General features: G+C 74.3%; 49 protein-coding genes and 3 pseudogenes (1 of these 52 cut by a window edge). 19 read left to right on the top strand and 33 right to left on the bottom strand.

Features of this window, described 5'->3' with window-relative positions; all coding sequences use genetic code 11:
* Window positions 1–297 carry the 3' portion of a TetR/AcrR family transcriptional regulator gene (locus ABZ924_RS20425; protein WP_361911388.1) on the top strand. The gene continues 279 nt to the left of window position 1, outside the view, so the window shows 297 of its 576 coding nt (coding positions 280–576); its start codon lies beyond the left edge, outside the window; the stop codon is at window positions 295–297.
* Between the two features lie 96 nt (window positions 298–393).
* The gene (locus tag ABZ924_RS20420; RefSeq protein ID WP_361911385.1) at window positions 394–1,182 is read left to right on the top strand and encodes an SDR family oxidoreductase; all 789 of its coding nucleotides are present in this window, start codon (window positions 394–396) and stop codon (window positions 1,180–1,182) included.
* A 30-nt stretch (window positions 1,183–1,212) separates the two neighbouring features.
* Here ABZ924_RS20420 and ABZ924_RS20415 read toward each other — a convergent pair whose 3' ends face one another.
* Window positions 1,213–1,902, bottom strand: coding sequence for an SDR family NAD(P)-dependent oxidoreductase (locus tag ABZ924_RS20415; RefSeq protein WP_361911425.1), 690 nt, complete (start codon window positions 1,900–1,902; stop codon window positions 1,213–1,215).
* Between the two features lie 115 nt (window positions 1,903–2,017).
* Window positions 2,018–2,617, bottom strand: a complete 600-nt coding sequence (locus ABZ924_RS20410; protein ID WP_361911382.1) for an SgcJ/EcaC family oxidoreductase — start codon at window positions 2,615–2,617, stop codon at window positions 2,018–2,020.
* 101 nt (window positions 2,618–2,718) lie between these two features.
* Between ABZ924_RS20410 and ABZ924_RS20405 the strand changes: the two genes are divergently transcribed.
* Window positions 2,719–3,192 (top strand): MarR family transcriptional regulator, encoded by a 474-nt coding sequence (locus ABZ924_RS20405; protein WP_361911379.1) that lies wholly within the window; start codon window positions 2,719–2,721, stop codon window positions 3,190–3,192.
* Between the two features lie 66 nt (window positions 3,193–3,258).
* Here the strand turns inward: ABZ924_RS20405 and ABZ924_RS20400 are convergent, their stop codons facing one another.
* Window positions 3,259–4,059, bottom strand: a complete 801-nt coding sequence (locus tag ABZ924_RS20400) for a DUF2165 family protein (RefSeq protein WP_361911376.1) — start codon at window positions 4,057–4,059, stop codon at window positions 3,259–3,261.
* A gap of 542 nt (window positions 4,060–4,601) precedes the next feature.
* Between ABZ924_RS20400 and ABZ924_RS20395 the strand changes: the two genes are divergently transcribed.
* Entirely contained in the window at window positions 4,602–6,848 is a 2,247-nt protein-coding gene (locus ABZ924_RS20395; protein WP_361911373.1) for an elongation factor G, read from the top strand.
* Window positions 6,849–6,904: 56 nt separating this feature from the next.
* Here ABZ924_RS20395 and ABZ924_RS20390 read toward each other — a convergent pair whose 3' ends face one another.
* Both ABZ924_RS20390 and ABZ924_RS20385 read right to left on the bottom strand, forming a co-directional pair.
* A complete protein-coding gene (locus ABZ924_RS20390) occupies window positions 6,905–7,726 on the bottom strand; it encodes a MerR family transcriptional regulator (RefSeq protein ID WP_361911370.1) in 822 nt (273 codons plus the stop codon).
* 90 nt (window positions 7,727–7,816) lie between these two features.
* The gene (locus tag ABZ924_RS20385; RefSeq protein WP_361911367.1) at window positions 7,817–8,398 is read right to left on the bottom strand and encodes a hypothetical protein; all 582 of its coding nucleotides are present in this window, start codon (window positions 8,396–8,398) and stop codon (window positions 7,817–7,819) included.
* Between the two features lie 109 nt (window positions 8,399–8,507).
* Between ABZ924_RS20385 and ABZ924_RS20380 the strand changes: the two genes are divergently transcribed.
* On the top strand, window positions 8,508–10,760 hold the full coding sequence (locus ABZ924_RS20380) for an FUSC family protein (RefSeq protein WP_361911364.1): 2,253 nt from the start codon (window positions 8,508–8,510) through the stop codon (window positions 10,758–10,760).
* On the opposite strand, the gene ABZ924_RS20375 is transcribed toward ABZ924_RS20380, so the two are convergent.
* Window positions 10,688–10,987, bottom strand: a complete 300-nt coding sequence (locus ABZ924_RS20375; RefSeq protein ID WP_361911361.1) for a hypothetical protein — start codon at window positions 10,985–10,987, stop codon at window positions 10,688–10,690. The genes ABZ924_RS20380 and ABZ924_RS20375 overlap by 73 nt on opposite strands.
* Before the next feature lie 438 nt (window positions 10,988–11,425).
* Window positions 11,426–12,409 (bottom strand): WYL domain-containing protein, encoded by a 984-nt coding sequence (locus ABZ924_RS20370; protein ID WP_361911358.1) that lies wholly within the window; start codon window positions 12,407–12,409, stop codon window positions 11,426–11,428.
* 39 nt (window positions 12,410–12,448) lie between these two features.
* On the opposite strand from ABZ924_RS20370, the gene ABZ924_RS20365 reads away from it, so the two are divergent.
* The 3 genes from ABZ924_RS20365 (at window position 12,449) to ABZ924_RS20355 (ending at window position 17,268) form a co-directional block, all read left to right on the top strand.
* Entirely contained in the window at window positions 12,449–13,000 is a 552-nt protein-coding gene (locus ABZ924_RS20365) for a hypothetical protein (protein WP_361911355.1), read from the top strand.
* The gene (locus tag ABZ924_RS20360; protein ID WP_361911352.1) at window positions 12,997–13,503 is read left to right on the top strand and encodes a DinB family protein; all 507 of its coding nucleotides are present in this window, start codon (window positions 12,997–12,999) and stop codon (window positions 13,501–13,503) included. Before ABZ924_RS20365 ends, ABZ924_RS20360 begins: the two co-directional genes overlap by 4 nt.
* Window positions 13,504–13,611: 108 nt before the next feature.
* Complete coding sequence (locus tag ABZ924_RS20355) at window positions 13,612–17,268, top strand: hypothetical protein (protein ID WP_361911349.1); 3,657 nt, start codon at window positions 13,612–13,614, stop codon at window positions 17,266–17,268.
* Window positions 17,269–17,441: 173 nt separating this feature from the next.
* Here the strand turns inward: ABZ924_RS20355 and ABZ924_RS20350 are convergent, their stop codons facing one another.
* The 4 genes from ABZ924_RS20350 to ABZ924_RS20335 all read right to left on the bottom strand — a co-directional run bounded on the left by ABZ924_RS20350 (window position 17,442) and on the right by ABZ924_RS20335 (window position 24,189).
* Entirely contained in the window at window positions 17,442–21,641 is a 4,200-nt protein-coding gene (locus tag ABZ924_RS20350) for a CHAT domain-containing protein (protein WP_361911347.1), read from the bottom strand.
* A gap of 105 nt (window positions 21,642–21,746) precedes the next feature.
* Window positions 21,747–22,703, bottom strand: a complete 957-nt coding sequence (locus ABZ924_RS20345; RefSeq protein ID WP_361911344.1) for a hypothetical protein — start codon at window positions 22,701–22,703, stop codon at window positions 21,747–21,749.
* Between the two features lie 13 nt (window positions 22,704–22,716).
* On the bottom strand, window positions 22,717–23,112 hold the full coding sequence (locus tag ABZ924_RS20340; protein WP_361911341.1) for a hypothetical protein: 396 nt from the start codon (window positions 23,110–23,112) through the stop codon (window positions 22,717–22,719).
* A gap of 642 nt (window positions 23,113–23,754) precedes the next feature.
* On the bottom strand, window positions 23,755–24,189 hold the full coding sequence (locus ABZ924_RS20335; RefSeq protein ID WP_361911338.1) for an STAS domain-containing protein: 435 nt from the start codon (window positions 24,187–24,189) through the stop codon (window positions 23,755–23,757).
* A 123-nt stretch (window positions 24,190–24,312) separates the two neighbouring features.
* On the opposite strand from ABZ924_RS20335, the gene ABZ924_RS20330 reads away from it, so the two are divergent.
* On the top strand, window positions 24,313–24,645 hold the full coding sequence (locus tag ABZ924_RS20330; RefSeq protein WP_361911335.1) for a helix-turn-helix domain-containing protein: 333 nt from the start codon (window positions 24,313–24,315) through the stop codon (window positions 24,643–24,645).
* Window positions 24,646–24,667: 22 nt separating this feature from the next.
* Here the strand turns inward: ABZ924_RS20330 and ABZ924_RS20325 are convergent, their stop codons facing one another.
* Window positions 24,668–25,414, bottom strand: coding sequence for a hypothetical protein (locus tag ABZ924_RS20325; RefSeq protein ID WP_361911333.1), 747 nt, complete (start codon window positions 25,412–25,414; stop codon window positions 24,668–24,670).
* A gap of 47 nt (window positions 25,415–25,461) precedes the next feature.
* The gene (locus ABZ924_RS20320) at window positions 25,462–25,935 is read right to left on the bottom strand and encodes a MarR family transcriptional regulator (RefSeq protein ID WP_361911422.1); all 474 of its coding nucleotides are present in this window, start codon (window positions 25,933–25,935) and stop codon (window positions 25,462–25,464) included.
* A gap of 102 nt (window positions 25,936–26,037) precedes the next feature.
* Here ABZ924_RS20320 and ABZ924_RS20315 point away from each other — a divergent pair, with 102 nt between their 5' ends.
* Window positions 26,038–26,883 carry an alpha/beta hydrolase gene (locus ABZ924_RS20315; protein ID WP_361911330.1) on the top strand — a complete coding sequence of 282 codons (846 nt, stop codon included), beginning with the start codon at window positions 26,038–26,040 and terminating at the stop codon, window positions 26,881–26,883.
* Window positions 26,884–26,973: 90 nt separating this feature from the next.
* Here ABZ924_RS20315 and ABZ924_RS20310 read toward each other — a convergent pair whose 3' ends face one another.
* The 4 genes from ABZ924_RS20310 to ABZ924_RS20295 all read right to left on the bottom strand — a co-directional run bounded on the left by ABZ924_RS20310 (window position 26,974) and on the right by ABZ924_RS20295 (window position 30,160).
* A complete protein-coding gene (locus tag ABZ924_RS20310) occupies window positions 26,974–27,636 on the bottom strand; it encodes a DUF305 domain-containing protein (RefSeq protein WP_361911327.1) in 663 nt (220 codons plus the stop codon).
* Window positions 27,637–27,786: 150 nt separating this feature from the next.
* The gene (locus ABZ924_RS20305; protein ID WP_361911324.1) at window positions 27,787–28,215 is read right to left on the bottom strand and encodes a DUF6153 family protein; all 429 of its coding nucleotides are present in this window, start codon (window positions 28,213–28,215) and stop codon (window positions 27,787–27,789) included.
* Window positions 28,216–28,357: 142 nt separating this feature from the next.
* Window positions 28,358–29,458 (bottom strand): mechanosensitive ion channel family protein, encoded by a 1,101-nt coding sequence (locus ABZ924_RS20300; RefSeq protein WP_361911321.1) that lies wholly within the window; start codon window positions 29,456–29,458, stop codon window positions 28,358–28,360.
* A gap of 270 nt (window positions 29,459–29,728) precedes the next feature.
* Complete coding sequence (locus ABZ924_RS20295; protein WP_361911318.1) at window positions 29,729–30,160, bottom strand: nuclear transport factor 2 family protein; 432 nt, start codon at window positions 30,158–30,160, stop codon at window positions 29,729–29,731.
* A gap of 119 nt (window positions 30,161–30,279) precedes the next feature.
* On the opposite strand from ABZ924_RS20295, the gene ABZ924_RS20290 reads away from it, so the two are divergent.
* The 3 genes from ABZ924_RS20290 to ABZ924_RS20280 all read left to right on the top strand — a co-directional run bounded on the left by ABZ924_RS20290 (window position 30,280) and on the right by ABZ924_RS20280 (window position 32,513).
* On the top strand, window positions 30,280–30,849 hold the full coding sequence (locus tag ABZ924_RS20290; RefSeq protein WP_361911315.1) for a PadR family transcriptional regulator: 570 nt from the start codon (window positions 30,280–30,282) through the stop codon (window positions 30,847–30,849).
* Entirely contained in the window at window positions 30,836–31,720 is an 885-nt protein-coding gene (locus ABZ924_RS20285; RefSeq protein WP_361911312.1) for an SGNH/GDSL hydrolase family protein, read from the top strand. Before ABZ924_RS20290 ends, ABZ924_RS20285 begins: the two co-directional genes overlap by 14 nt.
* 61 nt (window positions 31,721–31,781) lie before the next feature.
* Window positions 31,782–32,513: a hypothetical protein gene (locus ABZ924_RS20280; RefSeq protein ID WP_361911309.1), complete on the top strand. Its 732-nt coding sequence runs from the start codon at window positions 31,782–31,784 to the stop codon at window positions 32,511–32,513.
* A gap of 318 nt (window positions 32,514–32,831) precedes the next feature.
* On the opposite strand, the gene ABZ924_RS20275 is transcribed toward ABZ924_RS20280, so the two are convergent.
* From ABZ924_RS20275 to ABZ924_RS20265, 3 genes and pseudogenes are all read right to left on the bottom strand, one after another.
* The gene (locus tag ABZ924_RS20275) at window positions 32,832–33,971 is read right to left on the bottom strand and encodes a tetratricopeptide repeat protein (protein ID WP_361911306.1); all 1,140 of its coding nucleotides are present in this window, start codon (window positions 33,969–33,971) and stop codon (window positions 32,832–32,834) included.
* 187 nt (window positions 33,972–34,158) lie between these two features.
* Window positions 34,159–34,839 (bottom strand): annotated as a pseudogene (locus ABZ924_RS20270) (ATP-binding protein); the annotation flags it as partial.
* A gap of 264 nt (window positions 34,840–35,103) precedes the next feature.
* Window positions 35,104–35,313, bottom strand: coding sequence for a hypothetical protein (locus tag ABZ924_RS20265; protein ID WP_361911303.1), 210 nt, complete (start codon window positions 35,311–35,313; stop codon window positions 35,104–35,106).
* A gap of 201 nt (window positions 35,314–35,514) precedes the next feature.
* On the opposite strand from ABZ924_RS20265, the gene ABZ924_RS20260 reads away from it, so the two are divergent.
* Window positions 35,515–36,513: a GNAT family N-acetyltransferase gene (locus tag ABZ924_RS20260; RefSeq protein WP_361911300.1), complete on the top strand. Its 999-nt coding sequence runs from the start codon at window positions 35,515–35,517 to the stop codon at window positions 36,511–36,513.
* Between the two features lie 70 nt (window positions 36,514–36,583).
* On the opposite strand, the gene ABZ924_RS20255 is transcribed toward ABZ924_RS20260, so the two are convergent.
* Both ABZ924_RS20255 and ABZ924_RS20250 read right to left on the bottom strand, forming a co-directional pair.
* Entirely contained in the window at window positions 36,584–37,147 is a 564-nt protein-coding gene (locus tag ABZ924_RS20255; RefSeq protein WP_361911297.1) for a hypothetical protein, read from the bottom strand.
* Window positions 37,148–37,269: 122 nt separating this feature from the next.
* Window positions 37,270–37,884: a nucleoside/nucleotide kinase family protein gene (locus ABZ924_RS20250; protein ID WP_361911294.1), complete on the bottom strand. Its 615-nt coding sequence runs from the start codon at window positions 37,882–37,884 to the stop codon at window positions 37,270–37,272.
* A 252-nt stretch (window positions 37,885–38,136) separates the two neighbouring features.
* Here ABZ924_RS20250 and ABZ924_RS20245 point away from each other — a divergent pair.
* Window positions 38,137–38,406 (top strand): annotated as a pseudogene (locus ABZ924_RS20245) (hypothetical protein); the annotation flags it as partial.
* Here the strand turns inward: ABZ924_RS20245 and ABZ924_RS20240 are convergent.
* Window positions 38,322–39,101, bottom strand: a complete 780-nt coding sequence (locus ABZ924_RS20240; RefSeq protein ID WP_361911291.1) for a nucleotidyltransferase domain-containing protein — start codon at window positions 39,099–39,101, stop codon at window positions 38,322–38,324. The pseudogene ABZ924_RS20245 and the gene ABZ924_RS20240 sit on opposite strands and share 85 nt — an antisense overlap.
* A 49-nt stretch (window positions 39,102–39,150) precedes the next feature.
* On the bottom strand, window positions 39,151–39,972 hold the full coding sequence (locus tag ABZ924_RS20235) for a helix-turn-helix transcriptional regulator (RefSeq protein ID WP_361911420.1): 822 nt from the start codon (window positions 39,970–39,972) through the stop codon (window positions 39,151–39,153).
* A 334-nt stretch (window positions 39,973–40,306) separates the two neighbouring features.
* Between ABZ924_RS20235 and ABZ924_RS20230 the strand changes: the two genes are divergently transcribed.
* Complete coding sequence (locus ABZ924_RS20230) at window positions 40,307–41,611, top strand: MFS transporter (RefSeq protein ID WP_361911418.1); 1,305 nt, start codon at window positions 40,307–40,309, stop codon at window positions 41,609–41,611.
* Window positions 41,612–41,756: 145 nt separating this feature from the next.
* Here ABZ924_RS20230 and ABZ924_RS20225 read toward each other — a convergent pair whose 3' ends face one another.
* Window positions 41,757–42,773 (bottom strand): helix-turn-helix domain-containing protein, encoded by a 1,017-nt coding sequence (locus tag ABZ924_RS20225; protein WP_361911289.1) that lies wholly within the window; start codon window positions 42,771–42,773, stop codon window positions 41,757–41,759.
* Between the two features lie 109 nt (window positions 42,774–42,882).
* Between ABZ924_RS20225 and ABZ924_RS20220 the strand changes: the two genes are divergently transcribed.
* Window positions 42,883–43,386 (top strand): PaaI family thioesterase, encoded by a 504-nt coding sequence (locus ABZ924_RS20220; RefSeq protein ID WP_361911286.1) that lies wholly within the window; start codon window positions 42,883–42,885, stop codon window positions 43,384–43,386.
* Between the two features lie 21 nt (window positions 43,387–43,407).
* Here ABZ924_RS20220 and ABZ924_RS20215 read toward each other — a convergent pair whose 3' ends face one another.
* The 3 genes and pseudogenes from ABZ924_RS20215 to ABZ924_RS20205 form a co-directional block, all read right to left on the bottom strand.
* Entirely contained in the window at window positions 43,408–44,283 is an 876-nt protein-coding gene (locus ABZ924_RS20215; protein ID WP_361911284.1) for a dienelactone hydrolase family protein, read from the bottom strand.
* A gap of 181 nt (window positions 44,284–44,464) precedes the next feature.
* Window positions 44,465–44,623 (bottom strand): annotated as a pseudogene (locus ABZ924_RS20210) (DUF1259 domain-containing protein); the annotation flags it as partial.
* A gap of 293 nt (window positions 44,624–44,916) precedes the next feature.
* Window positions 44,917–47,217: an immune inhibitor A domain-containing protein gene (locus ABZ924_RS20205; RefSeq protein WP_361911281.1), complete on the bottom strand. Its 2,301-nt coding sequence runs from the start codon at window positions 47,215–47,217 to the stop codon at window positions 44,917–44,919.
* Between the two features lie 209 nt (window positions 47,218–47,426).
* Here ABZ924_RS20205 and ABZ924_RS20200 point away from each other — a divergent pair, with 209 nt between their 5' ends.
* On the top strand, window positions 47,427–48,044 hold the full coding sequence (locus ABZ924_RS20200; RefSeq protein ID WP_361911278.1) for a hypothetical protein: 618 nt from the start codon (window positions 47,427–47,429) through the stop codon (window positions 48,042–48,044).
* Window positions 48,045–48,063: 19 nt separating this feature from the next.
* On the opposite strand, the gene ABZ924_RS20195 is transcribed toward ABZ924_RS20200, so the two are convergent.
* The 4 genes from ABZ924_RS20195 to ABZ924_RS20180 form a co-directional block, all read right to left on the bottom strand.
* Entirely contained in the window at window positions 48,064–48,360 is a 297-nt protein-coding gene (locus ABZ924_RS20195) for a hypothetical protein (RefSeq protein WP_361911275.1), read from the bottom strand.
* Window positions 48,361–48,871: 511 nt separating this feature from the next.
* Window positions 48,872–49,462: a trypsin-like peptidase domain-containing protein gene (locus ABZ924_RS20190; protein WP_361911272.1), complete on the bottom strand. Its 591-nt coding sequence runs from the start codon at window positions 49,460–49,462 to the stop codon at window positions 48,872–48,874.
* Window positions 49,463–49,553: 91 nt separating this feature from the next.
* Window positions 49,554–51,251 (bottom strand): DUF885 domain-containing protein, encoded by a 1,698-nt coding sequence (locus ABZ924_RS20185; protein WP_361911269.1) that lies wholly within the window; start codon window positions 51,249–51,251, stop codon window positions 49,554–49,556.
* A 174-nt stretch (window positions 51,252–51,425) separates the two neighbouring features.
* A complete protein-coding gene (locus tag ABZ924_RS20180) occupies window positions 51,426–52,841 on the bottom strand; it encodes a DUF3533 domain-containing protein (protein WP_361911266.1) in 1,416 nt (471 codons plus the stop codon).
* A 128-nt stretch (window positions 52,842–52,969) separates the two neighbouring features.
* Between ABZ924_RS20180 and ABZ924_RS20175 the strand changes: the two genes are divergently transcribed.
* Window positions 52,970–53,707, top strand: coding sequence for a MerR family transcriptional regulator (locus ABZ924_RS20175; RefSeq protein WP_361911263.1), 738 nt, complete (start codon window positions 52,970–52,972; stop codon window positions 53,705–53,707).
* Here ABZ924_RS20175 and ABZ924_RS20170 read toward each other — a convergent pair whose 3' ends face one another.
* Window positions 53,708–55,432, bottom strand: a complete 1,725-nt coding sequence (locus tag ABZ924_RS20170) for an FAD-dependent monooxygenase (RefSeq protein WP_361911260.1) — start codon at window positions 55,430–55,432, stop codon at window positions 53,708–53,710. It abuts the gene before it with no gap.
* Between the last annotated feature and the right edge of the window lie 273 nt (window positions 55,433–55,705).

Below are 55,705 nucleotides of genomic sequence, written 5' to 3'. Positions count from 1 at the left end.
ATGAGCCTGGACGGGCCGGCCCGGCGTGGATGCCTGGCCCAGAAGACGATCGAGGAGCTCGGCGGGCGGGACGAGGAGGCGGCCCGCGCGGTGCACCGCATGGAGGAGCGGATGATCGAGCTGTTCACCGCCCGCATCCGGCAAGGGCAGCGGGACGGTGACGTCGACCGGGACGTCGACGCCAGGGCGCAGGCGCTGCTTTTGCAGACGACCCTCGCGGGGCTGCGGGTCATGGTCAAGACGTTCGACCGGCCGGTTCTGCACCAGATCATCGACACGGCCCTGGCGGGCCTCTGACGTGTGACGTGACGCCTGCGTCGCGGCGCGCGGCCCTTTTTTCGCCCTGATTTTAGACCTCCAGTTCAAGAATCTGTCATTCGAGAGAGGAAGATCATGGATCTCGGTATCAGCGGGAAGACCGCCCTGGTCACCGGTGCAAGTCGCGGTATCGGCCTGGCGATTGCCCAGACCCTGGCTGCGGAGGGTGTCCGGGTGGTGGGTGCGGCCCGCACCGTCACCCCTGAGCTGGAGGAGGTCGCCGCCGCGGCCGTGTCCGTCGACCTGAGCACGCGCGACGGGGCGCGGTTGATCGTCGATCGGGCGCTCGCCGCGGTCGGCGGGATCGACTTCCTCGTCAACAACGTGGGCGCGGGCGACCCGGAAGGGCTGTCCCTCGCCGGGTTCCTGGACGTCGACGACCAGCAGTGGCAGGGGATATTCGATCTCAACCTCTTCAGTGCCGTGTGGACCACCAAGGCGGCGCTGCCGAGCATTCTGGAACGCAAGGGGGCGATCGTGAACATCTCCTCGATCAGTGCCCGCGTGCCCGGCGGTTCACCGGTCGGTTACGCGGAGGCCAAGGCCGCCCTGACCCAGTTCGGCAAGCGGCTCAGCGAGGAGTTGGCGCCGCGCGGTGTCCGTGTGAACACCGTCTCCCCGGGCGTCGTCACCAGTCCGCTGTGGACCGACCCGGACGGCTTCGGCGGCAGCGTGGCCGCCGCGCTCGGGGTCGGCCACGACGACCTGCTCGACGAGCTGCCCGGCCGGTTCGCGATCTCCTCGGGGCGCCCCACCGAACCCGAAGAGGTGGCGGACCTGGTCGCCTTCCTGCTGTCCGACCGCGCCGCCAGCATCCACGGCGCCGACCACGTGATCGACGGCGGCACCCTCAAGGCCTCCTGACCGGCCGACGGCAGCCGCTCGGCACGGCCTTCAGGTGCCTGCGAGGACCGCGAGGGACGTGCGGCGGGGGAGAGCGGCGAGGGTCCTGGTGAGGAAGGTGTTCGCCAGGCCCGGGAGGACGGTGTGGCGGCTGCGTCGGCGCAGGGCCCTCAGGGCGGCTGCCACCACCGCCTCCAGGGTGTGGACCAGCACCGACGGCGTGTCCGCGTGCAGGCCGGGCCGGGTGGCGGTCGGGCCGGGGCAGAGGGCCAGGACGTGGATGCCGCGCGGCCGTTGCTCGTACCAGAGCGCCTGGGAGAACGAGGTGACGAACGCCTTGGTGGCCCCGTACACCGCCTGGCCCGGCTGCGGGGTGAAGGCGAGGGCCGAGGCGACGTTGACCAGGGCGGCCCCGGGGCGTGCCGCGCCGAGGAAGGCGTGCGACAGGATGACCACGGCCTCGCAGTTGAGGCGGAGCATGGGCCGGGCCCCGTCGATGGACAGGGTCTCGTCGATGGACGAGGCACCCTCGATCGGCGCGGCCTCGTCGAGGGGCGCGGTCCCGCCGGTGGGGCCGGCGCCGAAGGGGCCCGGGGGCCGGGCGCAACCGGCGTTGTTGACCAGCAGGTCGTACGGGATGGCGGCCGCAGAGAGCGTCGCCGCCGTGCTGCGCAGCCCCTCGGCGGAGGCCAGGTCGACCGCGAGGTGGTCGTGCCCCTCGCCCGGGAGCTCCGCCGTCAGCTCCCTCAGGCGGCGCCCGCTGCGGGCGACCGCGTGACGGTGTGGCCCTGCGCGGCCGGGGCGAGGGCGAAGGCCCGGCCGATGCCCGACGTGGCGCCGGTGACCAGGGCGCGGCTCACTTCTCCGCCTTCGGGGCCGTGGCGGGCGAGTACAGGAACGAGAAGCGCTCCATCACGTTCTGCCGCTGGGTGTTGTGGAAGGCGGCGATCCGCCACACGCCGTCGGAGTCGCGGACCAGGGTGTACGTCTGCACCTTCGACAGCTCCTCGGCGGACGGCTTGCTGCCGGTGTAGTCGTCGCCGCGGCCGGTCAGCAGTGCGACGTCCTTGACCGGGAAGCGCATGTCCAGGTAACTGGCGGCGAGCTTGCTGCCCTTGACGAAGTCCCGGAAGAGCGCGCGGTGGCCGTCGGTGATGTCGGAGCGGCCTTCGTAGTGGCTGCCGACGTACGTGGTGTAGGTGGCGTTCTCGGTGAACTGGCGGCCGTAGGCGTCCGCGTCGCCGCGGCCCCAGGCGGCGGTGAGGGCGTCGAGGGTGGCGCACACGGCCTCGCCGTCGGCGCGCTCGGCGCCGGCCGGGATGACGTCGGTGCAGGCGGCCGCCCCCGTCCGCCGTACGTCGGAGGTGGCGTCGAGGTAGACGTACCCGGCTCCGGCGCCCACGGCGAGAACGGCGGCGGTGATGAGGGCGGCGCGCTTGACGGTCCTGCGGTTCATGGTGAGGCCCCTCCTCGGACTGTTGCCTAGACTGGTGCAGCAACTGCATACATGCATTATCTGCATACATGCAGATATTCGGCAAGAGGAAAGGAGTGGTGATGTCGGAACAGGACGACCGCCGCCCGGTCTTCCGGGACTACATCGACGCCGTGGGGCTGCACGGCATGGCGGGGGCGGAGGCGGCGGGCCTGCAGGCGTCCGAGTGGTACGCGCTCAGCCGGATCACCCTGGCCGGCGGACTGACCTCGGGAGAGCTCGCCGCCGGGACGGGACTGACGACGGGCGCGACCACCCGGCTCATCGACCGCCTCGAACGCGCGGGCTACGTACGGCGGACGGCCGACCCCGCCGACCGGCGCAAGGTCGTCGTCGAGGCCGTACCCGACGCGCTGGCCGGCGTCGAGGCCGTCGTCGGCCCCGCGCGGCGCCGCATCGCCGAGGTGCTCGCCGGCTACACGCCCGAGCAGCAGGAGCTGCTGTTCGACTACTTCCGGCGCTCGGCCCCCGCGTTCCGCGAGGCGACGGAGGAGATCCGCGCGGCCACGCACGAACGCAAGGCCCGCCAGGACTGACCGCCGCGGGCGCCCGGCCTGCTCGCCGCCCCGGCTCCGGGCCCCGCCGCCTTCTCGGTCGCCGTCTCAGCCGGCGGCGGAGCCCGGGTCCACGGGGCTGCCCGGTTCCACGCGGGTACCCGGTCGGTCGGAGGAGCCCGGCCGGTCAGGGACGCCCGGTCGGTCGGAGGCGCCCGGCCGGTCGGGGACGCCCGGTCGGTCGGAGGCGCCCGGCCGGTCGGGGACGCCCGGTCGGTCGGAGGCGCCCGGCCGGTCGGGGCCGGCGGCCGAGGGGAGGTGGACCAGGACGAGGGCCACCGCCGCGAGCAGGGTGTTGCGGCTCGCGGCGTCGAGCCCGTTCCACTGCTCCGATTGCCACATCGCGAACCACTCGCCGCCGACGGCGAGGAAGCCGAGTCCGAACAGCAGCAGCACCATCACCAGCCCGGCGCTGCTCGCGGCGCGCGCCCGCCACAGGCTGCCGCCGCGCAGCGCGGCGCCCCACAGCCACACGGCCCGGAGCAGGACGGCCGCCGCCAGCACCTCCCAGGCGATGATGCCGACGTACACCGCGTTCTGCAGCCTCGGCGAGGTGACGGCCCGCCACATCAGGTCCGGGTCCCGGAAGGTGGTGTCCATCGCGAGCACGTGCCGGACGAACTGCTGGTTCGTACCGAAGTCGGTCAGGTTCCCGAAGGCCGCCAGGGTCAGGACGAGCGCGACGACCGCCGTCAGCGCGGCCGCGCCGAGGGCCGGGCCTGCCGCCAGGCCGGGCCACCGCGCCCACCGGACCGGCCCGGCCGCACCGGCCGACTCCGTCAGCCCCGACAGGCGCGTGTCCGTCAGCCCGGACCGGCGCATGTCCGTCCGCCGCCCACCGTCCGCCATCGCCGCTCCCTCCGTACGCCCGCGGCCGCGCCGCCCTCCGCTGCGAACATGGCGCGCCGGCGGGCCGCCGAAACGTCCGCGCGGGGCGGCACATAAATGCGGTGACCCGCGGCCGCGTGCCTGCCTACACTCGCAGCGCGCGCCGCCACCGCAACGCGGCGCGCCCGCCACCCGGTTGGCGGGGCATCCGAGCGACACCGCAGCGAGAGGGGAACAGGTCATGTGCCGTCAGCGCACCGCCGCCTACGTTCCCCCGTCCCGGTACGACGTGATCCCGGTGTCCCGGGACGCGCGGTGCCCGCTGCGCGGCCGGCACCGTATGCCCGTGACGTACCTGCGAACCCGCTGAAGTCGCCGTACTCCTCCGGTTCGTCCGAGTCCCTCGCGTCCCCCTCCCGATCGCCCCCGCCGTCCGTCCGGTACTCCGTCGACGGCCGGCAGGGCCGGCTGACCGGCGTGGCCCCGGGACTGGGACCGCAGCTCACCCTTCACGTCCGGGAATCGCGCAGCCCTGAACAGCTCACCTTCGAAAGGCCCGGGCCATGCGCACCAGCCGGCGAACCCCCGCCACCACCACTGCCACCGACCGTCCCGCCCTCACCGCCGTCCGCAACCTCGGGATCCTCGCCCACGTGGACGCGGGCAAGACCACCGTCACCGAGCGGATCCTGTTCGCCACCGGCGCCGTCCACAAGCGCGGCGAGGTCCACGAGGGCACCACGGTCACCGACTACGACGACCAGGAGCGCGACCGCGGCATCACCATCTTCGCCGCCGCGGTCAGCTGCACCTGGGACGGCCACCGCATCAACCTGATCGACACGCCGGGCCACGTCGACTTCGCCGACGAAGTGGAACGCTCCCTGCGCGTGCTGGACGGCGCGGTCGCCGTGTTCGACGCCGTCGCCGGCGTCGAGCCGCAGAGCGAGTCGGTGTGGCGGCAGGCCGACCGGTACGGCGTCCCGCGGATCGCGTTCGTCAACAAGCTGGACCGGGCGGGCGCCGACCTCGACACCGCGGTTGTCTCGCTGCGCGAGCGGCTCGGCGTCGTACCCCTGGTGGCCCAGCTGCCGATCGGACGCGAGGACGGTTTCACCGGCCTCGTCGACCTGGTGCGCATGCGCGCCCTGATCTGGCCCGCCGGCTCCGACACGTACGAGACCCATGAGATGCGCGAGACGAGAGAGGGCAGCGAGGTGAGCACGGTGACGGGGCTGGACGCCGAGCTGCGCGCCGAAGCGGACCGGCGCCGGCGCCTGCTGGAGGAGACGGCCGCCGAACTGCACCCGGCCGCCCTGGAGGAGTTCTGCGCCACGGGCGCCCTGTCCGACGGGACGCTCGCCCTCGCCCTGCGCGAGGCGACCCTCGACGGCTCGGGCACGGTCGTCCTGTGCGGCTCGGCCTACCGCAACCGCGGTGTCGAACCGCTGCTGGACGCGGTCGCGGCGTACCTCCCCTCGCCCGCCGACACGCCCCCGGTACGGGGCACCGCGGTCGGCGGCGGCGAGCAGGAGCAGCGCCTGCCCGACCCGGGGGAACCGGTGGCCGCCCTGGCCTTCAAGGTGGCGGTGACGGCGACCGGCCGGCTCACGTACGTGCGCGTCTACTCCGGAACGCTGAGGAAGGGGGACACGGTGCTGGACGCCGGCACGGGCCGCACCGAGCGCGTCGCCCGCATCCTGCGCGTGCAGGCGGACCAGCACACCGAGCTGGAGCAGGCGCAGGCCGGCGACATCGTCGCGGTGGTCGGCCTGAAGGCGGCGCGCGCCGGGACCACGCTGTGCGCGCCGCACGCGCCGCTGCTGCTCGAACCGCCCACGGTCGCCGACCCGGTGGTGTCGGTCGCGGTCGAGGCGCGCCGCACCACCGACACGGGCCGGCTCGCGTCGGCGCTGGCCCGGCTGGTCGAGGAGGACCCCTCGCTGGTCGTGCGCAGCGACCCCGAGACCGGTCAGACGGTGCTGTCGGGCATGGGCGAACTCCACCTGGAGGTGGCAGTGGAGAAGATCCGCCGCGACCACGGGCTGGAACTCGCCGTGGGCCGGCCGCAGGTCTCGTACCGCGAGACCGTGGTGCGCGGCGTGGCGGGCCTGGTCCACCGGCACGTCAAACAGGATGGCGGCGCGGGCCAGTTCGCTCACGTCGTCATCGATGTCGAACCGCTGGAACCGCTGGAAACGCTGGAAACGCTGGAACCGCTGGAACCGCTGGAACCGCTGAAAGGAGAACGACAGGACACGGCCGGGCACGACGGCCGCGGCGACGGCCGGGCCGAGACGGTGTTCGCGTTCGGCTCGACGGTCGTCGGCGGCCGGGTGCCGCAGGAGTACATCCGTGCCGTCGAGGCCGGCTGCCGCGACGCGCTCGCCGACGGCCCCCTTGGCGGGTACCCGGTGACCGGGCTGAGGGTCACCCTCACCGACGGGGCGACGCACTCCAAGGACTCCTCGGAGATGGCGTTCCGTACGGCGGGCCGGGCCGCGCTGCGCGCTGCGCTGCGGGCCAGTGCGATGGCCCTGCTGGAGCCGGTGGCCGAAGTCGTGGTCACCGTCCCCGACGACGCGGTCGGTGCGGTGCTCGGCGACCTCGCGGCCCGGCGCGGCCGGGTCTCCGGCTCCACCGGCAGGGCCGGGACGACCGCGGTCACGGCCGTGGTCCCGCTGGCCGAGCTGTTCGGGTACGCGTCCCGGCTGCGCAGCCGCACACAGGGCCGGGGCACGTTCACCACCCGCCCGGCGGGCCTGGCACAGGTGCCCGAGGCGGTGGCGGTGGAGGTCCTGGCCCGCTGACCGGCAGGGCCGACGGGCCGGGGAGGCGGGGCTCGTCCCGCCTCCCCGGCCCCGGGTCAGGCGTCGTCCAGCGGCGCCTGCAGCTCGGTCACCCACCCGTCCCGGTCCTGCGGGCACTCCAGGTTGACCTCCCGCGGGTACCCGCCCGAGCGGTGGCCGTGGCCGTCGATCCAGCGGGCCAGCGTCTGGGCCGTGGGAAGGACGGCGTCCATCGGGCCGCGGTGCACGATGGTCGCCGCCCGCTCGACGGGCGGCAGGTCGTGGACCCGTACGGCGTCGTCCCGCAGCGGCGCCGCCACCTGGACGGCGGCGTGCACGAGGATCGCGCCGCCGCCCTCCGGGGCGTCCTCGTACCAGGCGACTCCCGGACCGGACGGGCCGGTGCCCGCCGCCTCCAGGCGGCGGAACAGCTCCTCGTAGAGCGGGCCGATGACCGGGCCGATGTCCTCGGGGGCGAAGCTCGCGGCGGTTGCCGTCAGCTCCGCCACCCGCACCGCGGGGATGCTCTTGACGACCACGTCGTCGGTGGGCATGTGGCCCTCCCTCTCGATCGACCGGAGCCTCGCCTCGACCTGCACCAGCCGCGCCGCCGCGGCCGCCATGCCGGCCGCCAGCTCTGCCCGGCGCAGCCGCAGCATGCCCCGCAGCTCCTCGATGCCGATGCGCTCGTCCACGATGTCCTGCACCTGCTGGAGCGTGAAGCCGAGGTCCTTGAGCGCGATGACCCGGTTGAGCCGGGACAGTTGGGCTGCGCCGTAGTGGCGGTAGCCGGTGGCGGGGTCGACATGGGCGGGGCGCAGCAGTCCGATGGCGTCGTAGTGGCGCAGCATCCGGACCGAGACCCGGCCGTGCCGGGCGAAGTCTCCGATGGTGAACATGATGTCTCCGAGCCCACCGCCTGACACGGTGTGAGGGTCAAGCCCGCCGTACGCGGACCGCCGCCGGGAGGGCGGCGGCCGGGCGAGGGGTCAGTCCGAGCAGGCGAACGTTCCGCCGTCCGCGGGGGCTGCCGCCTCGACGCGGTAGACCCGCGGCGGCCGTGCGCCCGCGGGCGGGGTGTAGCCGTACACCTCGCGGGCCTCGTCCGGGTCCATGAAGCGGAGTTCGAGCGTACGGGCGCCGCCGGGGCCGGAGCGGTCGAAGCACAGGTCCGCAGCCTTCGGGCCGGCGGGGCCGCCGGCGCCGGGGGCGGTCTTTGCCGCCCAGCCGTCCGCAGCGGCCGCTTCCCGGTAGAACCCGCTCACCGCCTCCGGCGCCTGCGCCGTGGTGTACAGCCGGCCGGCGTACAGCCATGCGCCGCTGCCGGTGCCGCTGCTGCTGTCGTCGTCGCAGCCCGTGTACGGCTCCGCGAAGCCCGGCGGCGAAGCGGCCCCCTCCGGATGCGCCCCGAGCACCGGCAGCGCCGCCAGGGCCCGGCGCCCGCCCTCCGAGCCCTTGCAGCCCGCCTGCGCCCCGGGCACCGCGGCGCAGCCGCTCAGCGCCGTCACCGCCGCAAGGGCGGCCGCCGCCACCGCCGCGGGCCGCCCGGAGCTCCCCCTCGACATGTCCATGGCCGGAGTATGCGGCATGCGCCGACCGGAAAACACCTCCTGCACGGCCGCTGAGCAGGCACGTTGCGGCAAGGGTGCCGGGTGTCCGCGCCTACGTGATCCTGGTGACATGGGCGGTCACCCCAAGCCGCACACCGAACCGCGGACCACGCGGGGCATCACATCGATGGCCGTGCGGCGCATCGTGCCGCCCAGCGCGGCCCGCTACGCGCCGGCCGCCCGCCGGGCCGCGCGGGTGACCCTGGCCGCCGGGGCCTCGTTCTACCTGTTCCTCTACGGCTTCGGGCAGACCACCGCCGCCACCTACGCCCTGTTCGCGGCCGTGGCCCTGGCCGGGCTCTCCCGCATCCCCGGCACCGGCCGGCAGCGCGCCGCCGTCGTGATCCGGCTGCTGCCGGCGAGCTGGCTGCTGGTCACCGTCGGCACCTACCTGGCCGTACGGACGTGGAGCGCCGTCCTCGGCATGCTCGTCATCGGCTTCTGCCTCGCCTTCCTCGCCGTCGGCGGCCCGCGCCCCGCCGGCGCCGCACCGGGACTCCAACTGCTCTACATCCTGCCGTCCTTCCCGCCCTACGACCCCGGCTCCCTCGCCGAACGGCTCGTCGGCACCACCGTCGGCATCCTCCTGCTCGTCCTGGCCGAGGCGTTCCTCTTCCCGGATCCGCCCGCCCTCCCGTACCGGGAACGCGCCGCCCGCGCCCTCGACACCGCGCAGGCCTGCGCCCGGGAGCTCGGCACGGCCCCGTACCGGGTGACCGGTCCGACGGGGCGCGCGGCCGGGGACGCCGCCACCAGCCTGCGCCCGATGCAGGTGCCGGAAGCCGAGCGCCCCGCCGGTCCGGGGGTACGGGAGCGGGCCCTCACCCACGCCGCCCTCGCCACCCGTACGCTCCTCAGCCGCCTCGCCCTGCTGCCGCCCGCCCCCGAGGGGAGCGACCCGGCGGCCGCCCTCGGCGTGCTCCGCGCGGTCGAACGCACGGCGGCCGAGACGGCCGCACGCATGCGCGGCGCGACGCCCGCCACGGACGCCCACACCGACCTGGCCGAGGCCCGCGCCGTCCTCGCGGCGACCCACTACGACCCCCTCGAGCCCGTCGCCGTGCTGCGTCGGCACGCCGCCGTCCTGGAGGTCGCCGACGCCGCGCTCGCCGTGTCGACCGCCGCCGACATCGCCGTACGGGGCCGGGCCGCCGCGGCGGACGCGCCCGTCAACCGGTTCTGGTACGCGGGGATGAGCGCCCCGCAGCTGTGGTGGATCCGGCTGTCGGGCCACGCCGGCCGGCGCTCGGTGTTCTTCCAGAACGCCGTACGCCTCGCCCTCGCCCTCGCGGCAGCCCGTACGGTCGCCGGCCTGGACACCCTCCCGCACGGGTTCTGGGCGATGCTCGCGACGCTCACGCTGACCCGGACCACGGTGCGCGAGACGCGGTCGACGATCCGGGTGGCCCTGACCGGGACCCTGGTCGGCGCGCTGGTCACGGCCGGGCTGCTCGCCCTGGTGAGCAACGACACGAAGGTGTACGCGGCCGCGCTGCTGCCGGTGATGCTGCTGACGTTCACCGTGGGGCCGGTCAAGGGCGTCGGATGGGCGCAGGCGCTGTTCACGCTGACGGTGGCCCTGGTGTTCGCCCAGCTCGCGGCCGCCACCTGGCGGCTGGCGGAGATCCGGCTGCTGGACGTCCTGATAGGCAGTGCGATCGGCGCCGTCTTCGGGCTGCTGGCGTGGCCGCGGGGCGGCCACGACGAGCTGAGGCACTCGGCGGCGGTCCTCATGCGCGGCGCGGCGGAGATCGTCGTCGCCACGACCGCGTCGATCGCCGCGGGAGGGGTGCGCGAACCGCTGCCGTACGTACCGGGGCACCGCTCGCTGCGGCGCATGCTGATCCTCGCGGAGTCGGCGTACGCACAGTTCCAGAGCGAGCCGGCGGGGCAGGGCCGGATGCTCGGGGCCCCCGGGGCCCACAGGGCCCATGGGCCTGACAGCACCGACAGAACGGAACCGGACTGGCAGGCCGTGATGATGGCCGGCCACCACACCCTGTGGGGCTCGGACCGGCTGCTGTCGCCGCCCCCGCCGGCGAGCGGCCCGGCCGCGCCCGTCGTGGTGCCGCCGCTCGGCCGGGAGGCCGCCGCGGAGGTCATGCGCCTCGGCGACCGGGTCGCAGGCCGGCTGCTGCTGGTCTCGGCCGCCCTCGACCCCGGCGGCGACACACCGCCGACCCCCGTACCGCTGCGCGATCCGGCGTTCGACGGCTTCGAAGCGGAACCGGACGGCGCCACACGGCTGTACTACGCGGCCGCGTCCTGGCTGGACTCCCTGCTCACCGACCTGGAGCGGATCAGCGGCACCGACCGGCCCTGAGCCGGCGCAACCGGCGCCCGGCCCCGGTAGCAGAAGGCCGCGACACCCCGGCAGACGCCGGACAGCAGCCAGTACGGCGCCCACAGCGCGAGATCCCAAGGGGCCTGGTAGGACGCCAGGCCCGCGGACTCCGCCGGGACGGCGGCCGGGTCGTACAACACCTGCAGGTCCCCGGCGAACCCGTACCCCGGCACCCCGACCGCCCGCGCCAGCATGAACACGCACACCGGCCAACTGCCCACGACGGTCCGGGGCCGCGTCCAGCAGGAAGCCGACGTACGACAGCTGCGCCGGCCGCAGGTCAAGCCGGGCGCGCCGGCGGCCGGGCCGCTCGGGGCCGCGGGAGCCGAGGAACCGCCGCAACTCCTTGCGCAGCCGCGCGGGATCGCCGGCGACGGCCTGTGCTGCGAAGTACTCGGCGAGGGTCCGGTGCAGGAACAGGAAACCGGACTCGCCCTGGGTGAACAGCCCGCTGTGCCGCAGGAGATCCGCCAGGAACCGGCGCCAAGTCTCCTCGGATTCGGATTCGGGTTCGGTCAGGTCGGGAGGCGCGGCCTCCGGGAAGCCGAGCAGTGCTTCGAGGACGTCGAACTCCGCAGGGGCGTGGGGCAGGCTCTGCCCCACCTGCTGTGCGGCGAGGCGGGCGACGAGACCGCCGGATCCGGTCACACCCGGTGTCGTTCGGCCACCGCCGCGGCGGTGACGGCGATCCGGGCCCGAAGCTCAGGCGGGCCGAGGACCTCGATGTCGGCGCCCAGCGCGAGGTACGCCGCCTCGGCACGGTCCAGGGATTCCACGGGCAGCACGGCGCGGGTCCAGCCCGCGAGCTCCGGGTCCGGGACACCGCCGGCCGCCACGGCCGCCGCGTCGTCGGCGTTCAGGCGGGCCAGCCCGCGCGGGGAGAGCCGTACCTCCGCCCGCCCCCGGTACAACCGGTCCCGGAAGTCCGCCCGGGCCCGCTCCCAGTGCGCGGCGAGGTCGAAGTCCGGCGGCGGCGCGCACTCCTCGTCGGTGACGGCCAGCTCCAGGATCCGGTCCACCCGGTACGTACGCGGCGTGGGCTCCGGCTCGGGCCCGTCTGCGGGAGCTGCGACCACGTACCAGCGGCCCGCCTTGAGCACCAGCCCGTACGGCCGCAGCCGGCGGTCGACGTCGGTCGGCTCCCTCCAGCGGCGGTAGCGCACCTCCAGCACCCGGCCCCGCCACACCGCGTCCGCAACCCGCGCGAGGAACGGCACCTGCGTGTCGGGCGCGTACCAGCCGGGCGCGTCGAGGTGGAAGCGCGCCCGCATCCGGTCGGCCTGCTCCCGCAACCCGGGCGGGAGCGCCGCCCGCAGCTTGAGCTGCGCCGCCGCCAGGTCCCGGCCGAGGCCGAGTTCGGCGGCCGGACCGGGCACACCGGACAGGAACAGTGCCTCCGCTTCGCCGCTGCTGAGCCCGGTGAGCCGCGTCCGGTACCCGCCGAGCAGCCGGTACCCGCCCCGATGGCCCGCGTCCCCGTACAACGGCACACCGGCCGCGGCCAGCGCCTCCACGTCCCGGTAGACCGTACGCACGGACACCTCGAGCTCCCGCGCGAGCTCGGCGGCGGTCATCCGCTCCCGCGTCTGGAGCAGGAGCAGGATCATCACGAGCCGGCTGGACTTCACTGCCACACGATGTCAGTGGAGCCCTCCTACGGTCCACCCATGACTTTCGCGGAGAAACTCCTCACCACCCGGCCGCCGATCGAGGTCGCGGGCCGCCGGATCAAGCGCTACCACGTCACCGCCGACCCGGCCGGGATCGAACCGGAGGTGGAGGAGGCGGCGTACCGCTTCCTGCCCGAACTCCTGCGCACCCTCCCCGAACCGGACGGAACACCGCCGGGCGGCTTCCTCGTCCTCCACCGGGGAGGGGACGACGGGGCCTACCTGAACGTGTACAGCTGGGTCTGGGACAACGCTCTGCACTTCGCGGGCGGGGCGGCCGGGCAGCCGGTGCTCGGCTGCCCGGACCGCGACCCGACGCACTTCGTCCGCCTGGACCGTTCCCTGATCGGCTGCGTCTGGGAACTGCCGCCCCTCGACCACGAACGCAACGCCTGGGTCCGCCACCTCCTCGCCGCCCCGGCCCCGGACCTCGACGCCTACCTGGCCGACACCCTCCCGGCGGGGACCACCGGACGGAGCGGGACCGGGCCCTCGACCGCAAAAGGGCTCGACACCGGCCGCGGCGATCGTGGACCCTTCGTGCGATGACCAGAATCGACGACACGCCGCCCGCGTGGGACGAGCGCACCCAGCTCACCACGTTCCTCGACTACGCCCGCGACACCGCCCGCGCCAAGTGCGAGGGCATATCCGCGGAGAACGCCCGCAAGGCGCTCCTTCCCGGCTCACCGCTGATGACCGTCAGCGGAGTGATCAACCACCTCCGCTGGGTCGAGTACTACTGGTTCCAGGTGGTCTTCCTCGGCGAGGAGGACGAGGGCCCATGGACGGAGGAGGACCCCGACCGCGAGATGCGCATCGCCGTCGACTTCCCGCTCCCGCAGTTGCTCGACGAGTACGCCGAGCAGAGCGCCCGCTACCGCGAACTGGTCGCGGCGCACGCCCTGGACGAGCAGGCCCGGCGAGCCGTCCGCAGCGGCCTCCACGTCGACCTGCGCTGGATCCTCCTCCACCTCACCGAGGAGACGGCCCGCCACAACGGCCACCTGGACATCCTGCGCGAGATGCTCGACGGCACGACCGGCGGCTGAGGGGCCCGAGGGGCGGCTGAGGGGCCCGAGCGGCGCGTGAAGGTCCCGAGCGGCGCGTGAGGGTCTCGGGCCGAGGGGTTGTCAGACCCCTTTCCTAGCATGGCGTCCATGAGTACCTCGCACGACAGTTCGGCCGCGCGGACGCTGCGCTCGCTCCTCGGCCTGCCCCGGGAGGCCCCGGCCGCGGCGCCGGCCGGAGCCTCCCTGCGGGCCGTGGCGGAAGGACGGCCCGCCCGGACGGTGGCCGGCGCCGTCGCCGCCGCCGCAGGGCCCGACGCGGAGACGGGGCAGCTCCTCGAGGCGCTGGTACGGGACCACCTCGGCGGGGACGCCGAGCGGTGGCTCGGCCTCCATGACGCCCTCGCGACCCACCGCGGCACGCTGCCCGAGCTGTTGGCCGACGTACCACCGCCCGCACACCCCGTACCGCCCGCGTCCCCCGGTGGCCTGCGCCCGCCGGCGCCGCGCAGCGTCCACGCCACCCTGGCCCTGCTCCTGGAGCACGCGCCGCCGAAGGACGCGGCCGCCGCCGTGGCCGTCCTGCCGGACCGCACCCTCGACGGACTGCTCGCCACCGGCTCCCTCCCCGGCCCGGCCGTCACCGCCGCGGTCACCGAGTACGGCGACCCCCGCACCCGGACCGCCCTCGCCCGCCACACCCGCCTCGACAGCCGGGTCCTGGCCCGGCTGTTGGACACCGGTGACCCGCAGGTCGGGGCCGCCGTCTACCGCAACCCCCGCGCCACGCAGTCCCTGCGCCGAACCCTCGTGCACCGCCTCGACCGGATCCCCCTGGACGAGGCGCTGTACGCCGAACTGGCCGACCGGGGCGCTAGCGTGCCGCACACCTGGCTCGCCCCGCTGCTCGGATCCGGCGATCCGCAGCTCGCCGCCCGCGCCCTGATCGGCGGCGCCCGGGGCGTCGCCCAGCAGTACGCCCTGGTCCGGGTCTGGGAGCGCACCGGCCCGGAGGCGGTGCGCGCCCTCCTCGACGACCCCGGCGTCCGCAGGTGCATGAGCCGGGCCGTCGTCTCCGACGTCGCCGGGGCCCTCGCCGCGGACGACGGCTCGGATGACGGTTCGGGCGAGGCGCTGCGCGCGCTGCGGGAGCGGTGCGAGCCGTACGAGGACCCCGCCCGGCTGCCCGCCCTGCTGGCCACCACGCGCGGTACGAGCAGCCTGCGCGACCTGCTGTCCGAGCCGTACGTCCACGACCTGAACGCCCTCGCGCAGGCGCACGCCGCCTCGCCGTTCATGCCGAAGGCGAGCGAGGAACTGGCCCGCCACGAGGCCGCGGACGACACCCAGCGGCTCGCCTTCCGGCTCAGCACCCTCAACGCCCCCTGGCGCACGGGCGGCCGGCGCGCCGGCAACACCGCCCCGCCCCGGCAGCGCCTCGCAGAGGAGGAGCTCGACGACCACGCCGGCCTGTGGGCCGAAGGCATGGCCGCGGCAGGACTGCTCAACCCCGTCGACCTGATCGCCACCGCGCACCCGGCGGCGCGCGCCCTGCACGCCCTGGACCGCCTGGCCCGGCGGAAGCTGCTCGGCGGCGCCGCCGTTGCCGCCCTGCACGAGCTGGCCGCCGACCGGCTCGGCGACCGCCCCGAGGCCTGGGCCGCGTTCGACACCCTCCTGCCCCGGCACCCGGGCACGCTCAGCGAGGTGCTCACCGAAGCCGGGAAGGCCCCGGCCCCGCAGAGCGACGGCTCCGGCGGCTCCGGGGGCGCCGGCGGTACGGGTACGGGCGCACCGACCGCCGGCCCGCAGGACGGCGAAGCGGCCGCCCCCGACACCCGCCCGGCGGCGCCGGACCGCAGTCCGGCAGTGGCGGAAGCGGCCGAGGCACCCGCCGTTCCCCGCGGCCCCCGCATGGCGGCGGCACTCGCCGCCCTCGACCTCCTGCGCTCCCTCGCTCCCGGCGAGGTCCCGCTCCCCGCCGACCCGGGCGTGCTGCGCTTCCTCGCCCACCACCACGGCGACACCGCCCCCGGCCTCGCCACCCCGCAGTGGCTCGTCGAGGCCTGCGCCGCTCACGGCATCGCACCGCCCCACGGCTCCTGGCCCACTGCGCCCACCCCCGACGAGATCCTCGCCGCCCCCGTGACCACCTGGGGCACCGGCGTCCAGCCCCTCGAACGGGCCTACACCCAGGGCATCGTCCAGGCGGCCGACCTCACGGCCGTGCTCCCGGCACGCCACCTGCTGCAGCTCCCGCACGACTGGCGCCGCCTCGCCTTCGCCGCCGCCTGGCGGGCCGAGACCGGCCGACTGCTGCGCGCCGAGCTCGGCACCGACCCGGACGCCTGGCTCCGGCTCGCCGACACCGCGGCCGGCACCGCCGGACACGCGGGTTCCACGGCCTCCGGCGAGAGCGTGGGCGGGCCCGGCTGGGTGGAGCTGCTGCGGCTGGCCCGGTCCGGCGACACGGCACCCGCCGGGTACCGGCCGCCGGAGGAACGCGCGTACGCCTCGTACACCGCCCGCCCCGACACGCCCGACGAGGCCGTCCGGATGGCGGACCGCGGCAACCACCTCTGGCTCTGGCCGATCGGCACCCTGCTGTGCGTGGCCGACGACGCCGAGGTCGTCGACGCCGTCCTGCCGCGGCTAGGCCCGGACGGGCCCTGGCTGCTCGCCGCCTACCTGCTGCGGCACGACCGGACCCCGCGGACCGTCCTCGACCGGCTGCTGGCCGGGCGCGATCCGCAGGCCCTGCGCGTCCTCGCCTCCCAGACCCGGTGGCTCTCGCCCGGCGCCGCGGAGCTGCTGGCCGACCTCGGCGAGCCGGACGTCGACCTCGCGCTGCTCCGCCACGGCACCACGGCGCAGGTCGCCCGCCGCATCGTGGCCCGCTCCCGCCCCGGCGGCACACACCCCGCGGAGGGGCTCGGGGCGCGGGTCCTGGCCGTGCTGCGGGCCGATCCGTCGGCCGGGCCGGTGGGCGACGACCGCTGGCTGACCTCGGCCGAACCGGACCTGATCGAGGAGGTCTTCGCCCGGCGCACCGGCCTCAGCCTCGCCCAGCAGGTGCTCGGCTGCCTCCACCTGTGCGAGCACGGCGGGCGCGACCGGCTCGCGGCGCTCGTCGCCCGCGGAGTCCTCGGCCAGGCCGCCACCACACTCTGCGTCAAGGCACTGGAGTCCGGCGACCCGGCCGCCGTGCTGCGGGCCCGCGCCGACCGCGAACTGGCCCCCGGCAAGCTCGTCGCCCGACTGCGGCGGGCCACCCACCACTGGCAGACCACCGGTGTCCTGCGGGACCGCCCGTACGGGATCGACTGGGAGGCCGTGGAGAGCGCCCACGCGGAGGATCCGCTGCCGCAATGGCCGTACATCGTCCGCCATCCCGACGCGCCGGCCGCGCTGCGGCTGCGCCACGCCGGGCTGGTGGAGGAGCCCGGACCGGACGGCCTGCCCGACGGGCCCGAACTGACCCTGGCGCGGGCCCGGCACGGCCTGGGCGGCCGCCACGGCTGCGCCGCCGCCACCCAGTTCGACGGCTTGCTGGCCTCGGGCCACCTCGGCGCCGCCGACCTCCTGCACGAGGCGGCTCCGGCCGCGGTGGTCCTCGCGTACCTGAGCGGCGCGTCCCGCCGCGCCGATGCCCCGCCGCAGGCGCAGGCCGCCCTGGGGGCCTTGGCCGACCTGGTCGCCGCCAGGCTGGGCACCGACCCGGGGGCCTGGTCCCGGGTAACGACCCGCCTCACGGCCCGAGACCCCCACTGGAATCCCTCGTCCCCCGTCACATCTCTCCTCACCTGACCCCGGCTCCGCCCGCCCCCACGCCTCAATCGCCGGCAAGCGAGTGCGTCCGCCAGTAGGTGCTGGTAGCAGGGCAGGCACGGTTCACCCGATCATGGAGTTCTCTTCGCTTCATGAACAGTGGGTGATCCGTGCCTGCCGGTCGGCCACCACCTTGCGCCGACGCCGCTCACTCAGGCGCCCGAATGTACGTACGCGGCCCAGAGTGAGGGCAATCCGCTCAGGTCCATCGAGGCGGGCAGGTCGTAGCCGTCGCGGATCAGGCGGACGGCCCGGTGGAGCGCGTACGCCGAGCGGTCCGGATCCAGGCCCCCCGTCCCGTTCTCGAGGGCGTCGTAGAACAACTCGGCGACGGTGACCGCGAGTTCGTCGTCAATCTCCCACAGGGTGCCGATCACCCGGGGAAACCCGGCGAGCTGGAAGGCCGAGGTGAGGTGGATGGCCTCGTCGAGCAGCTCGGCGGTGTCGACGGCCGCCGTCCGGCAGGCCGAGAGGTAGGCCAGCCGGGCCCGTCCCAGTTCGACGGCGGCGAGGCCCGCGACGGTCAGCGGGTCGTCCGCGTGGTCGTGCAGCAGGAGCAGGCTCCGGGAGGGGTCGGCGGGGTCGCTCGAACCGTGGCAGCAGAAGTGCGCGATCGAGCAGTCCGGCAGCCGCTCCAGGACGGCGGCCTTCGTCGGTACCGGCAACCCCCGGCCGGCCGGATCCTCGCCGGGGCCCGGCTCCCGCAACAGCACCGGGGCCGGCAGCCGTTCGAGCAGGACCGCCGCCTCCTTCCCGACGTGCCTCAGCCGTCCGTCGCGGGGCAGGCCGGGCGTGGTCGGCATCGCCACGACCAGGCTGCGCGCCGGCCCGGCCGCCGCGGCGGTCCGGGCGCGTTCACGGGCGTGGCGCAGCGCGCGGATCGTCGGGGTGTAGGAGGAGACGACCCGGTCCATCACCGTGCGCCGGTCCGGACGGTCTCGCGGGTCGTCGTGGTGGCCCGCGGCGTGCAGGGGGAGCAGCCCCAGCAGGCCGCCCGGCACCCACCACACCCGCGGCCAGTCCTTCGTGTTGCCGGGCTGTCCGTGGAACCCCAACGCGTGCAGCACAGGGCCCGCGGCCGCGTCCCACAGCCACCGAAGGACCTCGACCATGGCGGCCTCGGCCGCGACCCGCTCGATCTGGTCCGGGCTCGACGTATCCCGTTGTGCCCGTTGGAAGGTGTCGATCCGTTCGGTCAGGGGCTGCAGGGCCAGGTCTGGCAGGTTCAGGGCCCGGATGCCGCGCTCGGTGACCAGCAGCGCGTCACTGCGGTACGCGCTGGTGTTGAACACCACGACGGGGCCGTGGGCCGCCTGGGCGCGGAGTTCGGCCGGCGCGGGTGGCAGCGCGAAGGTGCGGAAGCCGTCCAGTGCGCGGATCTCCGTCAGCAGGTCGGCGAAGTCCCGGGCGAGCAGGTGCCGTTCGCGCGGCGGCCCGTCCGCGGCCGGCCCGTCCGCCGCCGTTCCGTGGCTGGTCGGCCCGGGGACGGTGCTGCCGGGTGCGGCTGCGTCGGCGGGGCTGTCGAGCCGTTCCCGCAGGTCACTGAAGCGCTCGGCGAGTTCGCGGTGGTGCTTGCGCAGGTCGGTCAGGTCGTTGCGGGTCTCCAGGGCCTGGCTGAGCAGGACGGCCCGGCCGGTCTCCAACAGGCCGAGGGCGCGTTCGGCCCGCCCGGCGGGGGTTCCGCCCGGGGCGGCTAGGGCCAGGGCGGCGGCGTCGCCCACCAGTCCGGAGAAATGTGCCATGGCGTACTGCTGGTCGCCGCGCTCCAGGCGTCGAGGCGCCACCTGTGGCAGCAGCAGGACCGCGCTCTCCGCCGCGTTCGCCGCGGCGGCCGGGTCTCCCGACGCGGCGAGCAGGCCCGCCGCCTGGGCCGCATCCATGATCCGGCGGCCGGGCGCGGCGGACCGCACCTTCGAGGCCGCCAGCCGGCAGGAGATCGCCTCGCGCAGGTCAGCGGGCCGCTGCGCGCGCTGGTAGCGGGTCAGCAGGCTGCTGGAGAGGTTGGACAGCCCCAGCGCGTAGTCGGGGTGGTGGGCGGGGACGGCGCTGACCGTCTCCGTCAGGTGGTCGATCGCCGCGTCCAGGTCGGCGGGCGACTCCGTCAGCTCGAACCTGCGCTGGAGTGCGCCGCCCAGGTTGTTCAGCATCGCGACCCGTTCGAGGCTGTCCGTCGGGGCGGCGGCCACCGCCTCGGCCAGGCGGTCGATCGCCGCTTCCAGGTCGGCGGGCGACCGCGTCAGCTCGAACCTGCGCTGGAGCGCGCCGCCCAGATTGGTCAGGATGCCGGCCAGGCCGGGCGTGCCCTCGGCGTGGGACGCCGCCTCCGTGAAGCAGTTGATCGCGCCGTCCAGGTCCGCGACGCGCTTCGTCCGGTCGTAGCGGGAGCGCAGTGCCATGCCGAGCTTGGACAGCCGCACCGCGCGCTGGGAGTGGCCGGCGGGGGTGAGGGTGACCGCCCGGGTCAGGCTGGCCACGGCGGCGTCCGCGTCCGCCGCCGTGGCCAGCCGCTCGCTCCGGTGTCGCAGCGCGTTGCCAAGGTTGGTCAGCGGGACCGAGCGCTCGTCGTCGTCCTCGGCGGCCTCCTCCGCCGCCCGGAAGTGGTCGACTGCGGTGTCCAGGTCCTCCAGCGCTCCCGTGCGGTCGAAGCGGGCCCGCAGCGCCATGCCGAGGTTGTTCAGGACGCCGACCCGGTGCAGCAGCTCGGGCGGCGTGGACTCCAGGAGCTCCGTCAAGTACCCGATGGCGGCGTCCGTGTCCGCCAGCGTCCCCATCAGCTCGCTCCGCTTGCCCAGCGCGCCGCCGAGCGCGATGAACAGCGAGGCCCGCTCGGGGTGGTCCCGTGGAGTGGTGGGCGCTGCCGCGCGGGTCTGGTTGATCACGGCGTCCAGGTCCGCCATTCCACCGGTCAGCTCGAAGCGGATCTGAAGCGCCCGGGTGAGCCGGACCAGCCGCGTCGTCCGGTCAGGACGGTCAGGGGGGCCGTCCTGCCCGGGGGCATCGCTCAGAACGGCGTCCACGGCCTGCCGCAGGCAGCGGATCGCGCTGTCCACGTCCGCGAGCGCCCGCCGGTCCAGGGCGCGCTCGATGAGCGCGCCGCCGAGGTGGAACCGCTGCGTGGCGTGCTCGTCCGGGTCGACAGCGGCGGCCACCGCCTCGTCAAAGCGGTCGATTGCCGCGTCCAGGTCGGACGGCCGGTCCGTCCTGTTGTAGCGGAGGCGCAGGCTCTCACCGAGGTGGGACAGCCTCTTGGCCCGGTCGGGGTGACCGGGCGGGGTCGCCGCCACGGCCTCCCGGAAACGGCCGATCGCGGCGTCCACGTCCGCCACCACGCCCGTGTGCAGGAAGCGGAAGCGCAGGGCCTCACCGAGGTCGAACAGGTGCTCCGCGCGGTCGGCGGCGTTGGTCGCGGCGTCCACCGCGGCCGCGAAGCGCTCGACCAGGTCGTGCATGGCCGCTCGCACATCCCGGTACCCGGACCGGTGCTCGGACAGCTCCTGCCGGAGGGAGAGGATCTTGGGCCGCTCGGGGTGGTCGGGGGCGGCGATGGCCGCCGCCTCGTCCACGTGCGCGATCGCCGCGTCCAGGTCAGCCGCTGCGCCCGCCCAGGTGAACCTGCTGCGTAGCGCCAGCGCCAGGTTGAGCAGCATGATCGAGCGGTCGAGGGCGTCGATCGAGACGTCGGCGGCCAGGAGCAGGACGCGGATCGCCTCCTCCGCGTCCGCCGCTTTCCCCTGCCGCTCGAAGCGCCGCCGCAGGGCGTTCCCCAGGTTGCCCAGCCGCCGCGCCCGGTCGGGGTGGTCGGCGGGGCCGGCTGTCTCCGCGTCCCGTCCCACCGTGATGATGGCGTCCAGGTCCGCCGGGTCGTCGAGCCGTTCGTAGCGGTCCTCCAGCGCGATCCCGAGGTGGAACAACCGGTCGGCGCGGTAGGGGTGGTCGGCCGGGGTGGCCTGGACAATGCGCTGCCACAGCTGCACGGCGTGGGAGAGCACGCCGGGGTCGGGGGAGAACTGCGAGCGCTCCAGCAGTTCGGTGGCGTCCGGGACGGCGGCCTTGGCGAGGTTCGGCAGCATGATCTCGGGCAAGCCGGGCACGCCCCGTACGAAGCACAGTCCGAAGGCATCGTGGGCTGCCGCGAAGTCCTCCTCGTCCTCGCCCTCGGGCAGGGCCTGGTAGCGGAGCCAGTGGAACCAGCCGAGCACGTACGCCGCTTCGGTGTCGCCGTCCGCGAAGTCCTCGGTCAGCGCCCGGGCTTCATCGAGCGCCGCGGGCTCCAGCAGCGGGGCCGTGCTCTCCTCCTGGGCGATCCGGTTGATCCGGGTCCACACCGCCGCCAGCCGTGCCGCACGCGTCATGTCGCAGTTCACTCATCCTTCGTGAGGGCGGTCCCACGGGACCGGGAACGTTCGGACCGGTCCGCGGCGGACGCGCCGCGCCGGCCCGGTTCGGGTCGTACGGGGTCAGGCCGGGAGCGTCGGCGCGGTACCACTCGGGGACGCGGACGAGAGCGGCCGGGGGACCAGGAGCCCGGCGAGGCGCGCGCCGTCGGCGGCGGTGAGCGGGCCCGGGCAGTCGAGGCCGAGTCGGCGCGCCAGGTCGCCCGCGTGCAGCCGGACGACGGCCTCCAGGAGGGTGGCGTAGGTGTCGGCGGCGGCCCGGAAGCGGTGGTGCCCGGTGAGGGTGAGTGCGGCCGCGACGATCAGCGCGGGCCACCACCACAGGGCCAACGGCAGGTACAGCACGGCCCAGGCGGTGAGCATCGCCGCGCGGGCCAGGGCCTGCCGGGCGGCGGTGACCTCGGCGCGCGGCGGGTCGGGGAGGGTCAGCCACAGGTGCGGCCAGAGCGCGGCCAGGTCGAGCCCGAAGTCGCGTCGGACGTGCAGCGCGGCGAGGTGGACGCGGTCCCCGCTCCAGGTGGGCCGCACGGGTTCCTCGGTGCTGACGCTGTAGGCGGCCGCGCGCGCCTCGGCTGCGGCTTCCAGGGCGGCCGGGCGGGAGTCTGGGCCGGCGATGTGGGCCCGGGCCCGGGCCCGGCCGGCCAGTTCGCGCCGGTGCTGCCAGCGGGCGTGCCGCCGCCGGGTGGCGAGGTTCGCCCAGGTGCGGGCTCCGGCGGGCCAGCCGCGCCAGTCGGCGGCCAGGTGCAGCCGTTCGACCAGGGAGCCGAGCGCCTGCGCGACCACCCCGACCCCGGCGGCCGCGACGCCCACGGCGGCGAGCAGCACCGCCTGGCCGCCGAAGGCGCCGAGCGCGGGGGTCTTCGCCCAGGCGCCGACCTGGCCGGCCAGCCGGGCGGCGTCGAACGGGTGCCTGTGTCCGAGCCGGTCCGCCGCCACTCCGACGGCCAGGTAGAGCGCGCCCGGCAGGACCAGCAAGGTGAGCCATTTCTCGGCGAGTTTCTTCCCCAGTTCCGCGAGCACGCCGCCGACCCCCTCAGTCCTCGCGGCGCAGCAGCGGCGCGCCGTTCACGGCGCACCGGGGCGCCCCGGCGGGGGCGTCGGGCGACTCGTGGCGCAGGCAGCGGTGCAGCGGGCACAGCAGCATGGGATCGATCGGTACGGCGTGGTCGACACCCACCGTGAACAGACCCCGCTCGTTCGTCAGGCCCGCGCGGGTGTAGGCGTCCAGTCCGTGCCGGTCGCCGGTGGCCCGCAGCGCCCGGTGCAGCGCGTCGAGCAGGCCCGGCAGCTCCCGTTCCTCCGCGTCCTGTGTCAGGACGGCGTCCAGCGGCGTCGCCGCCGCCAGCGCGCTCCCGCGGAGCCGCCGGCGGATCTCGGACTCGTGCGTGCACGCCGCGGCGAGCCGTAACGCGCTTTCCTCGTCTAGCACTTGTGCTCTCCCCCCGATCGTCCGACCAGAGCCGGGCAGGCCTGGCCCGCGCGCTCCCGGTCGGTCCCCACCTCCGTACGGGCACTGTGTCACGGATGTGTTGACGGCGTTGTGCTGTTCAAGAGGTTCGCCGCGTGATAGTGACGGAGCCGTAGTCGATCGTATGGAGAGTGAAGAGATCCGGTGGGCGTTGACCGGGCCGGAGCCTCCGTGTCCCCGCACGCACCGGTCATGACGCACACGACGGTGCCCCAACGCCCGGGACTGGCGCAACATGTGGGGAAGGGCCACGTCGACGAGCAACTACCCGGCCTCCGGCAGCGGCCCGTGATGATAGCGGCGTCCAGGGCGAGGCGCGGGTGTTCCGGCAGCGGTCCGAGGGCCTGTTCGAGAGCGGTGAAGCGGTCGAGGGTGGCGGAAATCGCCGGCGAGGCTGGAATTGCCGGGCTCCCGTCACAGGTGGCGGCAGGCTGGTGCCACGGGTTGCGCGCGGGCGACGACCTCGGCACCGCGCTCGCGGAGCGGGTTGCTGGAGCTCCCCGCCCGCTTCGAAGCGGGGGTGGGCATTTTCAGCCTCGCCGGCGTTTGAGGCGCGGGGTCTGGGGCGGAGCCCCAGGGGGCGGGCGCAGCCCGGCCGGTTCCTCAGGCGCCCGCCGCAGCCCCGCTGACCGTCGCGGCTCGGCCGTCGAAGAGGGCGGCCGTGCCGGTCAGTTCCAGCAGGCGGCTGACCGGCGGGGCCGCCGCGCTGATGGTCAGCGAGACGCACTCGCGCCGAGCACGGCGGCGGGCCCGCAGCAGGGCGTTCAGGCCGGAGCAGTCGCAGAAGGTGACGGCGGACAGGTCCAGGGCGATCTCGAACTGGTCCTGGCAGCCGGCCAGGGCAGCGGCCAGGGCCCGCCGCAGGTGCACGGCGCTGTGCAGGTCGATCTCACCGCTGACCGCGACGACCATGACTCCGCCCACGGACGACGTCACGGTGATGCCGAGGCCGGGGTCCGCGAGGTCCTCGACCCGGCGGGGCGCCGACACGGACGGCGATGCGGACGCGTGGCGGACGGCTGTGGTGAAGGGATTCATGTGCCCCTCCAGGACCGGGTGGGGTGCCTGGACAGCATTGTGGGCAGAGGTCCCTTATCAATAATTACCTGAAAATCACCACGTATGATCGCAGTTAGCAGTTAAAAGGCGCAAACTGGATGTATGCGACATGCGCGCGCTCAGCGCTCGGAGTGGACCTTTCTCACCAACCACGCCCGCGTCCTGCTCGCCGTCTCCCGCGACCCGGGCGTACGGCTCCGCGATGTCGCCCTGACCTGCGGGGTGACAGAACGGACCGTGCAGGCGATCATCGCGGACCTCGAGGAGGCCGGGTACCTCACGCGCGAATCCCGCGCCGACGACGGCCGCCGCAACCACTACGCCATCGTCCCCGGCTCCCTCTTCCGCCACCCCGCCGAGGGGGGCCACGAGATCGCGGGCCTGCTCGCCCTCCTGTCCCCACCGCACCACAACGGCGGAACGAGACCCGGCTGACTTTGTCCGCGCGCTCCCGTCGTCACAGCAAGGGCGCCGCCCAGCCCGGCAGGTCGCGGGCGGCGGGGCGCGGCGACGGAGGGTCGCTGGTGATGCCGATGCCGCCCGCCGGGTCGCCGTACGTGAAGCTCGCGGACCACCACAGCCAGCAGCGCACGAACAAATTGGCGCTCCACGCGAGCGCGAGGCCGCCCCGCTGGGCGGGGGATTCGTACCAGTAGGCGGACAGGACCACCGACCGCGAGACGGCCTCGTCCATGTCCGACGGGCGGGAGTCGGAGGTGAGTCCGGCGGCGACGACCGAGGCCGCGAACCGGTTGCCGGCGAGCAGCCTGCCGCCGTCGCGGACGACCGCGTCGCGCAGCTCCGCCGGCAGGTCCGCGGCGGTCCGCTCCAGCCGGGCCAGCAGCTCGGGCACCCCGGGATCGGCGGCGGTGTCCCGGCCGGGAACCATCCGAAGGTCGTCGAGGAGCGCCGGGTCCTGCGCCGTACCGGAGGCCAGGGCGTGCAGGTAGGCGAGCGTGCGCAGGGTCTGCCAGCGGCAGAGCGTGTCGAGCAGGGTGATCCGCGAACTCCGGAAAGCCAGCCGGACCGGCCAGTCGGCCGCCAGGACTTCGTCCGCGAGGGCCCGCAGCTGCGCGGACACCGGGGCCGGGAAGACCAGGCGGTAATCGGGCTCGCCGTAAGGGGACGGCTTCGAGTGGAAGCCCGGCCACGCCCTTTCCGGGCCCCGGGGGTCCCGGTCCCCGGCCCCTTCGGTCAGCCACATGTGTCGTCCCCTTCAAGTCGGTCGGCTCCTCGGGGAAACAACGCATTTCAAGCCATGTCCGGTTCCGCCTCCTCCGTACCGGACTCGGAAGCGGCGGGATTCGCCGCGCTCACGCGCAGGGCCGCGCTCAGATAGCGGTGGACGACGTCCAGCTCCGCCGGGGTGAAGTCCTCGGCCGCGGCGACCAGGCCCCCGATGAGCGGACCGAAGAAGGCCCAGCCGAGGTCGACCGCCCTCTGCTCCACCGTCAGCAGCACCCGGCGCCGGTCCTGCACGTCCCGCTCCCGGCGGACCAGCCCGAGCCGCTCCAGCCGGTCCGCGAGGGCCGTCACACCGGCGGAGTTCATCCGCAGCGCGTCGCCCAGCCGCCCCGGAGTCGCCTTCGTCCCGGCCCGCCCGGCGTCCAGCAGCCAGATCAGGGCGCGCAAGTCCGTCGGGTGCAGGCCGTGCGCGGCCGCGAACTCGGCGCCGCGGAGATCGAATTCCACGGTCACCGCACGCAGGAGGTGGACCAGCCGCATCTCGGGGGAGGGGGAAGTGTCATTGCTCACTCAGCTAGTATCTCGCTCAGCGAGAGAACTAGTCAAAAAGATGTCCGCTGCCTTCCCCCGCTCGGAGGAGCCGTGCCCCTGTCCACCGCCGAAGCCGCGTTCCATGCCGCCTACGACGCCCTGCTCGCCCGCTGGCCCGCCGGCACCGACGAGCTCGACGTCCCCACCCCGTACGGCACCACCCGCGTCCACGCCTTCGGAGCCGAGGACGCCCCGCCGCTGCTCCTCCTGCACGGCGGCGGCGCCACCGGGACCGTCTGGTTCCGGACCGCCGAGGCCCTCGGCGCCGGCCACCGGATCCTGGCCGTCGACATCCTCGGCGACACCGGCCGCAGCGTCCCCGCCGGGCTCCCGCTGCGCAACCCCGCCGACCTCATGGCCTGGCTCGATGCGCTCCTCGACGCCCTGGGCCTCAGCCGGGTCCACCTGCTGGCGCACTCGTACGGCGCCTGGATCGCCCTCACGTACGCCCTGCACAGCGCGCACCGCGTCGACCGGATGGTGCTGCTCGACCCCACGCAGTGCTTCGGCGGATTCCGCCCGGCGTTCCTGCTGCGGTCGCTGCCCGTGCTCGTACGGCCGACGGCGGCCCGCGCGCTCGCCTTCCTGGAGCGCGAGACCGCCGGCACGGACACCGACCCGGAATGGAAGCGGCTCTACGCCCTGGCCGCCGAGGCGTCAGCGGGCCGCCGGCGTCCCGTGGTGGGTCGGCGCCCGGACGCCTCGCCGCTGCGGGCGCCGCTGCTGGTCCTCCTCGCCGGGCGGAGCGCCGTCCACCGCGCAGCCGACGTCGAGGCCCGTGCCCGGCGCGCCGTACCGCACGCGCAGGTCGAGACCCTGCCGCAGCTCAGCCACTTCGCCCTGCCCACGGCGATCCCCGCCGAGGCGCTCGACCGCATCGGCGCCTTCCTGAAGTGACGGGAAGCCGTGGCGGCCGCCGCAGGTGCGGGCGCCGCGGAGGCACCCGCACCCGGGCGTTACGTGTCAGCCCGTGAGCCCGTGAGCCCGTCAGCCCTTGCCGAGGAGCTTGTTCATCTGCGCGATCTCGGCGGACTGGGAGCTGACGATGGCCTCCGCCATGGTCTTGGCCCCGGGGAAGGCACCCTCGGCCTGCTCCGTCTTGGCCATCGCCACGGCGCCCTCGTGGTGCTTGATCATCAGCTCCATGAAGGCGGTGTCGAAGGCCTTGCCGGACGCGCCCTTCAGCCGGTCCATCTCCTGGGCGTCCATCATCCCGCCCGCGCCGGACGCGCCGTGCGCGGAGTGGTCCATGGCGCCCTCGGCGGGCACCTGCTCGCCCCACGAGGCCAGCCACCCGGACAGGGTCCTGATCTCCGGGTCCTGGGCCTTCCTGATGTCCTCGGCGAGCTTCTTCACGTCGCCGGACTCGGCGCGCGTGGCCGCCAGGTCCGCCATTTCCACCGCCTGGCGGTGGTGCGGGATCATCCCCTTGGCGAAGGCGGCGTCCGCCGCGTTGTGCCCGTCCTGCGGGGCGAGGGCGGAGGCCGGAGCGGAAGCGGAGGGAGCGGTGCTGCTGCCGGTGTGCGCGCCGCTGTGGCCGGCGGAGTGGTCACTGCCCTGCTCCGTGCCGCAGGCCGCCAGTACGAGGGCGGCTGCCCCCGCGGCGACGAGGGCGGCGGTACGGCGGACGAGGGAACGCTTGCTGCTCATGGTGAGGTGGCTCCTTGCTGCGCAGCCCTCCCGGTACGGGAGCGTGCGCGGGGTACGGATGAAGAGGTGTCCGCGGGCACGGCGCCGCGCCGCCCCCGGCCGACGTCGGGGACGTCCGGGCTCGGGGCGTGGCGGGCCGCGCGGGCTGCTCTAGATCCGCAGGAGCTGCAATTCGGCCAGATCGGGCGGAGCCCGGCCGTTCAGCGCCGACCGCGGCGCCGTCCCGGCGAGCGGGGGCAGCGCGGTGGCCTCGACGAGGGCGGCGGTCAGGGCCGGGGGCGCATAGGCGGTGACGGTCCCGGCCGCGGCGCAGGTCCCGTCGGCGTGTTCGAGGTGGCCGGAACCGCCGTCGGGATGCGCACAGCCCTCGTCGCCCTCGTCGTGCTCGGACGCGGAGGACGCGGAGGCTGCGTGCGCGCCGTGATGGGCAGCAGCCGAAGCCGAAGACGGAGCCGCGGCGGAGGCCGGGCCGGGGGAGAGGGCGTGCATGCCGAGCACGCCGGCCAGGACGACCAGCACCAGCAGCACGAAGCCGCGCCCGGCGGGGCGGCGGCTCGTCGGCTGCGCGGCAAAGGTCACGGCCACATCGTACGGTCCCGGCCCCGCGATCCACGCCGCGGCCCGACCCACCCGCGCGGCGCGCCCCGGCGCGGGCCCCCTCCCGCCCAGCGGCAGCGGGCAGGGCCCGGCCGACCGGGAGAGGGGGCGCGGGACCGGACCGTCAGAGGGACGGCGAGGTCTCGCGCTGGTGGGGGACCGGGGGCATGGTGCGGGCCGGGGCGTCCTGGTGGAGGGCGTCTTGGTGGAGGGCGACCGTGCGGGTCGGGGCGGGGATCGAGATGCCCTCCGACCGGAAGCGCCGGTGCAGCCGCTTGATGAACTCGTGCTTGATGCGGTACTGGTCGCTGAACTCGCCGACGCCCAGGATCACCGTGAAGTTGATCCGCGAGTCCGCGAACGTGTGGAACCGGACCTTGCCCTCGTGGTCGGGGACGGCGCCGTTGATGTCGGCCATCACGCTGTCCACGACCTCGAGGGTCACCCGCTCCACGTGCTCGAGGTCGCTCTCGTACCCCACGCCGACCTGGACCAGGATCGACAGCTGCTGTTCCGGCTGGGTGAAGTTGGTCATGTTCGTCTTGGCCAGCCGTCCGTTGGGGATGATGACCAGGTTGTTCGAGAGGTTGCGGACCACCGTGTTGCGCCAGTTGATGTCGACCACGTAGCCCTCCTCACCACTGGTGAGGCGGATGTAGTCGCCGGGCTGCACCGTCTTCGAGGCGAGGATGTGCACGCCCGCGAACAGGTTCGCCAGGGTGTCCTGGAGCGCCAGCGCGACCGCCAGACCGCCCACGCCGAGGGCGGTGAGCAGCGGGGCGATGGAGACGCCCATCGTCTGCAGGGCGACGAGGAAGCCCATCGCCAGCACCACGATCCGCGTGATGTTCACGAAGATGGTGGCCGAGCCGGCCACGCCGGTCCGCGACTGCGCCACGGACTGGACGAGGCCGGTGATGACCCGCGCCGCGCTGAGCGTGGCGATCAGGACGAGGACGGCCGTCAGGGACTGGTTCACGAACCCCGAGACCCGCGCCGCCAGCGGCAGCAGGGAGGCGGCCACGGCGGCGCCTCCGATGAGGGCCGCTCCCGGGGCGACGGGCCGCAGGGCGTCGACGATGATGTCGTCGCCCGCCCACCGGGTCCTCTCGGCGTGCTTGGCGAGCCGCTTCAGAACGGCGCGCAGGACGAGGGCGGCCGCGGCGCCCGCCGCGAGAGCGATGCCGGCCGCCAGCCAGTCGTGCAGGACGAGCTCCCGGGTCATCAACGGACGGCCTCCGTCCGGGGCCGGGCCGCGGAAGCGGTGAGGGGTGCTGCCGGCCGTCGTATGGAGTGAGTCGTCGTCACCTTGCCACCTGTCAGTTCGTCGTGCTCAGAGCCGCGTTCGTGTTGCGCACGTGCGTACGCATCCGGAACGGGGTCATCCTGCCGCATGACGGAGCAGGTCCCGCAGCCGGTCCCGGTCAGCAGCCGTGTCCCGGCCTGCAACCGGTCAGGGGCGGGGGCGTTGGGGGCGACGGCCGGGCAGCGGGTCTCAGTCGGCCTGCGGCACCAGGCCGTCGGCGACCAGTCCGGCCAGGACCGCCTCGCCCAGGGCGTGGACGGCGGACTGCGGCCGGACCATGACCGTGAACTCCTTGATGCGGCCGTCCTCGGCGAAGTGCAGCAGGTCGATCCCGTGGATCTCGCGTCCGTTCACGGTCGTCCGGAACAGCAGCACGGCCGACGGGCTCTCGGAGCCGTCCGCGCTGGTCTCGGAGCTGCCGTCGAAGCGGCCGACGTAGCGGAAGTCCTCGAAGGTCCGCAGCAGGACCCCGAACAGTCCGAGCACCATCGGCCGGCCCTCGAAGGGGACGAACTTCACCGGGCTGAACAGGCGGACGTCCTCGGTGAACAGCTCCTCCAGGGCGCCCAGGTCGCGGTCCTCGACGGCGGTGCGGAAACGGTCGGCTGTCTTGGCGTTCATGGCTCGCGCGCTCCTCGTGCTCGGGCATACTCAAGAATGTGACTATTCAGGTTTCTGAGTATCATGGGCCGTGCGCGCCTGCATAGAGGGCGTGACGGAACGACCGGGAGGCGAGCCCCATGGCCCTGCGCCACGCCGTGCTGGCGGCCCTGCTCGACGCGGAACTGAGCGGATACCAACTGGCCAAGTCCTTCAGCCTGGGCGTGGCGAACTTCTGGCACGCGCTGCCCCAGCAGCTGTACACCGAGCTCGCCAAGCTGGAGAAGGAAGGCCTGGTCAGCGGCCGGGAAGTGGTCCAGGACACCCGCCCCAACAAGCGCCTGTTCACGGTCACCGACGCCGGACTGGGCGAACTGGAGCGGTTCACGGCCGCCGCCGCCAAACCCTCCTTCATGCGCGACGACCTGGTGGTGAAGGTCCATGCCGCCGACCACGTCGACACCGGTGCGCTGTGCGCGCAGCTCACCGAGCGCGCCGGCATCGCCCGCGCCAAGGCCGAGCTGTTCGGCCGGCTCCTGCAGGGCATGCGCGGCGAGCGCAGCGAAGAGGACTTCCTGCGCCACGGCGAGCGCGTCGGCCCGTACCTGACGTGCCTGGCGGGCCTCGCGTACGAACAGGTCAACCAGGAGTGGTGCGAACGCACCCTCACCGTCCTCGAGGAGAGGCAGGCCGCCCGTGCCGAGCAGTGACCCCCGCGGCGAACACCCCGCGCACCCCGCACACCCCGAAGACGTCGCAAGCCCCGCACACTCCGGCCACCCCGAACACTTCGGCCACCCCGCACACCCTGGCCGCCCCGGCCGGTACGCGCGCTACGTCGCCCTCGGCGACAGCCAGACCGAAGGCGTCGGCGACGGCGACGACACCACCGGCCTGCGCGGCTGGGCCGACCGCTTCGCCGAGGACCTCGCCCGCCGCAACCCCGGCCTGCAGTACGCCAACCTCGCCGTCCGCGGCCGCCTGGCCGGCCAGGTCCGCGCGGAGCAGCTGGCCCCCGCCCTCGCGCTGCGCCCCGACCTGGCCACCGTCATCGCCGGCATGAACGACCTGCTGCGGCCCCGCTTCGACGCCGACGAGGTCGCCGGCCACCTGGAGGCGGTCTTCGCCGCGCTGACCGCGCAGGGGACGCGCGTCGCGACCGTGACCTTCCCCGACGTCGCCCAGGTCACCCCGCTGGCCCGGCCCCTCGGCCCCCGCGTGACCGCCCTCAACCACCGCATCCGCGAAGCCGCCCGTCGCCACGGTGTGGCCGTCGCCGAGACCGCCCGCCACCCCGTCGTCACCGACCCCCGACTGTGGAGCGCGGACCGGCTGCACGCCGGACCGCTGGGCCACGCCCGGATCGCCGCGGCCGTCGCCCACGCCCTCGACCTGCCCGGCAGCGACGACTCCTGGACGCACCCGCTCCCGCCCGCCCGGCCCGTGCGCGGCCTGGAGTCCGCCGCGGCCGAACTCCGCTGGGCGGGGGCCTTCCTCGGCCCGTGGCTGCTGCGGCGGCTGCGCGGCCGCTCCTCGGGCGCCGGCCGCACCGCCAAACGACCGGCCCTCCTCCCCGTGTGACACGCGCAGAGCGCCAATAACCCGGATGTGGTGCGCACGTGACGGGTGTTAGGTTCGTCGTGTGCCGAAGCTGAATCAGATAATCGCCGTGGAGAAGGGCGTCAAGTCCAAGTCTCTGCAGGAGTTGACCCAAGCCCATCACGACGTCCAGAAGCCCGCGCTGCTGGCCGGCATCTCCCGTACGTACCAGCCCAAGGACGAGGAGGGCGAACAACTGCCGCCCGAGTCCACCCGGGTGCAGGTCAAGGCGGAGGACGTCCTGCGCACCACGGCGGCGACCCTGACGCGGCTGTTCGACGTGACCGCGACGAAGGACTGGGCGAACCGCACCGCGGCCGCGGACGTCGTGGTCGACGGAACGGTCCTGCTGCCCCAGGTGCCCGTGCCGTACCTGCTCTTCCTGGAGAAGCAGCTCACCGACCTGCACACCTTCGTACGCAAGCTGCCGGTGCTGGACGCCTCGGAGTCGTGGAGCCTCGACCCCTCGACGGACTCGTGGAAGACCGACCCGGTCCGCACCATCCGCACCAAGAAGGTGCCGCGCAACCACGTCAAGGCCGAGGCCACCGACAAGCACCCGGCGCAGGTCGAGGTGTACTACGAGGACGTTCCCGTCGGGTACTGGACGACCGTGAAGTTCTCCGGCGCGCTGCCCGCGCGGCGCGTGAACGAGCTCCTCGACCGTGTCGAGAAGCTCCAGCAGGCCGTCAAGTACGCCCGCGAGGAGGCCAACGGCGTCGACGTCACCGACCAGCGCGTCGGCGATGCGGTGTTCGGCTACCTCTTCCGGTAGCCTTTCGAATCTCCCTCCTTTTGAGCGGGGAGGGTGCGCGAAAAGCGCAAGCTGAAACTGAAGTTGAAGCTGACCATGGGGTGTCAATCGTGGGGGTTCGAATCCCTCCCCCGGCCCACGTGCCGGGGTGGCCCAAGCCGGTAGAGGCGGCCCCGTAAATCTCAGATTCTCGCTCCAGTCTCAGTATTCGCCGCCGAACACCGGATCGACCGAGCGTGGGCGATCATCGATGGATAGGGGTTCAAGTCCCTTCTGTGCCTCTTCATGGCACGGTAGTTCAAAGGTAGAACACGTCGATCTCAGAATGATCCGCGACTCTTAAACGCCGCCGGTGTGCGCAATTGGGTGGCCCACAGGAGCCCGGGAGCTGGATATGCTCCCGGGCTCCGTCACGTTCACGCTCGTGTTCCGGCTCCCGGCCTCGTCGTCCGAGGCCCCGAGCTCGCCGAAGACGGCCGCGGCCCGCGAGAGCAGGCCGAGCGCTTGCTCGCCCCTGCCGAGGGTGTGCAGGGCGACGGCCGGATTCGCCAGCGCCACGGCCTCGCTGTGGCGCTCCCCGAGCTGCCCGAAGAGGACGGCGGTGCGGGTCAGGGGGTCGATGGCCTCCTCGACGCGGCGGTGGTCGTCGAGCTCCCGGAAGACGGCCGCCGCCGCGCTGATGTGGCTGATCGCCTCCTCGGGCCGGCCTGCCTGCTGGAGGGCATTGCCCAGGTTGATCAGCGCCGAGCTGGTCTCCGTGGGATCGCCGAGGCCTCGGAACGCCTCGACGGCCCGGCCGAGGGTCGTGACGGCCTCCTCCGGCCTTCCCGCCATCAGCAGGGCACAGCCGAGATTGCCGATGGACGCCGCTTCGTTGGCCCGGTCTCCCAGGGCGTCGAGCATGGCGGCGGCCCTCGTGTGCGCGGCGATCGCCTCGCCGGCCCGGCTCACCTCCACCAGGCTGGTGCCGAGCCGGGTCAAGGCCATCGCCTCGCCCCGCCGGTCGCCGAGCTCCTGGTACATCGCACAGGCACGTGTGTGCGACGCAATGGCATCGTCGCACCTGCGCGCGTGCCGCTGCGCGAAGCCCAGGTTGTTGACGCTCGCGGCCTCGCCGTCCCGGTCGCCCTTGGCCCTGCAGACAGCGACGGCACGCTCGCTGATGACCAGCCAGTCGTCGAGGAAGCCGCGCATCGCGAAGAAGCGGGCGAGGACGAAGGCGAGGACCACGACGGCCTGGGGATCCGTCAGCGCGGCCGCCACCAGCTTGGGGCGCTCGTGCTCCAGCCACGCCACGGCATCACCGCGGTCGCGAAGCGGCGAAGGGTGCGGAGCCGGCCGGTGGGTCAGCAGGGCGTCGGCGGCGTGCGCCGTGCGCAGGTAGTACTCCATCAGATTGCGGTACGCACTGCGTCGTGCGTCGTCCTCCGCGCCGGCGCGGCCGCGTTCGTCGGCGTACAGGCGGACGAGGTCGTGCATCCGCCAGCGCCCCCACTCCCGCCCGGGCTCGATCAGACGGGCCCGGGCGAGGTCCAGGAGCAAGGCCTCGGTGCCGTACGTGTCCAGGTTCGCCAGCTGAGTGGCGGCCCAGGTGGAGACGTCCGGGCCCGGATCGAGCGGCAGCAGCCGGAACAGGCGGGCCTGCTCGCTGACGCTCGTACGACAGGTCGAACGCGGCCTGCACGGCGCGGTCCTCGCGGCGCAGGTGGCGCAGCCGGGTGTGGGCCGCCTGCAGTGCGCCGGCGAGCGAGGCCAGCGGGCGGGTCGGGGTGTCGGCGAGGAGGGCCGCGGCGATGCACAGCGCCAGCGGCAGACCCCCGCACAGCCCGGCTATGGCGGCCGCCGCTCCCGGCTCGTCCCGCACCCGGTGGTCGGACGCGCCGCGGGCCGGCTCCAGGGAGGTGCGCAGCAGGTCCACCGACCCCTGCTGCTCCAGCACCCCCAGGTCGTGGAGGCTGCCGCCCACGGTGAGGGTGTGCCGGGAGGTGAGCAGGGTCTCGGTCGTGCCGTCGGACGGCAGCAGCGGCTCGGCCTGCTCCTCCGTCGCGGCGTTGTCGATGACGACCAGGATGCGCCGCCCCTGCCGGCCGAAGGCGTCGAGGACGCTGCGGTATATGCGGCTGCGGCTCTGCAGGTCGGCGGGGACGTGCTCCTCGGGTATGCCGAGGGCGCGCAGCATCCCGTCCAGAGCGCGCTCGGGGGAGAGGCGCCGGGACTCGCTGTAGCCGAACAGGTCGACGAACAGCACCCCGCCGGGGAACCAGCGGGTCTCTCGCAGGGCCCGGGCCGCGACCTGCACGACCAGCTCGGTCTTGCCGACCCCGGCCAGCCCCGCCACCGCCACCAGGGCCGGCTGCTCGGCCTCTCGGGGGCAAGGGCGGCGAGCAGCTCCCGGACCTGGCCTTCACGGCCCGTGAACCGCGCGAGGCGACGGGCAGCCCGGACAGTGCCGGGGTGATCGGCGGGGGGAGCTGCAACGTGACGGTCCTGCCCTGGACCACCATGTTGAAGAAGACGCCCCCGTGGATCTCGTTCCTGGACTCGGACCCGGGGTCTTCCGCTTCCGGGTCCGGGTCCGGGCCGTCGGTCATGTCCGTCCGTCCTCCCGGGGTCAGCCGGCGCGGTGGTGGATGCTGCGCTGCCCGGGGACCGTCTTCAGCCGGGGGACCTCGGTGGCCGGGCGGGCCGGCTCGGGATTGCGTCTGGCGGGAGCTGCCGGCGCCAACGCGAGGAGGGCGATGCAGCCGAGGACGGCGGCGAGGATGAGTACGGTGACAAGGGTCATGTTCTTGCCTTCCGTCGGGTACTGAGTGCCTGTCACCTCGTGATGTAACCGTAATGGCGGAAGGTAAACACGAAGCGTAGTGGCACTTCTGTTGCAGTACGGAGCCGGTTCAGCTCCGCCCGTGCCAGGGCGAGTTCGGCGGCCCGGTCGGGGGTCCTTCACGCACGCCGGGCCCGGAGTGATCCCCGCTCCGGCCGGATGGCAAGGTAGGCAGCACCATCGAACGAGGGGAGCCCGATGACCGACCCGGCCGAGCACGCGCCCGTACACCCCGACTACCCCGTACGGACGAAGCGGCTGAGCCTGCGCCCCGTACGGGCCGACGACCTCGACGCGATCCACGCCCACCGCTCCCTGCCCGAGGTCGCGCGGTACCTGCCGCACGAGCCGCACACCCGCGAGGACACGCAGCGCACCCTGGAGCGGATGCTCGCCGGGGAGGCGCTCGCCGAGCCCGGCGACTGGCTGGACCTCGCCGTCGAGACCGAGTCGGGCCGGGTGGTCGGGGAGGTGCTGCTCAAGCGGGACGACAGGGCGCCGCTGACCGGGGAAGTCGGCTTCGCCTTCCACCCGGACGTGCACGGCACCGGGATCGCCGCGGAGGCGGTCACGGCCGCCCTGGACGTGGCGTTCGACAGCTTCGGCTGGCACCGCGTCACGGGCGTCTGCTTCGTGGAGAACACCGCCTCGGCGGCGCTGATGCGCCGCATCGGCATGCGCCACGAGGCCGTCTCCCGCGAGGACGTGCACCGCAAGGGCTCCTGGCGCCACTCCTCGCGGTTCGCGGTCCTCGCCGCCGACTGGCGCCGGGCCAGGCCCCGTTCGGCCGACGAGAAGGCCCTCGACGCGGCCGCCACCGCCTTCTACGCGGCCTTCACGCGCCGCGGGGGAGAGGCCGTCACCCTGGACGGGGCGCGGGCGGTGCTCGCGCCCGACGCGGTGATCGAGCGGGTCGCCGAGGACGGCACCGTCGACCGGATGGACGTGGAGCAGTTCCTCGCCCCCCGCCTGGTCCTGCTCAACGGGGCGGAGCTGACCGAGTTCACGGAGATCGAGGTGGCGTCGACGACCCTGGTGGCCGCCGGGACCGCCACGCGCTCCGGGGAGTACTTCAAGTGGGGCGTGCGGGGCGGGATCCCGTTCTCCGCCTGGGGCCGCAAGACGTTCCGCCTCAGCGACCACGGCGGCACGTGGCTCATCGACTCCCTGATGTGGGCGGACGAGCCCGAAGCCTGATCCCGAACGCGTGTCGCGGGTTCCCGCCTCCTTTCGGGACGTACGGGAACCCGCGCACCGCGCCCGGCGGTTACTGCTTGTTCTTCGCGAGGTCTTCCTGGAAGGCCTTCGCGCACACGGGGCCGTTGTCCGTGCCGATGAACTGGACGATCTGGAGGGGGCCGGCGCCGTGGTAGCTCGCCTTCACGCTCCAGCCGCTCTTCTCCAGCGTCTTGATGACCGAGCCCTGCTGGTCGAGGGACCGGCCCTCCTTCCAGCCGCCCTTGGCCAGGGCGGAGACCGTGTCGTCGTACGACTTCTTCGAGTCGGCGGCCTTCTTGGCGTCGACGGCCCAGGACACCATGCAGGACTTGAGGTTCGCCGGGACGTCGTCGCCCGGCTTCTGCGTGTAGCCGGCCGCCGTGGCCGCGGTGTCGATCTCCTTCTTGACCGCCGCCGCGTCCAGGGACCCGCCCTTGCCCGAACCCGTTCCGGAACCCGTTCCCGTACCGGCCCCGGCCGCCGGAGCCGAGGCGGAGGACCCGGACGCGGGTGCGTCGGACCCCTTGCCCTTGTCCGAACCGCCCTCGCTGCCGCATCCGGCGACCAGCAGCACCACACCGGCAGCCGCGGCCGCCCACTTCGCCTTGCGCACTACTCTCCCGATTCCACGCGTACGCGGGCCCGATGCCCCCGTGACCGAGGACGCAGTCTGTCACGCCATGGCCAAAACCATGCGCATCGCGCTTCGCACGGGGTGTCGACGGGGCGGGCGGATCACTCCACCACCAGATCGGCACGGGTCCGCCCCGGCGCGATCAGCCGGGCGTTGGCCTCGTCGGAGCGGGAGACCCAGGCCTGCGCGTACCCCCGCTCCTTGCCGTGGCGCACGTGGCGGTCCACCAGCCTCCGCACCCGCAGCCCCTCGTCGGGCGCCAGGAACCACACCTCGTCGAGCAGCGGTCCGACCGCGGCCCAGGGACCCGCCTCGTGCAGCAGGTAGTTGCCCTCCGTGATCACCAGCGGTACGTCCGGCCCGACCGGGATGCTCCCGGCCACCGGCTCCTCCAGCGAGCGGTCGAACGCCGGCGCGTACACCACCTCCCCGGCTGCCGGCTCGCGCAGCCTGCGCAGCAGCGCCGCGTACCCGGCCGCGTCGAAGGTGTCCGGCGCGCCCTTGCGGTCCGCCCGGCCCAGCCGCACCAACTCCGCCTGCGCCAGGTGGAACCCGTCCATCGGCACGACGACCGCCCGCTCCGGCCCGAGCACCCGGGCCAGGTGCCCGGCCAGCGTGGACTTCCCCGCGCCCGGCGCTCCCGCGATCCCGAGGATCCGCCGGCCGCCCGCCGCCGCCAGCCGCCGGGCCCGCTCCTCCAGCTCTGCCTTCTCCATGCCCCCATCCTGGCGGATCCGGTGTCTCGAGGAGGCCGGCGTCCTGAGCTGCCGGTGTCTTGAGGAGGCCGCCGGGCGGACAGAATCCCCGCGGGGCAGGCGTCCGCGGCGGCGTCTGCGACGTTCTGCGAAGGGAAGCCTCCTCATGCCGGACCTGCGGATCGGCGTCCTCGGCTACGGCCTGCGCGGCAGCCTCGCCCGGACCGTGCACCGGACGCCACCCGCACCGTGGCGGCCGGCGCCGACCCGGGCGGCCACGGCGGAGCGGACACGGCACTGGTCGACGAGTTCCTGCGCTTCGTCCGCGAGGGCGGTACGACGGACACCTCACCGGTCGCCGCCCGCATGGCCGTGGCCGCGGGCTGCGGGGCGACGGAGTCCCTGCGGGGCGGAGGGATCCCGCGCCGCGTCCCCCCGCTCGACGCGGACCTGGAGGCCTACTTCGACCGGGGCCAAAGTCCGTCCTGGCGGCGGGCGCTCACGCCGACGGACTCGATGACGCCCCGCCAGGTCCTGCGGTAGCCCTCGCGGAGCGGGCCGCCGACCAGGTCCAGGACCTGTCCTGCCGCTTCGGCCAGGCCGGCCGGGTCCCCGGTCGCGCACAGCTCGCGGTGGCCGCAGAGGAGGGCGCCGCCGCGCTGCGGGTCGGCCTCCCGCAGCCGCCGCGGGAGCCACTTGCCGCCGCCGCCCCAGGCCCGGTGGTGGTCGAAGAGCAGCTCGGCGGCGGAGGCGAGGACGGTACCGCCCACCGCGAGCCGCTCGTACGGGTCCTGCGCGTCCGCCAGGTCATCGAGCGCGTCGGTGAGCACGTACCGCTTGGTCTCGACCGCATCCGCCCCCAACTCCGCCGGCCCCGACCGCAGATCGGCCTCGGCCAGCGCCCGGGCCCGCCCGGCCTCCCCGCCGGTGTCGACCAGGACGATGCCGGTGGCGTACATGCTCTGCAGCACCGCGCGCCGTGAGGCGGCGTCCGCGGCGAACAGCTCCGCGAGCCCCTCGCGGGTGTGGACGAACAGCTCCACGAGACGCCCCTCGACCCGGACCGTCTCCCGGTACGTCTCACCGCCGTCGGCGACGAGCACCGCCAGGTCCAGATCGCTGCTCGCCGTCGCCCGCCCGGCCGCGGTGGACCCGGCCAGAACGGCCGCGAGTGCTGCGGGGAACCGGTCCGCGACGATGCTGCGGGCCAGGTCGACGGGGTCGCGGTGAGGGCTCATGGCGCGAGTATCGCAGGGCGCGATCCAGCGCGGGGACCGCAGCCCCGCCTCAGCCGGCGACCGGGTACATGGTGCCGCGCCGGCCCTCCGCCGAGGTCAGCCATTCCAGCTTCGCCGCCGTGTCGGTGGCCGGCCATGGGGTGTGCAGCACGATCGACAGGTCGGGCCGGGCCGGCACCCGCAGCTGCGTCGACTCGAAGAACAGCGTGCCCACGACCGGGTGCTCGAGCTCCTTGCGCACCTGACCGCCGGGCCGGATGTCCCGCTGGTCCCACAACGCGGCGAACTCCGGGCTCAGTTCCCTGGCCTCCTCGATCACCGCCATGAACCCCTCGTCGTCGGGGCACTCCGAACACGCCGCGCGGTACTGGGCGACCACCGTGCACGCGATCTCCTTCCAGCGCTTGGAGCGCGACCGGTACAGCGGGTCGGTGAAGAACGCGATCAGGCAGTTCTGCACGATCTCCGGCCGCATACCGAGCACCAGCGCGGCCGCGTCGTTGTACATCACCGTGTTCCAGTAGGCGTCCATGATGTGCGCCGGGAACGGCATCCACGCGTCGATGAGCCGCTTCAACCCGTCGCACATGTCCCGGTCGGCAGGCGCCACCTGCAGCGCCGGCGGATTGAGCCCGGCCAGTACGTACAGGTGGCGGCGCTCCGCGCTGGACAGCTTCAGCACGCGCCCCACGGAATCCAGGACCTGAGGCGACACCGTGATGTCCCGCCCCTGCTCCAGCCACTGGTACCAGGACACCCCGACCCCGGCGAGCACGGCGACCTCCTCGCGGCGCAGTCCGGGCGTGCGGCGGCGGGCCCCGCCGTCCGGCAGACCGGCCTGCGCGGGCGTGACCCTCGCCCGCCTGCTCATCAGGAATTCCCGCAGCTCGGAACGGCGGTGCTTGTCGATCGGCGTGGCCACGAACTCCCCCTGTCGTCTGCCTGGTGGTGCCACCAACAGGATAAGTTCCCACTCTCCACGGCCATTCCCGTGCCGCGAGGGTGGGGCCATGGCAATCGACACACAGACGACGACCCCCCACGGAGCCGGGACCCGGACCGAAGCCGAGACCGAGACCCGGACCGGAGCCGAGACCGGGACCGGGACCGCGGCGGGCCACGGCACCGGTACCGCGGCCGGCGACGCGCACCGGCTCACCGGCCGGGCCAAGCTGGTCCTCTTCGTGCTCTGCGCCGCCCAGTTCATGGTGGCGCTCGACTTCTCCGTACTGAACGTGGCCCTGCCCGCCCTCGGCAAGGACCTCGGCCTGAGCCAGTCCGCCCTGCAGTGGGCGGTCACCGCCTTCGCCCTGCCCTCCGGCGGCTTCCTGCTCCTCTTCGGCCGGATTGCCGACCTCTTCGGCCGCAAGAAGCTCTTCCTCATCGGCCTCGCCGTCTTCGGCGCGGCCTCCCTCCTCGCCACCCTGGCCTGGAACCCGGCGGCCTTCCTCGCCGGGCGCGCCCTGCAGGGCCTCGGCGCCGCGGTCATCGTGCCGACCGGCATGTCCCTGCTGACCACGACGTTCCCCGAGGGCCCGCTGCGCGACAAGGCGCTCGGCATCTCCGGCACCCTGCTGTCCCTCGGCTTCACCGTGGGCATGGTCCTCGGCGGCGTCATGACCGACACCCTCGGCTGGCGCTCCACGATGGGGCTCCTCGCCGTCACCGCCGTGGTGGTCCTCGCCCTCGCCCCCGGCCTGCTGCCCGAGTCGCGCACCCCGCAGCGGCCGCGCCTGGACGTGCCGGGTGCGGTCACCGTCACCGGCGGCCTCCTCGCCCTGATCTACGCCCTGTCCACGGCGGCCCAGCGCGGCTTCGGCGATGCCGACGTGTGGGGCACCCTCGCCGCCGGCGTGGTCCTGCTCCTCGCCTTCGGCGCCGTCGAGTCGAAGGCCTCGGCCCCGCTCGTCTCGCTGCCGATGCTGAAGCGGCGCACGGTCGCCTGGGGCAACGCGGGCGGTCTGGTGACCTTCGCGATGATGTCGACGGTCGTGTTCGTGCTGACGCTCTACCTCCAGGAGACCCTGCACCTGTCGTCCTTCCGGACCGGCCTGGTCTTCGGCGTCCAGGGCATCGCGTCCGCCTTCGCCGGCTCGTACGCCCCCAAGGTCATCGGCCGCTTCGGCGCCCGCCGCACCCTGATCGGCTCCCTGCTCGGCCAGGGCGTGTTCACCGCGGCGCTCCTCGCCGTCGGCACCGCGTCCGGGGCCCTGGTGGCCACCGTCGCCGTCTCGGTGGCCAGCATGTTCCACCTCGGCGCGATCATCGCGTACGGCCTCGTCGCGACGAGCGGGCTCCGCAACGAGGAGCAGGGGCTGGCGGCCGGCCTGGTCACCACCACCCAGCAGGTCGGCCTCACCATCGGCATCCCGCTGCTGGGCGTCCTGGCCACCACGCAGGCCTCGCTGTTCGACGGGGTGCGCACGGTCCTCGCGGTCGACGCCGGCCTGGTCCTCGCGGCAGCGGTCCTCGTCGGCATCGGGCTGCGCGACCGCGCCGCCGCCGAGTGAGCCGTCGGCGTACGACGGCGGACGACGGGGGGACCGGCGCAGCGCCGGTCCCCCCGTCCGTCGCTGCGCTGGTCCCTTCGGACGGAGTCGGGGAGGGTCCGGGCGGAGCCGGGTTTTCTTGGGGCGCTGCCCCAAACCCCGCGCCTCAATCGCCGGCGAGGCCGGATGTGCCGGACCCCGGCTTCGAACGTGGGCCCGTTCCTCGGGAGCGCAGGCTCCGGGCGCTGCGGCCCAGCCGGTCGCGCAGCAGCGTGCGCAGCGGGCCGGGGCTCTCGTACCCGACCCGGCGGGCCACCGCGGCCAGCGGCAGCGCGGTCGTGCGCAGCAGGTGTTCGGCCTGCTCCACCCGGAGGTCCTGCACCAGGCGGATGGGGGAGCAGCCGAGCGTACGGGTCACGGTGCGCTGGAGGGTGCGCTCGCTCACCCCGAGCCCGCGGGCGGCCTCCGCGATGGACAGCGGCTCGCCGATCCGGGCGCGCACCCACTGCTCGAACGCCGAGACCAGCGGGTCGTGTCGGGCGAGCGCGCTCGGGATCGTGTACGGGGCCTGCGCGGCGCGGTCGTCCACGACCAGGTAGCGCCGCACCAGGTCGGCGAGGGCAGGGCTGCGCATCCGTACGATCGCCAGCGCCAGGTCGATGTGGCCGAACGCCGCGCCGGCCGTGGTGACGCCGTCGCTGGTGGTCACCATCCGGCTCTCGTCGACGGCCACGCGGGCATAGCGCTCCCGGAAGACCGGCGCCAGCCACCAACTGGTCGTGGTCCGCAGGCCGTCGAGGACGCCGGACTCCGCCAGCAGGAACGTTCCGGTGCAGGCGGTCGCGAGCGGGGTGCGCCGCTCCCGCGCCTCGGCCAGCACCCGGCGGGCCGTCCGGTGCGCGGCCGAGCCGACCAGCTCCACCAGCGCCTGCGGGCGCCGCTCCATCAGGGCGGGGACCACGAGCATGTCCGCGTCCTCGGCGGCCGTGGCGTCCTCGGTGTCGATCCGGTGCCCGAGCCCGGTCCGGACCCGTCGGCGCACCCCGACCGTGCGCAGGTCGAAGCCGGGCGGCGCCGCCCCCTCCAGCTGCCCGCGCAGCGCATGCGCGGTGTGGAGCACGTCGAGGACGCTGGAGATACCGGAGTCGAACACCCCGTCCAAGGCGAGTACGGCGACTTTCATCCGCCCACCCTACCGGCGGCGCGGCGGCACCACCCGGTGTCGGAATCCATCCGCAAACTGCCGGATCCGACACTCCCGCCCCCGGCCCGGACCCGCCTACGGTCGACCCATGACCACCACGCACGAGACGATCACTCGCACCCACACCTGGCAGCCGCGCCCCGAACCGGCCCCGGACCTCCTCGGCATGACCGGCCTGGAGATCCTCCGGGCCGCCCACGAGGGCGCGCTGCCCGCCGCCTCGATCATGAGCACCCTGGGCTTCCGGCTCACCGAGGTCGGCGAGGGCCGAGCGGTCTTCGAGGGGGACCCGGGCGGCCACCTGCTCAACCCGATGGGCACCGTCCACGGCGGTTTCCTCGCCACCCTGCTGGACTCGGCCCTCGGCTCGGCCGTGATGACCCGCCTGCCCGCGGGCAGCACCTACACCACGGTCCAGCTGGGCGTGCACATGATCCGCCCGGTGCTGTCCGACACCCCGACGCTGCGCTGCGAGGGCACGGCCCTGCACGTGGGCCGCACCACCGCCACCGCCGAGGCCCGCATCATCGGCACCCACGACGGCAGGCTGTACGCCCACGGCACCACCACCTGCGCCGTGCTGCGGCCCTGACCGCCGGCCGGGCCGCCCGGCTCAGTCCGCCTCGGGATCCGAGGCCGTGGCGGCCGCGGGCGCCACGGGCACCTCCGGCAGCGCAGGCGCACCGGGGGCCAGCCGGCGGCGCAGGAAGGCCACCATCCGCTCCCGGGCCTCCAGGGCCAGGTGACCGGGCGTTTCGCGGACCTCGCGGGTCAGCACCGAGTGGGCCCGCCGCCCGAAGCCGCCGCCGTTGCCCGGGCCGGAGTCGAGCTCGATGTACTCGAAGGCCCCGCCGAGCCGCTCGCGCAGCGTGGCGAACCGCTGCCCCGGGGCGAGGCCGTCCTCGGAGAACCGCAGCCCCAGCACGCACAGCCCCTCGTCCCGGGTGCGCCGGGCCACCTCGAGCAGCTCCGCCTCCGACAGGCCGGGATCCGCGCGGTGCGCCGCCGTCACGGGCAGCGGCAGCGAGGGCTGGCTCAGCACCGCCGCCAGGACCGCGCCGTCCACGGCGGCGGCCAGGGCGAACCCGCCCGAGAAGCACATCCCGATCACCCCGACCCCCGGGCCCGGCGTCCGCCCGCCCAGGCTGTGTGCCAGGGCCCGGACGTAATCGGCCACGGGCCGCCGCGCGTTGGTCGCGAAGGCGGCGAACTCCCGGGAGATGCAGGCCCGCACGATGGAGGCCCCGGCCCGCGGGTCGGTATCGGGCCGCCCCGGCACGCCGAACAGCGACGGGATCACCACCGTGAACCCGCTGTCGACCACGTGCTGCGCCAGGCCGAGCACCGCCGGCGTGATGCCGGGCAGCTCCGGGAGCAGGACGACGCCCGGCCCCTCGCCCTGCTCGTAGCAGTCGTGCGTCATGCCCTGCCAGGAGAACGGCTCCCGGCGCCAGGCGTCCAGGGTGGAAACGGGCGGTGTTCCGCTCAAGGTGACCTCTCAGGGGTGGGGGGGCGAGGTGCTGTCCGGCCGTGCTGCGTCGATTTCCACCGGCAGTATCCACCTGCTCCCCGGCCACGAGCGCCCCGGGTGCCGCCCCCGGCATCGCCGGCCATACGACAGTCGTGGCCCGCAGTGCGGCCGCGACCGGATCCGCCGGCCCCAGTGCGTCGCCCACCGCCACCCGGCCCCCGCCCAGGGGCTGGAAGGCGACGTTCGAGGCCATCCCCAGGCTCCACGGAACCACCCAGTGGTGGTCCGTGACCGTTTCCCGGCGCGGGAAGAGGCACTTGTAGACCCCGCGGTAGTCGCCGCCCCGGCCGCCCAGCACCGCATCGCGCGCGGAACACCGGCCCCCACATCGCTCCGGCTCGCTGCAGGGCGCTCCCGACTCCGGCCCAGTCGGCGAGCGCGGTGTCCGCCGCCCGAAGCGGCCGGCCCGGATGCACCGGGGACGCCACTGCCGCCGCGGAACCCGTGCCCACCGGGAGCAGCGCCTCCGCCGCGGCCGGGCCCGCCCGCCCCGCGCCACCGGAGCGGGCGGGTCGGGCGGGCCGGGCGGGTCCGGCTGGGCCGGCGGGCCGGTCGCCGGTCAGCGGCCCCGGGGGATCGGCGGTCCGTCCCTCAGGACGAAGGACTCACCTGCACCGTCGTGAGTGCGCCCCCCGAGGCCTCCTTCACCACCGCGATCCGGGTCCCGGTGTCCGGCACCTTGACCCCGACCTGCGGCAGCTCCGCGTTCCAGTACGAGCCCCGGTGGTCGTCGAAGACGGCGACCCCCGGCCGCGACGGGATCACGGTCGGCGCGCCCGCCTTGTGCAGGACGATCCGGTCGCTCGCCCGCAGCGAGAACGGCGCGTCGAACGTCTGCGCCCGCGCGTTGAGCAGCGAGCCGTCCGCGTGCCGCAGCGGCTCCGGCCGGGCGTCGATCGGCAGCAGCAGCCCGCCGCCCGGATGGGCCTTGGTGGTGTTGTCGCTGTAGGCGGTGTCCCACAGCCAGATCAGCACGCCCTGCTGGTACGGGTAGAACTCCACCTGGTCGCCGGTGAACCCGAAGTTGTACGGTCCGGTCTTCAGCTGCGCCCCGTAGCCGGTGTAGCGCCGGTTCTCGACCAGGTAGGCGCGCGGGTGGCGTTCGCTGCCCGTGTGGCCCTCCGTACGCGACCACTTGACCGCGCTCCAGCCGTTCGCCCCCTGCTCCGCCCCGTCGTGCAGCAGTTCGCGCCCGCCGGCGGTGATCCGCAGGTCGTCGAAGGTGACTCCCTTGCCGTGGGTGTTCCCGTCGGACGTGACGCGCAGCCGCAGCTGGAAGCTCTGCCGCGCGAACCGGTCGAGCGGCACGGCGAGTTCGGTCCAGCCTGCCGAGGTCCCGGACACGCCCTTCGCCGGGACGGCCGTACCGCCGACGGTGCCGGGCAGCGGCGTCCAGGTCGTGCCGCCGTCCGTGGAGGCCTCCACCGTCAGGAAGTCGAAGTCCTGCTCGATGTCGTACCAGAGCCGCGCGTCCAGCCGGGCCGGCCCGGACACTCCGGTGAGGTCGACCGTCCGGCCGAGGGTGTTGTCCATGAAGTCGCCGGTGCCGCTCCACCACTGGCTGGCGCCCTCGTACGGGTCGATCAGCTCGGTCCGGGTCTCCGACGGCGGCAGGTGCACCAGCAGCGCCTGCGGGTCCTCGGTGTTGTAGCCCGACACCCCCAGCACCGCGCGCGTCTTGCGGCCCGCGTCGGCCTCGGTGTACTCGAGCCAGCCGAGCTGGAGCTTGCTCCACGGGTCGAGGTCGCCGGGCCACGCGCCGGTGGTGTTCCGGCCCTTGGCCAGGTACGAGCCTGAGGACATCAGGGACCAGAAGTTGACGCTGTTGTCCCCGTCCGAGCTGTACAGGTCGGGCAGGCCCAGATCGTGGCCGAATTCGTGGGCGAACAGGCCCGCCCCGCTGTTCTCGCCGCCCGTCAGGTAATCGCCGGCCCAGATGCCGGAGTCACCGATCGGCGTGCCGCCCGCCTTGTTGCCCTCGGGGCCCGCGCTGCCGGCCTGGTTCCAGTACGCGAACCACCGGTGCGCCCAGACGGCGTCCTTGCCCTGGGCGCCGCCGCCCCACGTCTGGTCCTTGCCGGCGTGCACGACGACGAGGTGGTCGAGGTAGCCGTCCGGCTCGTCGAAGTTGCCGTCGTGGTCGGCGTCGTAGCGGTCCCACACGTCGTACTCGGCGAGCTGCGCCTTGATCTGCTCGGGCGTACGGCCCTTCGCGCGCTCGGCGTCGTACCAGGCGGCGGTGGCGTCCCGGATCAGGTCCCAGTTGGTGCGGCACTGGCCGGGCTCGGAGCAGTTGTCGGTGCCGTAACGGGCCTCGTTCCAGGGGAGCTTCACCCAGTCGGAGACGGTGCCGTCCATGTCGTAGCGGCCGGAGGACTGCAGCCCGTAGTAGGCCCGCATCGAGGCGGACTGGGGGTCGGGGGAGAAGAACTGCTTCTCGTAGAAGGACCGGTCGAAGTCCTTGCGCCACAGGGTGTGGTTGTCGTTCGCGGCCGGCTTGCCGATGGTGTTGTGGCGGGGGCCGGGGGTGCCGCCGAAGCGGGGCTTGCCCTCGAACTCGGTGGTGGTGTCCACCTGGTCGCCGAACTCGGCCAGGATGACGAAGACCTTGTCCTTGCGCTCCTGGGCGAGTTCGACGTACCGCTTGCCGACCTTGGCCTGGCGCGGGAGCGTGCCGTCCGCATCCGCCTTGACGGCGGCGGCCGGACCGCCGGCCGCGACGCTCTCCAGCGCCTGCCGGCGCAGGGCCTGCCGCTGGAGTTCCAGGGGCGCGGGCGGAGGTGCGGGGGCGTGCTGCTCGGCCTGCTGCTGTCCGCCCGGGGAAGGGGGCGGCGGCGCGGTGGCCGCGAGCGCGGGGGTGGCGAGGAGGGCGAGGGATATCGCCGCTCCCACCACAGCGAGTCTGCGCAACGTGGCTGACCTTTCGGTGAGTTGGGACGGAGGGGAGGGATGGAGCGCAGGTAATATTTCACATGTCACAGGTGATGGATAGTGGGTCGCCTCTGACGGGCCGTCGGAGCCGGGAACGATGACAAACCTCACTGGGTCCGGCGCGCGGCCGGGGCGAGGCTGGAGGCAACCACCAGCAAGGGGAGGACCGGATGGACACGCAGGCAACGGGCGGGATCTGCGGGACAGTGGCCGGGCGGCCCACCCCGTGGCGGATCGTGCGGATCTGGGCGGCCGCCCTGGTGCCGGGGACGCGGCGCAGCAGCCGGGACGGGGCGGCCGCCACCGCTACCGCACCGCACTCCCAGACGCTGCGCCAGAACCTGCTGTGCCTGGTGGTGATGGAACTCGCCGCCGCGGTCCCGATCTCGTCGATGCTGCCGCCCGCGGTGCGCGTCGCCCACGCCGTGCTGGAAGCGGTGCTGATCCTGGCCGGACTGGGCACGGTCGCGGCCCTGGCCCGCGCCCCGCACGAGGTACGCGGGGACGCCCTCGTGCTCCGCACCGGCTTCCTCGGCGAAGTGCAGCTCCCCCGCGAGGCCGTGCGCTCGGTCGGATCGACCGTACGAACCGTCCCGGGCTGCGGCCCGCGCCCCGTCCCGGGCGAACCGAACGCAGTGGCCTGCTCCGTGGACGGCAACGTCAACGTCGTCCTCCGCCTGGCACCGCCGGTCCACCTGGACCTGGGCCCCGTGGGCCGGGTGGCCGCGGAAACCCTCTACACCTCGGCGGAATCCGCCACGGCCCTGCGCGCCGCGCTGGCGTCATGACCCGTCCTCCGGACGCTCCTCACCCCGCGCACAGCCGGCCCCGGTAGGCCCCGGGCGGCAGCTTGGCCTCCTTGCCCGGCGGCAGCGTCTCGTCGGCGAGGATCCGGCACAGGCGGTCCATCCACTGCCGGGCCTCGCCGGCCGAAGGGGACCCGGCCACGGGCGCGGGGGCCGCCGGGACACGGCTGAGGGCGTCCCGGTCACCGGGCCCGACGACCGCGAGGAGGCCGATCGACGTCAGGACGGCGGCCTGACCGGCTGCGGGACCCGTCAGGTCCATCGCCTGCCAGGTCTCCCTGCCTACGAAGGTGCGCACGGAGCCATCGGCCACGGGGGGGGAGTCCGGGCTGGCCGTCAACGAAGCCGTAGGCCACCGCCTGCCCGGGATCCGCGCTCGCCGCGATGCCCGTCACGGCCACCTGCTGCGTGCCGCGCTCCTCGTGCAGCACCTTCCCACTCGCGAGGTCACGGATCTCGATCCGATGCTCCACGGCAGGCGGGGACGCATAGTTCGTCTCGATGACCGCGACCCGGGCCAGATCCTGGCTCAGGTCCATGTGCACGGCCCGTTTGAGGTCGTCGGTGGGCAGGTTCAGCAGTTCCCTCGCCACCGGTGCCGCCCCGGTCAGGTCCCATGCCGTCAGGACGAGCTTCGAGACGGAGTTCGCCGCCGTGAGCCAGGGGGGCCACATGGCGGGCCGGTTCGCCGCGGTCGTGGAAGAGGGCCGCGTCCCGCTCCTCGAAGGGTTCCAGCGAGCGGAACGGGCAGGCGGGCAGGGCGGCGTCGGCCAGAGCCGACCAGGTGCCCCGCAGGGTGCGGGTGGGGATCAGGTAGGCGGTGCGCACCCCGGCCCGCGCGTCCGCGGCGACGACCATGCCGACCACACCGCCCTCGGCGACGTCCCAGACGGGGCTGCCCGAGAAGCCGCGCTCCACCCGGTGCTCGCTGGCCGGATCGGTGTCGTACTGGAGCCAGCCGGCCCCGTCGCGCCGCGCAGCCACCCGACGCTCCAGGCCCCGTCGTCGCGGTGTGGCGGGAAGCCGAAGGTGCGCACCCGGCGGTCGGGGCCGGCCGCGTCCTCCACCAGGCGGGCGATGGGAGCCCCGGCCGGCGGGTCCTCCAGCAGGGTGAGGACGGCGACGTCCCCGGATCCGTCCCGGCCGACCGGGGTCCACGCGGCGATCCGCGCGGGCACCCGGGTGCTGCGCTCGGCGAGCGGGAAGTCCACCCACACGCGGCCCCCGGGCGGATCGGCGGTGTCCTCCGGCAGCCCGAGGGCCTTGGCGACGACATGGGCGCAGGTGATGACCTCGCGCGGGGCCGCCCGGAACCCCGCCCCCTCGGGTATGCCGTCCGGGCCCAGGACCCTGGCCACCGATGCGTCGCTCGGTACGGCGCTCCCGCTCCCTGCATCCATGCCAACCGCCTCCCCCAGGCGCCCGTCGGACCCGGAAGGCTACCCGTACCGCGCCGGGTGTCACGGATGTGTTCCGGCCAGTTCTGCGCGGTCAGGGGCGGGGTGCGGTGAGTTCGGTCCGTAGGTCGTGGAGGCCGAGGGAGCCGAGCGAGAGGGCGTCCATGTGCCACCGCTTGAGGTCGAAGGCCGGGCCCTGCTGCGCCCGCGCCGCCTCGCGGCCCTCCAGCCAGGCCCGTTCGCCGAGCTTGTACGTGATGGCCTGCCCGGGCCGGCCCAGGTAGCGGACGACCTCGCTGTCGAGGTAGCCGGCGGGCCGGCTGGAGTGGCGGCCGAGGAACTCCCGGGCCAGGGCGGGCGTCCACCGTTCACCCGCGTGGAGCGGGGAGTCCCCGGGCACGGCCAGCCGCAGGTGCACCCCGATGTCGACGACGACCCGCAGGGCGCGCAGCATCTGGGCATCGAGATGGCCCAGCCGGGCCTGCGGGTCGCTCAGGAAGCCGAGTTCGTCCATCAGGCGTTCCGCGTACAGGGCCCAGCCCTCGGTGGCGGCGCTCACCCAGGCCACCTTCGTCTGGTAGCGGGAGAGGCCGCCCGCGAGGTGGGTCCAGTGCCCGAGCTGGAGATGGTGGCCGGGCAGGCCCTCGTGGTACCAGGTGGAGACGAGGTTGTGCAGCGGGAACCGGCTCCGCCCCTGTGTGGGCAGCCAGGTGCGGCCGGGCCGGGAGAAGTCCAGGGACGGCTGCGTGTAGTACGGCGCCGCGCCGCCGCCCGGCGGGGCGATGCAGGACTCCACCCGCCTGACCGGGGCCGCGATGTCGAAATACGTGCCGTCGAGCACGTCCGCGGCCTCGTCCATGAGCGACTGGAGCCACCGCCTGGTCTCCTCCGCCCCCTCGATGCTGCGGCCGTGCTCGCCCAGCCAGGCCAGCACCTGCCACGGGTCCTGCGCCCCGGGCAGGATGCGGGCCGCTTCGTCGCGCATCGCGGGCAGGAGGCGGTGGAACTCCGACCAGCCGTAGGCGTACGCCTCGTCGAGGTCGACGTCGGCGCCCGTGTGGAAACGGGCGAAGCGGGCGTAGCGCTCGGCGCCGAAGGCGTCGGGAACCTCGCCGACCCGGCCCGCGTACTCGCGTACCAGCCAGGCCCGCAGCTCGGCGAAGGCACCGGTCGCCACCGACGCCGCCGCCTCCAGCTCGCGGCGTACGGACTCCGGAGCGGCCGCTGCCTGCCGGGCGAAGGCGCCGGGCTCGGCCGCCAGCCACTCCTGCAGCTGGGCGGCGTTCGCCCGTACCTGCCGAGGGGCCGCGGCCAGCCCCTGCCCGAGGCCCTCGGTGAGGGCGGCGCGGTAGCCGGCCAGGCACTGCGGCACCGCCCGCAGCCGCCGGGCGAGGGCCGCCCAGTCCTCCGCCGTGCGGGTGGGGGTCAGCGCGAACACCTTCCGTACGCGGTGCAGCGGCGAGGTGGAGTTGTCCACCGCGCGCAGGTGTTCACCGGCCTCGTACTGGGCGAGCTCCGCCTCCAGCCGCTCGCGCAGCAGCCGCGCGCACCGCCGCTCGACCGCATCGTCGGTGTCCGTGGCGGTGGCCGCCGCCTCGGAGGCGGACAGGCGGCGCAGGGTCGTACGGGCCAGGTCGGCCAGCGCACGGGCCCCGTCGGGGGAGAAGTCCGGCAGCCGGCCGTTGGCCCCGGACACCCCGAGCATCGTGCCCGTGATCGGGTCGAGGTCCACGAGGGCGTCGACGTGGTCGTCGGAGATCCGGCGGGGCAGCTCACGCGGGTTCTTCGGCATGCCGTACGGCTGCCCGCTCGTCGGCGGGCCGAGTCCGGGCGGGCGGCTTCTTGGCCGGTATCCCCTCCGGAAGCGGCCTGAAGCCCGACCGGTCGTGCTGCCGGTCGGGCTCCAGGCTTCTCGTCGATGTGTGCGGTGCGAGCGGTGCCGTGCGGTGCGTGCGGTGCGCCGTGCTCAGGCGTTCACGGGCTCCGCTGCCGCGTCGGCCGTCTCGCCCTCGGGGCGGGGGATGCGGTGCAGACCCTTGCGGTCGTAGAGGCGGGTCATGCCGAAGCCGAAGACCAGCGAGACCGCCAGCGCGATGCCCATCGCGGTCCAGGCCCGGGTCAGGCCCGCGTCGGCCTGGGCGCCGTAGTAGAGGATGGAGCGCAGGCCCCCGGTGAGCTGCCGCAGCGGCTCGAACTCCGACAGCGTGCGGAAGAACCCGGGCAGCGCCTCGAGCGGCACGGTCGCGCCGGACGAGGGGACGGCCATCGCGATGAAGACGATCGTGGAGAGCAGCATGCCGGGCGTGCCGAAGACGGCGAGCAGCGCCAGGCCGCTGATGCCGACGACCGCGATGGTGCCGACCGAGTACAGCCACAGCAGGCCGAGGTGGGAGGCGTCCATGTCGAGCAGGCCGACGGTGGTGGCCTCGACCAGGGAGCCCATGACCACGGACAGGCCGAGCATGATGACGGTGTTCACGGCCAGGGTGCGCACGCGGCTTGTGTGCCGGACGGGCGTGCGCTGGCGGAAGGGACCGAAGTCGGTGTGCAGGTAGCCGAGGGCGTTGTCGACCTGGGAGTTGACCACGTTGGCGGCGAGCATGCCGCAGACGAGCAGGACCAGGGCGTAGTAGAAGGCGCTCAGGCCCATGGCGCTGCGGGCGCCGAGCGGGTGGCCGTCGGCGACCTCCACGGCGACCGGGTCGGCGAGCATCAGCTTCGCGGCCGGGGAGAGCTGGGCCCCCTGTCCGGCCGCACGGCCGAGCAGGTCCTTGCCGAGCTGCGCGGAGGCGGCGTGGGCGGCCTTCTGGCTCGCGCCGCTGGCCATGGAGGAGCCGATGCTGCCGGCGGACTGGTTGGTCAGCACGGTCAGGGTCGGCCGGGCCGGCTGCGGCTGGGCCTGGCCCTGGCCCTGCGGCTGGGTCTGGCCCTGGGGCGCCTGGCCCTGCGCCTGCGCCTGGCCCTGAGCCTGGCCCTGGCCCTGCGCCTGGCCCTGGCCCTGCTGCGGGGCGGCGGTCAGGCCCGCCACCGAGGTGGTGAAGTCCGCCGGGACGACGAGCGCGCCGTAGAGCTTGCCCTGGCCGAGCCGCTTGTCGGCCTCCTGCCGGGTCATGACCTGCCAGGCGATGCTGCGGTTGCTCGCCGCGGACTTCTCGATCCCCGCGACGACCTGCTCGCCCAGGTTGACGTGCTTGCCGCCCGTGTCGGCCCCGCGGTCGCTGTTGACCAGGGCGACGGGCAGGTCCCGCAAGTTGCCCTTCGGGTTGACGTTGCCGCCGACGTAGAGCAGCGCGAAGAGGGTGGAGACCACCGCGAGGATGAGGCCTGAGCCGATCCACAGCTTGGGGCTGCGGAGTACGGAGGAGGGCTGAGGGGAAGGCATGGCTGCTCCGTGGGGTCACATCGAGTAGCTGGATATCTGGGCTATCCAGAACTAGATAGTGGCAGTATCTTGCTTGTGTGTCCAGTCGGACCGACATCTGCCGGGCCGCACCACCGCGAGGAAGCCGTATGAAGATCTCGGAGCTCAGCCGCTGTACCGGCGTGCCGGTCGCCAGCATCAAGTACTTCCGGCGGGAAGGCCTGCTGCCCGCCGGCCGGGCGACGGCCGCGACCCTCGCCGAGTACGGCGATGAGCACATCCACCGCCTCCGCCTGATCAAGGCGCTGACCAGCCTGGGCGGGCTCTCCATCGCCGCCACCCGCGACGTGCTGGCCGCGGTCGACCGGGCCGACACCACCGACGGCACCCTCGGCGCGATCAGCTACGCCCTGCCGGTGCCCGTCGCCGAGGCGCCGGCCGGCGACCCCGAACGGGAGGCGGAGGACGAGGCTGCCGCCGGGGCGGACGTGGCCGAGCTGATCGCGGCCATGGACTGGCAGGTGCCCGTCACCTCCCCGCACGTCGGGGGGCTGGCCACCGCCCTGAAGCAGCTCCGTCGGCTCGACCCCGGCTACCGGCCCGACGGCCTCGTCGCGTACGCGGAGCTGGCCCGGTCCATCGCCCGACTGGACCTGGAGCGCGCGTCCACGCTCGACGACGCCGCGGCGCTCGCGGAGCGGGCCGTGATCGTCTTCGCCCTGTCCGCGCCCGTGCTGGAACTGCTGCGGCGGCTGGCCCAGGAGGACCTGGTGCGCCGCCGTACCGCCGAGTGCGCCGTCCCGGAGCCGGAGACCGGCGGTGGCGCCGATGCCGATGCCGATGCCGATGCCGACGCCGATTCCGAAGTCGACGCGGGCGGCCGCTGATCAGATGCGGAAGACCCGCGCCAGGTGGTCCACGAGCACGGTGGTCCGCTCCGGGACGCTGAGCGGGGAGAGCCGCGTTCCGAGATAGCCGTCCGGGCGTACGACGAAGGCCGCAGGACCGTCGGTCCGGTACAGCAGGGCGAACTCGCCCCGGCTGTCCACGAAGACCGGCAGGGGCGCCCCGTCGGCGTCCGTCGTCCCGAACCGGACGTCGGACGCGCCTTCGCCGTCGGGCTCGGATTCCGCCTCCGCGTCCGTTTTCCCGTCGGGCTCGCCCGGGCCGGCGAGGACCACGAACGCCGACAGCGCGGCCGTGGCGGTCGACCGCCTGACCCCGGCGACGAGTTCGCCGCAGGAGGCCACCGCCGCGGGGGAGTCGGCGTAGAGCACCAGCACGTGCCCGCGCTCGCGCAGCAGGTCGTACAGCCGCAGCGGGACCGCCGCCACCGCGGAGGTGAGCCCGCCGCAGTCCGGGGCCCGCTCGCCCGGGCCCGGGCCCTCGGCCCCGGCGGTACCCGGCCCCACGACGGGGCTGTCGGGGTACGCCACCAGCAGCTGCGCCTCGCGGAGCGTGACGGTGGCCACGTCGTCCGGATCCGCCTGCAGGCCCTGGGTGGCGTGCCGCACCGTACGGCCGACCACCTCCTCCCCGACGGGGTGCCGCTCGGCGTGGTAGCTGGCGAGCAGCCGCGGGTGCGCGGTGCCGTCCAGGGCCAGGGCCAGCTTCCAGGCCAGGTTGTACGCGTCCTGGATGCCGGTGTTCATCCCCTGGGCGCCCGTCGGCGGGTGGACGTGGGCCGCGTCGCCCGCGACGAAGACCCGGCCGTCGCCGTACCGGTCCACCAGGCGGTGGCTGACGCGGAAGACGGAGGACCAGCGCATCGCCGACGCCGTGGTGGGCTCGGGCGAGAGCCGGTCCAGGACCGCCTGGATGTGCTCGATCCCGGGGGCGCGCTGCGCCTCCAGGCCGTGGGCGACCGCGTCGCCCTGCGCGCCCTCCGCGGAGAGCTCCGGCGGCACCAGCATCGACATGCGGTAGCGGTGGCGTCCGGGCAGGGGAATGCAGACGAGGAGGTCGTCGACGGCCCCGTCCACCCCGTGGTGCACGGAACGCACCCCGTAGCCCTGGGGCAGGCTCCAGTCCACCTCCACGTCCGCGAGCATGTACTCGTCGGGGAACGCGCCGCCTTCGAAGCCCAGTCCGAGCGTCTTGCGGACGATGCTGTGCGCCCCGTCGCAGCCGACCAGGAACCGCGAGCGCAGCTCCTGCTCCTCGCCGTCGGCGGTGACGATCCGGCTGACGACTCCGTCGTCGTCCTGCGTGAACGACAGCAGCTCGACGCCGCGCTCGGTGGCGGTGCCGAAGCGGGCCAGGTGCTCCTCGAGGATGCGCTCGGTCTCGTACTGGGGCAGGGCGGCGAACCCGTACGGCACCTCGGGGGGCAGCCGGAGGTCGATGTGGCCCTGCGGGGCGCCGTCCACGTACATCAACTGGCCGCGCAGGGGTACCGCGGCCTCCAGGGCGGCGCGGACCATGCCCATGCGGTCCCAGACCTCCAGGGTGCGGGGCTGGATGCCGACCGCCTTGGCGTACGGGAGGCGGGCCGGGAGGCGGTCGACGATGCGGCAGTCGACGCGTTGGCGGCGGAGCTCTGCGGCTGCGGTCAGGCCCACCGGGCCGGCGCCCGCGATCAGCACACCGGTTTCCGTCTCGGTATCCGCCACTGGCCTCTCCCGCCGAAGGCCCCCCTGGCCGCTGCCCTTCCATGGTCGGGCCGCCGCCCCGGTCCGGCGACTCGGCCCCGCCCCTGCCGGGTCCCGCTGCGCGGAGCCTGTCCCCTCCCCGCCCCTTCTCCCCCAGCTACCGCTGGGAGGTGCCCCCAGAAACCGGACTCCGCCCGGACCCGGTTCCGGGCGCTCCGCGCCCGGTGCGCTCAAACGCCGCGCGGGCTGGATCTTCCAGCCCCGCCGGCGTTTGAGGCGCGGGGTCTGGGGCGG

This window comes from Streptomyces sp. NPDC046876, from assembly GCF_040645035.1.
Lineage (GTDB): Bacteria > Actinomycetota > Actinomycetes > Streptomycetales > Streptomycetaceae > Streptomyces.
Note: the sequence above shows the minus strand (reverse complement) of the source record. Positions and strands in the feature narration are given on the sequence as shown.

Bases quoted from the DNA above. Each gene is read 5' to 3' on its own strand.
- ABZ924_RS20290 (WP_361911315.1), top strand. From the start codon at position 30,280: ATGGCCCTGCGCCACGCCGTGCTGGCGGCCCTGCTCGACGCGGAACTG.
- ABZ924_RS20175 (WP_361911263.1), top strand. From the start codon at position 52,970: ATGAAGATCTCGGAGCTCAGCCGCTGTACCGGCGTGCCGGTCGCCAGC.
- ABZ924_RS20250 (WP_361911294.1), bottom strand. From the start codon at position 37,884: ATGGAGAAGGCAGAGCTGGAGGAGCGGGCCCGGCGGCTGGCGGCGGCG.
- ABZ924_RS20225 (WP_361911289.1), bottom strand. From the start codon at position 42,773: ATGAAAGTCGCCGTACTCGCCTTGGACGGGGTGTTCGACTCCGGTATC.
- ABZ924_RS20260 (WP_361911300.1), top strand. From the start codon at position 35,515: ATGACCGACCCGGCCGAGCACGCGCCCGTACACCCCGACTACCCCGTA.
- ABZ924_RS20310 (WP_361911327.1), bottom strand. From the start codon at position 27,636: ATGAGCAGCAAGCGTTCCCTCGTCCGCCGTACCGCCGCCCTCGTCGCC.
- ABZ924_RS20230 (WP_361911418.1), top strand. From the start codon at position 40,307: ATGGTGGCGCTCGACTTCTCCGTACTGAACGTGGCCCTGCCCGCCCTC.
- ABZ924_RS20335 (WP_361911338.1), bottom strand. From the start codon at position 24,189: ATGAATCCCTTCACCACAGCCGTCCGCCACGCGTCCGCATCGCCGTCC.
- ABZ924_RS20240 (WP_361911291.1), bottom strand. From the start codon at position 39,101: ATGAGCCCTCACCGCGACCCCGTCGACCTGGCCCGCAGCATCGTCGCG.
- ABZ924_RS20400 (WP_361911376.1), bottom strand. From the start codon at position 4,059: ATGGCGGACGGTGGGCGGCGGACGGACATGCGCCGGTCCGGGCTGACG.
- ABZ924_RS20410 (WP_361911382.1), bottom strand. From the start codon at position 2,617: ATGAACCGCAGGACCGTCAAGCGCGCCGCCCTCATCACCGCCGCCGTT.
- ABZ924_RS20355 (WP_361911349.1), top strand. From the start codon at position 13,612: ATGAGTACCTCGCACGACAGTTCGGCCGCGCGGACGCTGCGCTCGCTC.
- ABZ924_RS20180 (WP_361911266.1), bottom strand. From the start codon at position 52,841: ATGCCTTCCCCTCAGCCCTCCTCCGTACTCCGCAGCCCCAAGCTGTGG.
- ABZ924_RS20360 (WP_361911352.1), top strand. From the start codon at position 12,997: ATGACCAGAATCGACGACACGCCGCCCGCGTGGGACGAGCGCACCCAG.
- ABZ924_RS20275 (WP_361911306.1), bottom strand. From the start codon at position 33,971: ATGCACGACCTCGTCCGCCTGTACGCCGACGAACGCGGCCGCGCCGGC.
- ABZ924_RS20325 (WP_361911333.1), bottom strand. From the start codon at position 25,414: ATGTGGCTGACCGAAGGGGCCGGGGACCGGGACCCCCGGGGCCCGGAA.
- ABZ924_RS20200 (WP_361911278.1), top strand. From the start codon at position 47,427: ATGGACACGCAGGCAACGGGCGGGATCTGCGGGACAGTGGCCGGGCGG.
- ABZ924_RS20395 (WP_361911373.1), top strand. From the start codon at position 4,602: ATGCGCACCAGCCGGCGAACCCCCGCCACCACCACTGCCACCGACCGT.
- ABZ924_RS20405 (WP_361911379.1), top strand. From the start codon at position 2,719: ATGTCGGAACAGGACGACCGCCGCCCGGTCTTCCGGGACTACATCGAC.
- ABZ924_RS20365 (WP_361911355.1), top strand. From the start codon at position 12,449: ATGACTTTCGCGGAGAAACTCCTCACCACCCGGCCGCCGATCGAGGTC.
- ABZ924_RS20295 (WP_361911318.1), bottom strand. From the start codon at position 30,160: ATGAACGCCAAGACAGCCGACCGTTTCCGCACCGCCGTCGAGGACCGC.
- ABZ924_RS20390 (WP_361911370.1), bottom strand. From the start codon at position 7,726: ATGTTCACCATCGGAGACTTCGCCCGGCACGGCCGGGTCTCGGTCCGG.
- ABZ924_RS20420 (WP_361911385.1), top strand. From the start codon at position 394: ATGGATCTCGGTATCAGCGGGAAGACCGCCCTGGTCACCGGTGCAAGT.
- ABZ924_RS20380 (WP_361911364.1), top strand. From the start codon at position 8,508: ATGGGCGGTCACCCCAAGCCGCACACCGAACCGCGGACCACGCGGGGC.
- ABZ924_RS20220 (WP_361911286.1), top strand. From the start codon at position 42,883: ATGACCACCACGCACGAGACGATCACTCGCACCCACACCTGGCAGCCG.
- ABZ924_RS20330 (WP_361911335.1), top strand. From the start codon at position 24,313: ATGCGACATGCGCGCGCTCAGCGCTCGGAGTGGACCTTTCTCACCAAC.
- ABZ924_RS20235 (WP_361911420.1), bottom strand. From the start codon at position 39,972: ATGAGCAGGCGGGCGAGGGTCACGCCCGCGCAGGCCGGTCTGCCGGAC.
- ABZ924_RS20190 (WP_361911272.1), bottom strand. From the start codon at position 49,462: ATGGATGCAGGGAGCGGGAGCGCCGTACCGAGCGACGCATCGGTGGCC.
- ABZ924_RS20300 (WP_361911321.1), bottom strand. From the start codon at position 29,458: ATGACCCGGGAGCTCGTCCTGCACGACTGGCTGGCGGCCGGCATCGCT.
- ABZ924_RS20185 (WP_361911269.1), bottom strand. From the start codon at position 51,251: ATGCCGAAGAACCCGCGTGAGCTGCCCCGCCGGATCTCCGACGACCAC.
- ABZ924_RS20320 (WP_361911422.1), bottom strand. From the start codon at position 25,935: ATGCGGCTGGTCCACCTCCTGCGTGCGGTGACCGTGGAATTCGATCTC.
- ABZ924_RS20350 (WP_361911347.1), bottom strand. From the start codon at position 21,641: ATGACGCGTGCGGCACGGCTGGCGGCGGTGTGGACCCGGATCAACCGG.
- ABZ924_RS20385 (WP_361911367.1), bottom strand. From the start codon at position 8,398: ATGGACATGTCGAGGGGGAGCTCCGGGCGGCCCGCGGCGGTGGCGGCG.